Annotated in this window: 58 protein-coding genes and 4 tRNA genes (1 of these 62 cut by a window edge); 25 read left to right on the top strand and 37 right to left on the bottom strand. The window is 73.2% G+C overall.

Annotated features, from left to right (window positions below):
- A protein-coding gene (locus Q1V71_RS15590) for a thioesterase family protein (RefSeq protein ID WP_300644936.1) crosses the window boundary here: on the bottom strand, nt 1-272 show its start. It extends 607 nt beyond the left edge of the window; only the first 272 of its 879 coding nucleotides appear in the window; the start codon lies at nt 270-272; the stop codon falls past the left edge of the window.
- Nucleotides 273-410: 138 nt separating this feature from the next.
- Between Q1V71_RS15590 and Q1V71_RS15585 the strand changes: the two genes are divergently transcribed.
- Nucleotides 411-1628, top strand: a complete 1218-nt coding sequence (locus Q1V71_RS15585) for an acetyl-CoA C-acetyltransferase (protein ID WP_300644934.1) — start codon at nt 411-413, stop codon at nt 1626-1628.
- A 124-nt stretch (nt 1629-1752) separates the two neighbouring features.
- Nucleotides 1753-2247 (top strand): MarR family transcriptional regulator, encoded by a 495-nt coding sequence (locus Q1V71_RS15580; RefSeq protein WP_300644932.1) that lies wholly within the window; start codon nt 1753-1755, stop codon nt 2245-2247.
- A 111-nt stretch (nt 2248-2358) separates the two neighbouring features.
- Here Q1V71_RS15580 and ettA read toward each other — a convergent pair whose 3' ends face one another.
- The 5 genes from ettA to Q1V71_RS15555 all read right to left on the bottom strand — a co-directional run bounded on the left by ettA (nt 2359) and on the right by Q1V71_RS15555 (nt 9371).
- Nucleotides 2359-4041 carry an energy-dependent translational throttle protein EttA gene (ettA, locus tag Q1V71_RS15575; RefSeq protein WP_300644930.1) on the bottom strand — a complete coding sequence of 561 codons (1683 nt, stop codon included), beginning with the start codon at nt 4039-4041 and terminating at the stop codon, nt 2359-2361.
- Nucleotides 4042-4105: 64 nt separating this feature from the next.
- Nucleotides 4106-4582, bottom strand: coding sequence for a single-stranded DNA-binding protein (locus Q1V71_RS15570; RefSeq protein ID WP_300644928.1), 477 nt, complete (start codon nt 4580-4582; stop codon nt 4106-4108).
- Nucleotides 4583-4738: 156 nt separating this feature from the next.
- Nucleotides 4739-6379, bottom strand: a complete 1641-nt coding sequence (locus Q1V71_RS15565) for a YfjP family GTPase (RefSeq protein WP_300644926.1) — start codon at nt 6377-6379, stop codon at nt 4739-4741.
- Nucleotides 6380-6481: 102 nt separating this feature from the next.
- On the bottom strand, nt 6482-8230 hold the full coding sequence (locus Q1V71_RS15560; RefSeq protein WP_300644925.1) for a dynamin family protein: 1749 nt from the start codon (nt 8228-8230) through the stop codon (nt 6482-6484).
- 7 nt (nt 8231-8237) lie between these two features.
- Nucleotides 8238-9371 carry a PrsW family intramembrane metalloprotease gene (locus tag Q1V71_RS15555; protein WP_300644924.1) on the bottom strand — a complete coding sequence of 378 codons (1134 nt, stop codon included), beginning with the start codon at nt 9369-9371 and terminating at the stop codon, nt 8238-8240.
- 116 nt (nt 9372-9487) lie between these two features.
- On the opposite strand from Q1V71_RS15555, the gene Q1V71_RS15550 reads away from it, so the two are divergent.
- Nucleotides 9488-10921 (top strand): aminopeptidase P family protein, encoded by a 1434-nt coding sequence (locus Q1V71_RS15550; RefSeq protein WP_300644923.1) that lies wholly within the window; start codon nt 9488-9490, stop codon nt 10919-10921.
- A 23-nt stretch (nt 10922-10944) separates the two neighbouring features.
- Here the strand turns inward: Q1V71_RS15550 and Q1V71_RS15545 are convergent, their stop codons facing one another.
- Both Q1V71_RS15545 and Q1V71_RS15540 read right to left on the bottom strand, forming a co-directional pair.
- Nucleotides 10945-12255: a HAMP domain-containing sensor histidine kinase gene (locus tag Q1V71_RS15545; RefSeq protein WP_300644922.1), complete on the bottom strand. Its 1311-nt coding sequence runs from the start codon at nt 12253-12255 to the stop codon at nt 10945-10947.
- 1 nt (nt 12256) lies between these two features.
- Nucleotides 12257-13246: a cytochrome P450 gene (locus Q1V71_RS15540; protein ID WP_300644921.1), complete on the bottom strand. Its 990-nt coding sequence runs from the start codon at nt 13244-13246 to the stop codon at nt 12257-12259.
- Between the two features lie 12 nt (nt 13247-13258).
- On the opposite strand from Q1V71_RS15540, the gene Q1V71_RS15535 reads away from it, so the two are divergent.
- The gene (locus Q1V71_RS15535) at nt 13259-13393 is read left to right on the top strand and encodes a hypothetical protein (RefSeq protein ID WP_300644920.1); all 135 of its coding nucleotides are present in this window, start codon (nt 13259-13261) and stop codon (nt 13391-13393) included.
- A gap of 174 nt (nt 13394-13567) precedes the next feature.
- Here the strand turns inward: Q1V71_RS15535 and Q1V71_RS15530 are convergent, their stop codons facing one another.
- A complete protein-coding gene (locus Q1V71_RS15530; RefSeq protein WP_300644918.1) occupies nt 13568-13972 on the bottom strand; it encodes a response regulator in 405 nt (134 codons plus the stop codon).
- 94 nt (nt 13973-14066) lie between these two features.
- Here Q1V71_RS15530 and Q1V71_RS15525 point away from each other — a divergent pair.
- A tRNA-Arg gene (locus tag Q1V71_RS15525) sits at nt 14067-14140 on the top strand.
- Between the two features lie 16 nt (nt 14141-14156).
- Here the strand turns inward: Q1V71_RS15525 and Q1V71_RS15520 are convergent.
- The gene (locus tag Q1V71_RS15520; RefSeq protein ID WP_300644916.1) at nt 14157-14618 is read right to left on the bottom strand and encodes a nuclear transport factor 2 family protein; all 462 of its coding nucleotides are present in this window, start codon (nt 14616-14618) and stop codon (nt 14157-14159) included.
- A gap of 130 nt (nt 14619-14748) precedes the next feature.
- On the opposite strand from Q1V71_RS15520, the gene Q1V71_RS15515 reads away from it, so the two are divergent.
- Nucleotides 14749-15522, top strand: coding sequence for a PIG-L deacetylase family protein (locus Q1V71_RS15515; protein WP_300644915.1), 774 nt, complete (start codon nt 14749-14751; stop codon nt 15520-15522).
- Here Q1V71_RS15515 and Q1V71_RS15510 read toward each other — a convergent pair.
- Together Q1V71_RS15510 and Q1V71_RS15505 are read right to left on the bottom strand one after the other, a co-directional pair.
- The gene (locus Q1V71_RS15510; protein WP_300644914.1) at nt 15510-16535 is read right to left on the bottom strand and encodes an adenosine deaminase; all 1026 of its coding nucleotides are present in this window, start codon (nt 16533-16535) and stop codon (nt 15510-15512) included. The genes Q1V71_RS15515 and Q1V71_RS15510 overlap by 13 nt on opposite strands.
- Nucleotides 16536-16538: 3 nt before the next feature.
- Nucleotides 16539-17273 carry a thioredoxin domain-containing protein gene (locus Q1V71_RS15505; RefSeq protein ID WP_300644912.1) on the bottom strand — a complete coding sequence of 245 codons (735 nt, stop codon included), beginning with the start codon at nt 17271-17273 and terminating at the stop codon, nt 16539-16541.
- Nucleotides 17274-17337: 64 nt separating this feature from the next.
- On the opposite strand from Q1V71_RS15505, the gene orn reads away from it, so the two are divergent.
- On the top strand, nt 17338-17997 hold the full coding sequence (orn, locus tag Q1V71_RS15500) for an oligoribonuclease (protein ID WP_300644911.1): 660 nt from the start codon (nt 17338-17340) through the stop codon (nt 17995-17997).
- A gap of 40 nt (nt 17998-18037) precedes the next feature.
- Nucleotides 18038-18113 (top strand) — tRNA-His (locus Q1V71_RS15495).
- 54 nt (nt 18114-18167) lie between these two features.
- Here Q1V71_RS15495 and Q1V71_RS15490 read toward each other — a convergent pair.
- On the bottom strand, nt 18168-19115 hold the full coding sequence (locus Q1V71_RS15490) for a pirin family protein (protein ID WP_300644909.1): 948 nt from the start codon (nt 19113-19115) through the stop codon (nt 18168-18170).
- Nucleotides 19116-19205: 90 nt separating this feature from the next.
- Nucleotides 19206-21281: an ATP-binding protein gene (locus tag Q1V71_RS15485; RefSeq protein ID WP_300644906.1), complete on the bottom strand. Its 2076-nt coding sequence runs from the start codon at nt 21279-21281 to the stop codon at nt 19206-19208.
- 130 nt (nt 21282-21411) lie between these two features.
- Between Q1V71_RS15485 and Q1V71_RS15480 the strand changes: the two genes are divergently transcribed.
- The 4 genes from Q1V71_RS15480 (at nt 21412) to Q1V71_RS15465 (ending at nt 24219) form a co-directional block, all read left to right on the top strand.
- Nucleotides 21412-22995 carry an NAD(P)/FAD-dependent oxidoreductase gene (locus Q1V71_RS15480; RefSeq protein ID WP_300644904.1) on the top strand — a complete coding sequence of 528 codons (1584 nt, stop codon included), beginning with the start codon at nt 21412-21414 and terminating at the stop codon, nt 22993-22995.
- Between the two features lie 78 nt (nt 22996-23073).
- Nucleotides 23074-23149 (top strand) — tRNA-Lys (locus Q1V71_RS15475).
- Between the two features lie 227 nt (nt 23150-23376).
- A complete protein-coding gene (locus Q1V71_RS15470; protein WP_300644902.1) occupies nt 23377-23748 on the top strand; it encodes a group 1 truncated hemoglobin in 372 nt (123 codons plus the stop codon).
- Between the two features lie 120 nt (nt 23749-23868).
- Nucleotides 23869-24219, top strand: a complete 351-nt coding sequence (locus tag Q1V71_RS15465; protein ID WP_300644988.1) for a hypothetical protein — start codon at nt 23869-23871, stop codon at nt 24217-24219.
- A gap of 34 nt (nt 24220-24253) precedes the next feature.
- On the opposite strand, the gene Q1V71_RS15460 is transcribed toward Q1V71_RS15465, so the two are convergent.
- The gene (locus Q1V71_RS15460; protein ID WP_300644900.1) at nt 24254-24616 is read right to left on the bottom strand and encodes a hypothetical protein; all 363 of its coding nucleotides are present in this window, start codon (nt 24614-24616) and stop codon (nt 24254-24256) included.
- Nucleotides 24613-25062, bottom strand: coding sequence for a hypothetical protein (locus Q1V71_RS15455; protein WP_300644898.1), 450 nt, complete (start codon nt 25060-25062; stop codon nt 24613-24615). Before Q1V71_RS15455 ends, Q1V71_RS15460 begins: the two co-directional genes overlap by 4 nt.
- A gap of 380 nt (nt 25063-25442) precedes the next feature.
- On the opposite strand from Q1V71_RS15455, the gene Q1V71_RS15450 reads away from it, so the two are divergent.
- On the top strand, nt 25443-26618 hold the full coding sequence (locus tag Q1V71_RS15450) for a hypothetical protein (protein ID WP_300644897.1): 1176 nt from the start codon (nt 25443-25445) through the stop codon (nt 26616-26618).
- A gap of 171 nt (nt 26619-26789) precedes the next feature.
- Here the strand turns inward: Q1V71_RS15450 and Q1V71_RS15445 are convergent, their stop codons facing one another.
- A complete protein-coding gene (locus Q1V71_RS15445) occupies nt 26790-27089 on the bottom strand; it encodes a co-chaperone GroES (protein WP_300644986.1) in 300 nt (99 codons plus the stop codon).
- Between the two features lie 33 nt (nt 27090-27122).
- A complete protein-coding gene (locus Q1V71_RS15440; RefSeq protein WP_300644895.1) occupies nt 27123-27371 on the bottom strand; it encodes a DUF3618 domain-containing protein in 249 nt (82 codons plus the stop codon).
- A gap of 63 nt (nt 27372-27434) precedes the next feature.
- On the opposite strand from Q1V71_RS15440, the gene bcp reads away from it, so the two are divergent.
- Nucleotides 27435-27914 (top strand): thioredoxin-dependent thiol peroxidase, encoded by a 480-nt coding sequence (gene bcp / locus Q1V71_RS15435; RefSeq protein WP_300644893.1) that lies wholly within the window; start codon nt 27435-27437, stop codon nt 27912-27914.
- A 40-nt stretch (nt 27915-27954) separates the two neighbouring features.
- Entirely contained in the window at nt 27955-28869 is a 915-nt protein-coding gene (locus Q1V71_RS15430) for a hypothetical protein (RefSeq protein ID WP_300644891.1), read from the top strand.
- 26 nt (nt 28870-28895) lie between these two features.
- Here the strand turns inward: Q1V71_RS15430 and Q1V71_RS15425 are convergent, their stop codons facing one another.
- A complete protein-coding gene (locus Q1V71_RS15425; protein WP_300644890.1) occupies nt 28896-29444 on the bottom strand; it encodes a GNAT family protein in 549 nt (182 codons plus the stop codon).
- Between the two features lie 65 nt (nt 29445-29509).
- Here Q1V71_RS15425 and Q1V71_RS15420 point away from each other — a divergent pair, with 65 nt between their 5' ends.
- Together Q1V71_RS15420 and Q1V71_RS15415 are read left to right on the top strand one after the other, a co-directional pair.
- Entirely contained in the window at nt 29510-30484 is a 975-nt protein-coding gene (locus tag Q1V71_RS15420; RefSeq protein WP_300644888.1) for an alpha/beta fold hydrolase, read from the top strand.
- 93 nt (nt 30485-30577) lie between these two features.
- A tRNA-Leu gene (locus Q1V71_RS15415) sits at nt 30578-30660 on the top strand.
- A gap of 14 nt (nt 30661-30674) precedes the next feature.
- Here the strand turns inward: Q1V71_RS15415 and Q1V71_RS15410 are convergent.
- The 5 genes from Q1V71_RS15410 to Q1V71_RS15390 form a co-directional block, all read right to left on the bottom strand.
- Nucleotides 30675-31256 (bottom strand): 1-acyl-sn-glycerol-3-phosphate acyltransferase, encoded by a 582-nt coding sequence (locus Q1V71_RS15410; protein ID WP_300644887.1) that lies wholly within the window; start codon nt 31254-31256, stop codon nt 30675-30677.
- Nucleotides 31253-31924 (bottom strand): RdgB/HAM1 family non-canonical purine NTP pyrophosphatase, encoded by a 672-nt coding sequence (rdgB, locus tag Q1V71_RS15405; protein ID WP_300644885.1) that lies wholly within the window; start codon nt 31922-31924, stop codon nt 31253-31255. Before rdgB ends, Q1V71_RS15410 begins: the two co-directional genes overlap by 4 nt.
- Nucleotides 31917-32633, bottom strand: coding sequence for a ribonuclease PH (gene rph / locus Q1V71_RS15400; protein WP_300644884.1), 717 nt, complete (start codon nt 32631-32633; stop codon nt 31917-31919). The genes rdgB and rph overlap by 8 nt, the downstream gene beginning before the upstream one ends.
- An 86-nt stretch (nt 32634-32719) precedes the next feature.
- Complete coding sequence (locus Q1V71_RS15395; RefSeq protein WP_300644883.1) at nt 32720-33577, bottom strand: hypothetical protein; 858 nt, start codon at nt 33575-33577, stop codon at nt 32720-32722.
- Nucleotides 33574-34488 (bottom strand): ABC transporter ATP-binding protein, encoded by a 915-nt coding sequence (locus Q1V71_RS15390; protein ID WP_300644881.1) that lies wholly within the window; start codon nt 34486-34488, stop codon nt 33574-33576. The genes Q1V71_RS15395 and Q1V71_RS15390 overlap by 4 nt, the downstream gene beginning before the upstream one ends.
- A gap of 131 nt (nt 34489-34619) precedes the next feature.
- Between Q1V71_RS15390 and Q1V71_RS15385 the strand changes: the two genes are divergently transcribed.
- Nucleotides 34620-35792: a histidine kinase gene (locus Q1V71_RS15385; protein WP_300644880.1), complete on the top strand. Its 1173-nt coding sequence runs from the start codon at nt 34620-34622 to the stop codon at nt 35790-35792.
- Nucleotides 35780-36442, top strand: coding sequence for a response regulator transcription factor (locus Q1V71_RS15380; RefSeq protein ID WP_300644878.1), 663 nt, complete (start codon nt 35780-35782; stop codon nt 36440-36442). The genes Q1V71_RS15385 and Q1V71_RS15380 overlap by 13 nt, the downstream gene beginning before the upstream one ends.
- Nucleotides 36443-36487: 45 nt before the next feature.
- Here Q1V71_RS15380 and Q1V71_RS15375 read toward each other — a convergent pair whose 3' ends face one another.
- Nucleotides 36488-37258 carry an MBL fold metallo-hydrolase gene (locus tag Q1V71_RS15375; RefSeq protein WP_300644876.1) on the bottom strand — a complete coding sequence of 257 codons (771 nt, stop codon included), beginning with the start codon at nt 37256-37258 and terminating at the stop codon, nt 36488-36490.
- Nucleotides 37255-38085 (bottom strand): glutamate racemase, encoded by an 831-nt coding sequence (murI, locus tag Q1V71_RS15370; RefSeq protein ID WP_300644875.1) that lies wholly within the window; start codon nt 38083-38085, stop codon nt 37255-37257. Before murI ends, Q1V71_RS15375 begins: the two co-directional genes overlap by 4 nt.
- 43 nt (nt 38086-38128) lie before the next feature.
- Between murI and Q1V71_RS15365 the strand changes: the two genes are divergently transcribed.
- Nucleotides 38129-39250: an alkaline phosphatase family protein gene (locus tag Q1V71_RS15365; RefSeq protein WP_300644874.1), complete on the top strand. Its 1122-nt coding sequence runs from the start codon at nt 38129-38131 to the stop codon at nt 39248-39250.
- Nucleotides 39251-39342: 92 nt separating this feature from the next.
- Nucleotides 39343-40071: a PAS domain-containing protein gene (locus tag Q1V71_RS15360; protein ID WP_300644873.1), complete on the top strand. Its 729-nt coding sequence runs from the start codon at nt 39343-39345 to the stop codon at nt 40069-40071.
- Nucleotides 40072-40156: 85 nt separating this feature from the next.
- On the opposite strand, the gene Q1V71_RS15355 is transcribed toward Q1V71_RS15360, so the two are convergent.
- The 7 genes from Q1V71_RS15355 to clpS all read right to left on the bottom strand — a co-directional run bounded on the left by Q1V71_RS15355 (nt 40157) and on the right by clpS (nt 46663).
- Complete coding sequence (locus Q1V71_RS15355; protein ID WP_300644871.1) at nt 40157-42586, bottom strand: penicillin acylase family protein; 2430 nt, start codon at nt 42584-42586, stop codon at nt 40157-40159.
- Between the two features lie 111 nt (nt 42587-42697).
- Entirely contained in the window at nt 42698-43810 is a 1113-nt protein-coding gene (locus Q1V71_RS15350; protein ID WP_300644870.1) for a DUF3152 domain-containing protein, read from the bottom strand.
- Nucleotides 43811-43824: 14 nt separating this feature from the next.
- Nucleotides 43825-44772 (bottom strand): PLP-dependent cysteine synthase family protein, encoded by a 948-nt coding sequence (locus tag Q1V71_RS15345; protein ID WP_300644868.1) that lies wholly within the window; start codon nt 44770-44772, stop codon nt 43825-43827.
- Nucleotides 44773-44884: 112 nt separating this feature from the next.
- On the bottom strand, nt 44885-45169 hold the full coding sequence (locus Q1V71_RS15340; protein ID WP_300644867.1) for a MoaD/ThiS family protein: 285 nt from the start codon (nt 45167-45169) through the stop codon (nt 44885-44887).
- Between the two features lie 50 nt (nt 45170-45219).
- Complete coding sequence (locus Q1V71_RS15335) at nt 45220-45663, bottom strand: M67 family metallopeptidase (protein WP_300644866.1); 444 nt, start codon at nt 45661-45663, stop codon at nt 45220-45222.
- Nucleotides 45664-45744: 81 nt separating this feature from the next.
- Nucleotides 45745-46326 carry a DUF2017 domain-containing protein gene (locus tag Q1V71_RS15330; RefSeq protein WP_300644865.1) on the bottom strand — a complete coding sequence of 194 codons (582 nt, stop codon included), beginning with the start codon at nt 46324-46326 and terminating at the stop codon, nt 45745-45747.
- Nucleotides 46327-46348: 22 nt separating this feature from the next.
- Entirely contained in the window at nt 46349-46663 is a 315-nt protein-coding gene (gene clpS, locus Q1V71_RS15325) for an ATP-dependent Clp protease adapter ClpS (RefSeq protein WP_300644864.1), read from the bottom strand.
- 119 nt (nt 46664-46782) lie between these two features.
- Here clpS and Q1V71_RS15320 point away from each other — a divergent pair, with 119 nt between their 5' ends.
- The 3 genes from Q1V71_RS15320 to Q1V71_RS15310 all read left to right on the top strand — a co-directional run bounded on the left by Q1V71_RS15320 (nt 46783) and on the right by Q1V71_RS15310 (nt 49646).
- Nucleotides 46783-47598: an enoyl-CoA hydratase-related protein gene (locus Q1V71_RS15320; protein ID WP_300644863.1), complete on the top strand. Its 816-nt coding sequence runs from the start codon at nt 46783-46785 to the stop codon at nt 47596-47598.
- A gap of 198 nt (nt 47599-47796) precedes the next feature.
- A complete protein-coding gene (locus tag Q1V71_RS15315) occupies nt 47797-48399 on the top strand; it encodes a helix-turn-helix domain-containing protein (RefSeq protein WP_300644861.1) in 603 nt (200 codons plus the stop codon).
- Nucleotides 48396-49646: an MFS transporter gene (locus Q1V71_RS15310; protein ID WP_300644860.1), complete on the top strand. Its 1251-nt coding sequence runs from the start codon at nt 48396-48398 to the stop codon at nt 49644-49646. The genes Q1V71_RS15315 and Q1V71_RS15310 overlap by 4 nt, the downstream gene beginning before the upstream one ends.
- 28 nt (nt 49647-49674) lie before the next feature.
- Here the strand turns inward: Q1V71_RS15310 and Q1V71_RS15305 are convergent, their stop codons facing one another.
- The 4 genes from Q1V71_RS15305 to hppD all read right to left on the bottom strand — a co-directional run bounded on the left by Q1V71_RS15305 (nt 49675) and on the right by hppD (nt 53052).
- The gene (locus Q1V71_RS15305; RefSeq protein ID WP_300644858.1) at nt 49675-50205 is read right to left on the bottom strand and encodes a DUF1697 domain-containing protein; all 531 of its coding nucleotides are present in this window, start codon (nt 50203-50205) and stop codon (nt 49675-49677) included.
- A 69-nt stretch (nt 50206-50274) separates the two neighbouring features.
- A complete protein-coding gene (locus Q1V71_RS15300; protein ID WP_300644856.1) occupies nt 50275-50964 on the bottom strand; it encodes an RDD family protein in 690 nt (229 codons plus the stop codon).
- Nucleotides 50965-51090: 126 nt separating this feature from the next.
- Nucleotides 51091-51753, bottom strand: coding sequence for a hypothetical protein (locus Q1V71_RS15295; RefSeq protein ID WP_300644855.1), 663 nt, complete (start codon nt 51751-51753; stop codon nt 51091-51093).
- A 105-nt stretch (nt 51754-51858) separates the two neighbouring features.
- Nucleotides 51859-53052, bottom strand: a complete 1194-nt coding sequence (gene hppD / locus Q1V71_RS15290) for a 4-hydroxyphenylpyruvate dioxygenase (RefSeq protein WP_300644853.1) — start codon at nt 53050-53052, stop codon at nt 51859-51861.
- Nucleotides 53053-53134: 82 nt separating this feature from the next.
- On the opposite strand from hppD, the gene Q1V71_RS15285 reads away from it, so the two are divergent.
- The gene (locus Q1V71_RS15285) at nt 53135-53674 is read left to right on the top strand and encodes an Lrp/AsnC family transcriptional regulator (protein ID WP_300644851.1); all 540 of its coding nucleotides are present in this window, start codon (nt 53135-53137) and stop codon (nt 53672-53674) included.
- The last annotated feature ends 54 nt before the right edge of the window (nt 53675-53728 follow it).

Here is a 53728-nt window from a genome sequence, read left to right as displayed (position 1 = left end):
TAGGCCAGGGTGAAGCTCGCGGCCCGCACCTCGACGACCCACACCTCGACCCGCACCGGCTCGAAGCGCAGCAGCATCGACTCCCGGTAGCGGACCTGGGTGCTCACCACCACCAGGCCCTCCTCCAGCTCCGGCGCGCGGAGCCCGGAGCGGTGGCTGCGGAACAGGTCCGCCCGCGCCTCCTGGAGGAAGTCGACGTAGGCCACGTTGTTGACGTGGCCGAGCAGGTCGAGGTCGGCCCAGCGCACGGGGCACTCGTAGACGTGGCGCACCCGCAGATGCTCCCAGAGGCCACCGGTCCCGATCCCCACCACCCGGCCTCCCAGGACGTGACCACCGCCACTCCCCGCCCCCACGCCCGAGCACTAGGGTGAGGCGACCCGAGACCCGCACAGAGAAGAGCGCACTCCATGCCCGAAGCAGTCATCGTCTCCGCCGCGCGCACGCCGATCGGCCGCGCCAACAAGGGCTCGCTCAAGGACTTCCGTCCCGACGACCTGAGCGCCTTCGCCATCCAGGCCGCGCTCGACAAGATCCCCGCGCTGGACCCCACGACGATCGAGGACCTCTACCTCGGCTGCGGTCTCCCGGGCGGTGAGTCCGGCAACAACATGGCCCGGGTCGTCACCACGCTCCTCGGGATCGAGGTCCCCGGTGCCACCACGACCCGCTACTGCGCCTCCTCGGTGCAGACGACCCGGATGGCCTTCCACGCCATCAAGGCCGGCGAGGGCGACATCTTCGTCTCCGCCGGCGTGGAGACCGTGTCCCGCTTCGCCAAGGGCACCTCCGACCACTGGCCCGACACCAAGAACCCGAAGTTCGCCGACGCGCAGGTGCGCACCGACGAGGCGGCCAAGGGCGGCGGCGGGGCGTGGCACGACCCCCGCGAGGACGGCCTGCTCCCCGACATCTACATCGCGATGGGCCAGACCGCCGAGAACGTCGCCACCCTGCGGGGCCTGAGCCGCCAGGAGCTCGACGAGTTCGGCGTGCGCTCGCAGAACCTCGCCGAGAAGGCGATCAACGACGGCTTCTGGGCCCGCGAGATCACCCCGGTCACCCTGCCCGACGGCACCGTGGTCTCCACCGACGACGGCCCGCGCGCCGGCGTCACCTACGACGCGCTCTCGCAGCTCCAGCCGGTCTTCCGCCCCGACGGCGTCGTGACCGCCGGCAACTGCTGCGCCCTCAACGACGGCGCCGCCGCGGTCGTCATCATGAGCGACACCAAGGCCGCCGAGCTCGGCCTGAAGCCGCTGGCGCGGATCGTCTCCACCGGCGTCTCCGGCCTCTCCCCCGAGATCATGGGCCTCGGCCCGGTCGAGGCGACCAAGAACGCCCTGAAGCACGCCGGCATGAGCATCGGCGACATCGACCTGGTCGAGATCAACGAGGCGTTCGCCGCCCAGGTCGTGCCGTCCTACCAGGACCTCGGGATCGACATCGACCGGCTCAACGTCAACGGCGGCGCGATCGCGGTCGGCCACCCGTTCGGCATGACCGGCGCCCGGCTGCAGAACACCATGCTCAACAGCCTGGACTGGCACGACAAGACCACCGGCCTGATCACCATGTGCGTCGGTGGCGGCCAGGGCATGGCGCTCATCCTCGAGCGGCTCTCCTGATCCCAGCCCCGCGGCCCGACCGCACCTGCAGCACACGACGCGCCGACCGGCTCCCGGTCGGCGCGTCGCCGCGTCCGGCCCCAGGTGCCCCGGCACCGGGTACCCGTCGTCCTAGGATGCGCAGGTGCCCTACCGCGACCAGACCACCGAGACCCGTTGGCTGACGCCCGAGGAGCAGAAGGCGTGGCGTGCCCTGGTCATGGGGACCACGCTGCTCTTCGACCGGCTCGACGCCGACCTGCGTCGCTCCTTCGACCTCTCCCTGACCGAGTACGAGATCCTCGTGCGGCTCAGCGAGCGCGACGGCCGGCTCCGCATGGCCCAGCTCGCCGACGCCCTCGCCCACTCCCGCAGCCGGGTGACGCACACCGTGGCCCGGATGGAGAAGGCCGGTCTCGTCCAGCGCGGGGCCTCGCCGGAGGACGGCCGCGGCATCGTCTGCTCGATGACCGAGCAGGGCTGGGAGCTGCTGCGACGGGCCGCTGCCGAGCACGTCACCAGCGTGCGCACCAACCTGGTCGACCTCGCCGCCCCCGAGGACTTCGCGGCCGTCGCCCGCGTCATGGACGCGGTCTCGGACCGCCTGGTCGCCGGGCACCCGGAGGCGGAGATTCGCTGAAGGGCGAAGCCCTTCAGCGAATCTGATGGTGGTCGAGCGAGCGGCGCGACCGAGGGACGAGGTCGCGACCCGCGTGTCGAGACCCAGTCGCTCTACGGAACAGTCCGCCCATCAATCCCGCGTGAGCCGCCGGTGGGTGACCCGGTGCGGCCGGGCCGCCTCGGCGCCCAGGCGCTCGATCTTGTTCTCCTCGTAGGCGGCGAAGTTGCCCTCGAACCAGAACCACTTGGCGGGGTCCTCGTCGTCGCCCTCCCACGCCAGGATGTGGGTGGCGACCCGGTCGAGGAACCACCGGTCGTGGGAGGTGACCACGGCGCAGCCGGGGAAGTCGAGCAGCGCGTCCTCGAGCGAGGACAGGGTCTCGACGTCGAGGTCGTTGGTGGGCTCGTCAAGGAGCAGCAGGTTGCCGCCCATCTTCAGGGTCAGGGCGAGGTTGAGACGGTTGCGCTCACCACCGGAGAGGACGCCGGCCTTCTTCTGCTGGTCCGGGCCCTTGAAGCCGAAGGAGGCGACGTAGGCGCGGGAGTTCATCTCGAAGTTGGCGACCTTGATGAAGTCCAGGCCGTCGGACACGACCTCCCAGACGTTCTTGTTCGGGTCGATGCCGCCGCGGCTCTGGTCGACGTAGGAGATCTTGACCGTCTGGCCCACGGTGAGCTCCCCCTGGTCGGGCTGCTCCTGGTCGGTGATCATCCGGAAGAGCGTGGTCTTGCCGACGCCGTTGGGGCCGATGACGCCGACGATGCCGGCGCGCGGCAGCGAGAACGTCAGGTCGTGCATGAGCGTGCGGCCCTCGAACCCCTTGGTCAGGCCCTTGGCCTCGAGCACGACGTCACCGAGTCGCGGACCGGCCGGGATGTTGATCTCCGAGGTGTCGATCTTGCGCATCCGGTCGGCCTCGGCCGCCATCTCCTCGTAGCGGGCGAGGCGGGACTTGGACTTGGCCTGGCGCGCCTTGGGGTTGGAGCGGACCCACTCCAGCTCCTTCTCCAGCATCTTGGCGCGCTTGGCGTCCTTCTGCCCCTCGATCTTGAGGCGCTCCTTCTTGGTCTCCAGGTAGGTGGAGTAGTTGCCCTCGTAGGGGTGGGTCTTGCCGCGGTCCAGCTCGAGGATCCACTCGGCGACGTTGTCGAGGAAGTACCGGTCGTGGGTGATGGCCAGCACGGCACCGGGGTACGTCGCCAAGTGGCCCTCCAGCCACTGGACCGACTCCGCGTCGAGGTGGTTGGTGGGCTCGTCGAGCAGCAGCAGGTCTGGCTGCTGGAGCAGCAGCTTGCACAGCGCGACGCGGCGGCGCTCACCACCGGAGAGGTTGTCGACGATCGCGTCCGGCGGGGGGCAGCGCAGGGCGTCCATCGCCTGGTCCAGGCGGCTGTCGAGGTCCCAGGCGTTGGCGTTGTCGAGGTCGGTCTGCAGGTCGCCCATCTCGGCCATGAGAGCGTCGAAGTCGGCGTCCGGCTCGGCCATCAGCTCGCCGATCTCGTTGAACCGGTCCATCTTGGCCTTGATCTCGCCGACGGCCTCCTGCACGTTCTGCAGGACCGTGGTGCCCTCGGTCAGCGGCGGCTCCTGCTGCAGCATCCCGACGGTGGCCTCGGGGTCGAGGATGGCGTCACCGTTGTTGGCGTGCTCCAGGCCGGCCATGATCTTCAGCAGCGTGGACTTGCCGGTGCCGTTGGGGCCGACGACGCCGATCTTGGCGCCGTGCAGGAACGACAGCGTGACGTTGTCGAGGACGACCTTGTCACCGTGGGCCTTGCGGACGTTGCGCAGGGTGAAGACATATTCCGCCATGGTCCCCGAGCCTACCCACGGGGTCGGGGTGTCTCCGACCCCGGGGAGGGCTACGACCTCGCCGTCAGGCGGCCCGGCTGTCGCCGGAGTCGGCGCCGGTCCCGGGAGCGGCGTCGGCGCCGACCGCCCCGGCCGGTCCCTGCTCCTCGGCCCGCGCGGTCTCGCTGCCCTGCGCGGCGCGCTGGGCCCGGGTGAACAGCGAGGTACCCCGGTTGAGGTCGTGACCCACCGACTGGGCGTCGATCTCGAAGGAGGTCACCTCCACCCCTGCCGCGTTGACCCAGGTGGAGGCGCGCAGCCGCCCCACCACCACGACCGGGTCGCTGCGGCGCAGCGAGTGGGCGCAGTGCTCCCCCAGCGCCCGCCAGGCGTTCACCGTGAACCACTGCGTCGTGTCGTCACTCCACTCCCCCGTCGCCGGGTGGTAGCGCCGCGGCGTGGCCGCCAGCCGGAAGCTCGCCACGGGGGCGTTGCCCGCCCGCCGCAGCGACACCGGCCCGCCGATCCAGCCCTGCACGGTCACCGTCGTCTCGTTCAGCACCCTGGTCCTCCATCCCCGGGCTCGCCCGGACGTCTCGCGGGAGGCGGTCGCCCCACCGCGGACCACGGTGCCGGGGTCTGGGCGTCTGCGGGGGCGTCGCGACGGGCGCTGGGGAGCCAGGCGCAGGACCCGGGGCTGTGGAAGGTCGGAGGGCCGTCAGGCCAGGGCGCGGTCGAGACCCGTGCGGACGGCGGTGTACGCCGTCAGCTCGGCCTGGACTGGGGCCACGACCAGCTCGGCGGAGACCTCCGAGACCGCGGCACGCAAGCGGCCGTCGGCCTCGGCGGCCCGGCTGCGTGCGGTGGCCGAGACCAGCCCGCGGCACAGCAGCGCGAGCAGGACGCCCAGCACCACCCCACCGCCGAGCAGGAGCAGCGGCAGCGCGACCCCGCCGGCGCGGGGCAGGTCGGAGAGCCCGCCGGAGGCGAAGGCGGCCACGCTCCAGGCGGCACCGCCGAGGGCGGCGAGGACCAGCAGCCACTGGAGCACCCGCACGGCCCCGGCCCACACCGGCAGCCGGGTGGCGTCGAGGTCGACCCCGCGCACGGCGGTGTCGATCCGGTCGCCGACCTCGTCGAGGCGGGCGGTCGAGGCGGTGCGCACGGACTCCGCGAACGGGGTCGCGAGTCCCTGCGAGACGTCGTCGGCGAGGGCCCGGACCTCGGAGTCGATCCGGGCGCGCTGCACCGCGGTGGCCTGCGGGAGGGCGGTGCCCGACCCGCGCAGGGTGCGGGCGTCCGCCCCCAGGTCGAGCTCGAGCTTCTTGAGCGGGTCGGGGCGCAGGCGGCTGGTCCAGGAGACGAGCGGCCAGCCGGTGGCGCGGCCGGCCCGCCAGCGGGCGGATCGCTCCACGGCCTCGACGATCGCGGGCACGCCGGCGGCCTCGGCCAGCGCGGAGTCCAGGGCGGCGACCCGGTCGGCGGACAGGGTCCGCGTGGGCGCCTCGCCGGCGGCGGCGCGCAGCTCGGCGGCGGCGGCGCGCACGTCGGCCTCGATCCGGCCCGCGGTCATCCGCTTGTCGGCGACCCGCCGCCCGATCTCCTCGCGCAGCACGTCCAGGCCCACGCCATGCCGCGCAGAGATGGGGATGACGGGGACGTCCGGGATGCCGTCGGCGGCCAGCAGGCGGCGTACGTCCTCGACCATCGCGTCGCGGCGGTCCTCGGGCACGGTGTCGATGTGGTTGAGCACCACGACCATGACCTCGGAGTGGCTGCGCAGCGGCGCGAGGTAGCGGTCGTGGATGGCGGCGTCGGCGTACTTCTGCGGGTCCAGGACCCACACGAACATGTCGGCCAGGGCCACGAGCCGGTCGACCTCGAGGTGGTGGGCGACCTCGGTGGAGTCGTGGTCGGGCAGGTCGAGCAGCACGACGCCCTCGAGCGCGTTGGACTCCCGACGGGTGTCGAGCATCGAGTCGCGGGTGGTCTGGTGCCGGGGCGGGATGCCGAGCCACTCCAGCAGCTCGGCCGCGCCTTCGGTGCCCCAGACGCAGGCGGTCGCCCACGACGTGGTCGGACGGCGTACGCCGACGGCCGAGAGCTCCAGGCCGGTGAGGGCGTTGAACGTGGACGACTTGCCCGAGCCGGTCGCGCCGGCGATGCCGACGACCGTGTGGTGGGCAGAGAGCCGCAACCGGCTGGCGCCGCGGTCGACGACCGTCGCCGCGCGGTCGACCAGCTCGTCGTCGAGACGGCCGCGGGCGGCCTCCGTCGCGGTCGCGAGGCCCTCGATGCGGGCACCGACGTCGGTGCCCCGGGTGACCAGCTTTCTGGCCCCCTCCAGCAGCGACGTCATCGCTTCCTCACCGTCTCGGACATGGTGCCGCCCACCCTAGGGGGTCGGCACGAGGCGCGTGACATCACCTCGACCACTCTCGGACCCACCTCGTCGCCCGGCTCAGTGTTCGCGCTGGGCGCTGGAGAACCGGACGTCGTCGACGCGGCGGGCAGCGGCTCGCAGCTGCTCGGGGACCTCCGGGGAGAGGCCGAGCCCGTCGACCAGCGCGGTCCAGCGCGCCTGCTCGGTGGCCATCAGCCCGGTGACCCGCTCCTCGAGCATCAGTCGGGCACGCTCGGCCATCCCGCGCACGGCCTGGTCGCCGAAGACCGCCTCGAGCAGCTTCTGGCCCAGGGCGGCCGAGCCGCCGGCGATGCCGGCCTCGGCGCCGGTGAGACCGGCGGTGTGGGAGAAGACCACGACCATGAGCGCCACGGAGAGCCCGTTGACGCCGAGCGCCAGGAAGCGGGCGGTGGTGCGCTTGCCCTCTCCCTCGGCGCGGACCATGTCGAGCACGTCGGTCTGCCACTCGCGCACGGCCCGCTCGGCGCGGCGCCGCAGGTCGCGCGAGGCGCGGCCGAGCTCGGGACCGCCGGCGGCGAGCAGGGCCGCCCCGCCGGCCTGCTGCTTCCAGGCGCGCTCGGCGGCCTCGGCCGCCTGCTCGGCGTGCTCGAGGACCAGCAGCTCCAGGCCCGACTCGACCGCCACGGTCACCCGCTCGGCCTGCTGGGGCTTGCCCTTCACGGCGCCGACGACCCGGTCGCGCAGCCAGCCGACCTTGGTCTCCAGGGAGCGCAGCAGCTCGCCGGTGCCGACGAACTCCTGCCAGCGCGCCAGGATCTCGCCACGCATCAGGGTGCCGTCGGCGGTGGCGACCAGGGCGCGGTCGAGGGCGTCGGAGTAGGCCTGGTCGCTGAGCCGGCGCAGGTGCTCGGCGGCGTCCACCTGGGCGGCCGCCGCGTCGGCGACCGGGTGGACGTGGTGGGTCAGGGAACGGATCGCGCCGTCCAGGGTCTGGCGCACCACGGCGCCGCGGGCCCCGGAGTCCTCGGCCAGCGAGTCCAGCCAGCCCCGGACCTCGGCCACGTGGGCCGGTGGGAGCAGACCCTCCTCGTCGACGCTGCCCTCGTGCACCACGAACAGCGGGGAGTCCTTGAGCCCGCGGGCCGCCAGCATCCGCGCCAGGTGCGCGGCGACGGTCTGCACGGCCTCGGGGGCGGTGCGGTCGAGCACGATCGCCACGGCCGTGGAACGGTCGGCCGCCTGCTTGAGGAAGGTCCAGGGCACCTGGTCGGCGTACCTCGCGGCCGAGGTGACGAAGAGCCACATGTCGCCCGCGGCGAGCAGCTGCGCGGCCAGGGCCCGGTTGCGCTCGTCGACGGAGTCGACGTCCGGGGCGTCCAGCACGGCCAGGCCCTGCGGCACCGACTCCGTGGCCACCAGCTGGAGGCAGTCGGGGTCGTCGGTGCTGTGGTCGACGCGGCGCAGGTCGGGCAGCAACCGGTCCTGGCCGAACCAGTGGCCGTCGTCGGGGTGGTGCACCAGCACGGGCGAGCGCGTGGTCGGCCGCAGGACCCCGGAGGCGGTGACGCGGTGGCCGACGAGGGAGTTGACCAGGGTCGACTTGCCGGCGCCGGTCGAACCGCCGACGACGGCCAGCAGCGGCGCGTCCACGGTCATGACCCGCGGGATGACGTAGTCCTCGAGCTGGTCGACCATCTCGCGGTGGGAGGCGCGGACCGCCTCGACGCCGGGCAGGTCCAGCGGCAGCGTGGTCGCCTGCAGGGCGCCGCGCAGGCGCACCAGGGCGGTGATCATCTGTGCGTCACCGGCACCGACGTCGGTCGCGGCCTCGTGCCGGGCATTCACTGGGCACTCACTGGGCGCTCATGCGGGTCGGGACCACCTGTCCGGGGAAAGCGATGGAGGGGCGTACGGCGCGGATGAGGACCACGTGGTCGTAGCCGCGCACGGCGAAGTCTGGCGGTGGGGTGCCGCGCAGGTAGCGATGATGCAGGAAACCCAGCTCGACCGCTGCCTGTTGGTAGACCCGCATCGCCTGCTCGCCCTCCGGGCCGCCGTGCCTGCGGGCGAACGCGCGGGCCGTGCGCCGGGCCCGCAGGTCCACGACCCAGGCGATGTCGGTGGCCGGGAGCAGGCCGCGGTGGGCGGCGTCGGCCAGCGCGGTGACCAGCATCCGCTGCTCGTAGCGGCGCGCCCACAGGGCCAGCGCCAGCATGCCGGCCAGGGCCGGGACCATGAGCACCACGTAGACGACCACGAAGCCGCCGAAGCCGATGAAGGCCGAGCCGTTCCAGAGCGCGTGGGTGAGCACCGCCAGGAGGTAGCCGCCCAGGGGCGCCAACCAGCGCACCGCGCCGGACCGGCTCCCCACCGCGATGCCGACCCCGACGCCGATGAAGGTCGTGAAGAGGGGGTGGGCGAAGGGGCTGACCAGGCAGCGCAGGACGAACGTCGTGGTGAGCGCCTCGGTGCCGCCCGGACCCATGCCGGCAGTGCCGTTGTAGGCGGCGGCGAGGTAGAGGATGTTCTCGACGAAGGCGAAGCCGATCCCGACCATGCCGGCGTAGACGATGCCGTCGAGGATGCCGTCCAGCTCCGCGCGGCGCAGCCACAGGAGGAGCACGAGGAAGGCGCCCTTGCTCGCCTCCTCGGTGACGGGCGCGACCACCGCGAAGCTCGCGGCCTCGGTGACGCCGACGAACAGGCCGCCGATCCCCTGCACCAGCAGGGCTCCCGCGGTCGCCACGAAGCCGCCCCAGAGCAGGCCGAGCGCCAGCAGCGAGCGGGGCTCGGGCTCGTACCGGTCCAGCCAGAGGTAGCAGCCCACGAGCGGCCCGACCGGCAGCGCGGCCAGCACGGTCGCCAGCAGGAGCGAGGACGGCGCACCCGACAGGGCGAGCACGAGGAGCATCGGCAGCGCACCGAGGGCGACGAGCACGGTCACCACCACGGTGAACGCGACACCCTCGCGGCGGGACCTGACCATGCGCACGAGCCTATCGGCCGGTGGCGCGCCGACCCTCGTGCGGCTCGCGACAGGTGCCGCGCGGGCTCCCGACGACCCGTCCGCGGGCCGGTCGCCCGCGTCGTACAGTGGCCGGCATGAGCGAGGAGAGCACTGCGGGAACCACCGAGCAGGACGGCCGGCCGCGCACCGAGTTGCACGACCCCGCGGTCCCGGAGGCGTACGCCGCCTTCATGCGCACCGGCTGGGGCGACCGCGAGCTCGACCTGCCGCGCCACCCCGTGGCCGACCACGCCGCCCGCCGCCGCGCCGCCCTCTCCGAGGCCTTCCCCGGCGAGCGACTGGTGCTGCCCGCCGGCACCTACAAGGTGCGCAGCAACGACACCGACTACCGCTTCCGCGCCGACACCGCGCACGCCTACTTCTGCGGCAACCTCACCTCCGACGCGGTGCTGGTCGTCGAGGACGGCGAGGGCGTGCTCTACGCCCGGCCGCGCTCCTCGCGCGACACCGACGAGTTCTTCCGCGACCGGCAGTACGGCGAGCTGTGGGCCGGTCGCCGGCCCTCGCTGAAGGAGATCTCCGACTCCCTCGGCCTCGAGGTGCGCCACGTCGACGAGCTGGCCGGCCGCCTCGACGGTGGCGCCAAGACCCGCGTGCACCGCGGTGTGTCGCCGGCGGTCGACGCTCTCGTGGCCGGCGACTCCGCCCGCGACGACGAGCTCGCCCGGGTGGCCTCCGAGCTGCGGCTGGTCAAGGACGACTGGGAGGTCGCCGAGCTGCAGGCCGCCTGCGACGCCACCACCCTGGGCTTCGAGGACTCCGTCGCCGACTGGGAGAACGTCCTGCGCCACGGCGAGCGGTGGCTGGAGGGCACCTTCTTCCGCCGCGCCCGCACGATGGGCAACGACATCGGCTACGACTCCATCGTCGGCGGCGGCCGGCACGCCACGACGCTGCACTGGATCGAGAACTCGGGTCCGATCACCCCCGGCGAGCTGGTGCTGCTCGACATGGGCGTGGAGGGTCACAACCTCTACACCGCCGACGTCACCCGCACCCTGCCGGTCGACGGCACCTTCACCCCGCTGCAGCGCGAGCTCTACGAGCTGGTGCTGGCCGCGCAGGAGGCCGGTATCGAGGCGGTCCGTCCGGGTGCTGAGTTCCAGGCCCCGCACCTGGCCGCGATGACGGTGCTCGCGCACGGCCTCGCCGACATGGGGCTGCTCCCGGTCAGCGCCGAGGAGTCCCTGGCGCCCGACAACAAGACCTACGCGCGCTGGACCCTGCACGGCACCAGCCACATGCTCGGCATGGACGTGCACGACTGCGGTCGCGCGGCCCCCGAGGCCTACGCCAAGGGCACGCTGGCCGAGGGCATGGTGCTCACCGTCGAGCCGGGCCTCTACTTCCAGGAGGACGACCTGCTCGTCCCGGAGGAGCTGCGCGGCATCGGCATCCGGATCGAGGACGACATCCTCGTCACGGCCGACGGCTGGCGGAACCTCTCCGCCGCGCTCCCCCGCGCCGCCGACGACGTGGAGAAGTGGATGGCGGCGCGCACGCGCTGAGCGTCGTACGACGGGGGGGCGGGTCAGGCCGTCGGCAGGTCGATCCAGAAAGCCGACCCGCGCCCGGGCACCGACTCGGCGCCGATCGAGCCCCCGTCGCGCTCGGCGACGGTCCGCGCGAGCGGCAGGCCGAGCCCCGTGCCGGGCACCTCGAGGTGGAAGCGGACGAAGGGCTCGAAGGCCTCGTGCAGCTGCTCGGGCTCCAGGCCCAGCCCGGTGTCCCTCACGACCAGGCGCACCCGCGCCTCACCGCCCTCGCCGACCATGGGCTCGGCGCCCACCTCGACGCTGCCGCCGGGGCGGTTGTGCACGACGGCGTTGCCCACGAGGGTGGCCAGCACCTGCCGCAGCCCGGCGGGACGGGCGAGGGCCGCCAGCCCGTCCGGCACCGTGCTGGTCAGCGTCACACCGGCGCGGGCGGCGGGGACCCGGTGCCAGTGCAGGACGTCGGCGACGGCGCCGGCCACGTCGACCGGGACGCGGTTGTCCTCGCTGCCGAGCACCCGGGCGGTGCCGAGGAGGTCCTCGACGACGGCCAGGAGGTGCTCGGCCACGGCCAGGACCTGACCGGCGTCGCGGGCCACCCCGGCGGGGAAGTCGCCCGGCGGCTGCTGCTCGGCCTCGTCGGCCAGCAGCTCGGCGTACCCGATGATCGTGGAGACCGGCGTGCGCAGCTCGTGGCTGACGGTCGCGACCAGCTGCTGCTGCCGGGCGTGGGCCCGCTCGCCCACGTCCACCGCGTCGAGCAGCAGCCGCTGGTCGTGCTGGTGCCCGAGCAGGGCCGACAGCGCTGCGACCACGAGCCGGTAGTCGGCCAGCAGCCCCTGGGGCCAGGTCCCGGGGGTGCTGCGGGCGAGGGAGAACGAGCCGTACATGGCCTCGCCGCGCTGGAGCGCGCACGTGACCAGTGCGGCGGTGCCGCACGCCTCGAGCTCCTCGCGGTCGCGGGCACCGGCGACGGGTAGCCGGTCACGGTCGGGGACGGCGACGATCTCGTCACGCGCCCACTGGGAGACGTAGGGCATCGTCAGCGCGCCCTCGGGGCCCTCCCCGCCGGGAGCGGACCGGCACGGCGAGCCGGGCACCAGCCACTCGCGCAGCCAGACCCGGTCGCCCAACCGGGCCCACCCCGTCTGGTCGTCGGGCGGGGTGAGCGTGAGCGCGAGCACCACCATCTCGACCTCGTCGGAGGCGAGGAAGTGCTGGGCGACGAGCTCGCAAGCGGCCGCGACCGGGTCGCGGAAGGACAGGATCCGCCGGGACAGGGCGGCCGCCGATGCGGAGACGGGTCCCTCGTCGAGCTGCTGGAGGCCCTCAGGCGGTGCGGCGGTCACGTCATTCCTCGAGTGGCGATGGGCCCGGGAGGCAGCGCAGGCGCGCCGGCGACGGGAAGATGCCCCTAGTCTGGTCGATCCGTGCCGGTGTCACGAGAGTGACACGCCGCCCGAGGGCCCACCGTGCGAGCGCCGTGAGCTGGGCCAGGCCCAGGCTCCGTCCCGGGCAGGCGTGCGGTCCGGCGCCGAACGGCAGCCACGCCCCCGGCCGCACGTCGGTGCCGCACCACCGCGCCGGGTCGAACTCCTCCGGGTGGCTGGTGCCGGGCGGGACGTGTGCGTCGTCGAGGCCCAGCAGCAGCGGGCTCACCAGGACGACCGCGTGCGCCGGGACCCGGCCCGCGCCCACCGTGACGTCGCGGGTGGTCATCCGGGCGCTGACCCAGGTCGGCGGCCGCAGGCGCAGCACCTCCCAGACGACCTCGGCGGCGAGGCCGTGGTCGCGGGCGAGTGCAGCCGCCTCGGGGTGCTCGGCGAGCAGGACCAGCAGCCAGGCGCCGGCGGCGATCGGGACCTGGACCCCGGCCGCCAGCTCCACCGCGGCCACCGGCGGCCTCTCCACGTGGAGGTCGGCGAGCGCCCCCTCGAGCCCCTGGCGGGCCCGACGTTCCGCGCGCCGCACGCGGCTCCAGCGCACGGGCGGTCGGCCGGCGGCGATCACCGGGCCGAGGGAGTCGACCCAGGCCAGGACCAGCTCGGCGACCCGGTCCCGGTCGTCGGTGGCGAGCGGCCCGAGGACCGCGTCGGTCGTGGAGCGTGCGACCGGTGCGCGCAGCACCGTCATCGCCTCGGCGTCGGCCCCGCCCTCCCAGGCGGCGCACGCGAGGGCGAGCTCGGACCCGAAGGTGGCCAGGCCGCGGGCGACCTGGTCGGGACGCAGGCGCGGCAGCACCGGCTGGGGGCCCGTGGTGGCACGGCGCGAGACGTCGACGGGGAAGACGAAGGAGTCGGTGTCGGTGAGGACCCGCCGGGTGTCGGCGTTGGTCGTCACAAGGTGCGGCCCGTGGGGGCCGAGGAGGACGGGACCGGGTCGCCCGCGCGCGGCGAGGACGGCACCGAGGCGCCCGAGCGCCCGGGTGTCGCCTACGGCATCACCTGCGGTGTCGACCAGCCTCAGGGGCCGGGGCGCCACGCGTAGACAGCAGTGAGCTGACGGGCGGCGCGACGTGCGCGGAGCTTCGCGATCATGTGTGTACTTCCTCCCCTGTGAGTGCCGGGGCCGCAGACGTCGGACCCGGCCCGGAGACCCTCCTGTACCCCGGTGACGGGACAGTATCCCGGTGGTCCAGACCGCCGCAGGCGATACGCCCGATCAGGACCCGAGGACCCCGGTGATGAGCTCCTCCAGCTGCTGGCGGCGCAGCGGCTTGGGCAGTACGTCGTGGATCCCCAGCTCCTGCAGCAGCGGCCGCTTGTCGCCGGCCCACGCGCTGACGACCACGATCCGCACTCCGTGGGCGTGCTCGGGGTGCTCCTGCACCCAGCGCACGACCTCCTCGCCGGTCATCCGCGGCATCGACAGGTCGAGCAGCATCAGGTCGTAGCGGTCCCGCTGCAGCGCCTCGACGGCCTCGACCCCGTCCGCGGCCTCGTCGGCCTGGTGGCCCTGGCGATGCACCATCCGGGTCATGACCTCACGGATGTCCTCGGTGTCGTCGACGACGAGGAACCTCAGACGTCGGTCCGAGGCACCCGAGGTGGGGGCTTCCTGGGTCACGGGCGGATCGTACCCACCCGGGACCGCACCCACCCCCGGCATTCCTCCCCGTGGCAGCAACCGGTCGTGCGGGGGTTAACCTGACGCCCGCCCAGCCTCCGTAGCTCAGCTGGATAGAGCGAGTCACTTCTAATGACTTGGTCGCAGGTTCGAGTCCTGCCGGGGGTGCTCCGGACCCACGAGGTCAGATCAGCAGGTGGTGCGAGAGATCCCCCACCAGGTCGACGTGCATCGTGCGGCTCTCGAACCACCACGCGTCCTCGATGCGGTGGAAGGTGTCGTGGTAGCGCCCGGCGATGATCGGTTGCAGGGCGAGCGCCTCGGTCGCCTGGAGGACGGTGAAGCGGCTGCGGCAGGTCGCGGTGCCGGACTCGTCGTCGACCTCGAGGATCAGGTTGGTCGTGACGTGGTGGGTACGCGGCGTGCCGGTCTCCTCGTGGACGCGGGTGGTGGCGGCGTACAGGCGGCGCACCGCGTCGCGCCCCTCGAAGACCGTGTCCGGTCCGCCGCCCTCGACCCCGTGGATGCGGCCGTGCGTGAACAGCTCCGCCACCCCGTCGAGGTCGCCGGCGTCGATGCGCTCGGCATAGGTGTGGACCAGGTTCTCGATGACGCGGGCGCTGTCGGCGCCGGGAGCGGCGGGCACGTCCGCAGGATAGGGGTCGCCGTGCACTCGCGTGCACACTCGTTCACCCCGTCGGATGGACCTGGGCCGAGGACCGGGACGTAGGTTCGGGCCACCCGTCGTCGGCGGGACTCGGGCGAAGGGACGACTCGTGCCCCAGCACTGGCAGCAGCACCCCTCGTGGGGACGGGGTCCGGCCCTCGACCTGCGGACGGGCGGGCAGGCGTGGGAGCGCCTCGTGGTCGTCTCGGCCCACCCCGACGACGAGAGCCTGGGCGTCGGCGGGCTGATCGCGCACGCCCACCGGGCCGGGATCGGCGTCTACCTCGTGCTCCTCACCGCCGGGGAGTCCTCGCACCCGCCCGCCGAGCACTGCTCCCGGCACTCGCTGGCCACCCGGCGCCTCGCCGAGATGGACGCAGCCGTCGACCTGCTCGCACCTGGCTCCCCCGTCGTCTTCCTCGGCGCGCCCGACGGCGGGGTGGCCGACGTCGAGGAGGAGGTCGTCGCCGCGCTCGGCGAGATCGTCGGCGAGGGCCACGGCACGCTCCTGGTCGCACCCTGGCGCGGCGACGGGCACCCCGACCACGACGCCGCCGGGCGGGCCGCCGCGCGGGTGGCCGCAGCCAGCGGGGCCCGGCTCGTGGAGTACCCGCTGCTGATGTGGCACCACCTGCAGCCCGACGAGGCACCGTGGGAGCAGATGGCCGTGCTGCGCCTGGACCAGGCCTCGCTGGAGATCAAGCTCGCCGCGATCCGGGCGCACGCCTCCCAGATCCGCGGCGCGGGCGGCGCACCGGCCCCGCTGGACGGGCACTTCCTCGGCCACTTCACGGTGCCGCTCGAGCACCTCGTGCTCTCCACCGAGCCGGCTCCTCCGCCTGCCCGTGGCCAGGACCCGGTCGAGGCGGGTCAGCCGGCGTAGGCGTCGATCTCGGCGAGCAGCCGACGGCGTACGTCGTCGGGGGCGAAGGAGGCGCGCACCGAGGTCCGGGCCAGCTCCTTGACGCCCTCCTCGTCGAGGGCGAGCAGGTCCGCGGCGATCTCGTACTCGCGGTTGAGCGTCGTGCCGAACATCGGCGGGTCGTCCGAGGCGATCGCCACCGTCACGCCGGCCTCGACGAAGCGCGGCAGCGGGTGCTCCTCGATCCGCGCCACCGCCCGGGTCGCGAGGTTGGAGGACGGACACACCTCCAGCGGTACGCCGGTCTCCGCGAGGTGCGCCAGGAGCGCGGGGTCCTGCGCGGCGCTGGTCCCGTGGCCGATGCGCTCGGCACCGAGCTCGTGCAGGGCGTCCCACACCGTGCCCGGTCCGGTCGTCTCCCCCGCGTGCGGCACCGAGCGCAGCCCGGCGGCCCGGGCGGCCTCGAAGTGCGGGCGGAACTGCGGCCGCGGCACCCCGATCTCGGGCCCACCGAGACCGAAGCCGACGAGCCCGTCGCTGCCGTGCCGCAGGGCGTACTCCAGCGTCGCGTCGGCAGCGGGAAGACCGGCCTCCCCGGGGATGTCGTAGACCCAGCGCAGCACCAGGCCGAAGTCGCGCTCGGCCGCGACCCGGGCGTCCTCGAGCGCCTCGGTGTAGGCCTCGATCGGCATCCCGACGCCGTCCTCGTGGGGCCGCACCGAGGTGTAGGGCGTGCACGTGAGCTCGGCGTAGCGCAGCGATTGACCGGTCGCCATCTCGCGGGCGACCTCGTAGGTCAGCACCCGCACGTCCTCGGGGGTGCGGACCAGGTCCACGACCGCGAGGTAGACCTCGATGAAGTGCGCGAAGTCGCGGAACTCGAAGAAGCGGGCCAGCTCCTCGGGGTCGGCGGGGACGGTGCCCGGGTGGCGGCGCGCGAGCTCGGAGACGATCCGCGGTGAGGCCGAGCCGACGTGGTGGACGTGCAGCTCGGCCTTGGGCAGAGCGGCGATGAAGGCGGGGTCGACGGCCACGGGTCAGGCCACCGCGTCGCGGACGGCCTGGATGATCTCCTCGGGCGAGCCCTGGACGACCTGGCCGTCGACCAGCACGGTCGGGGTGCCCTGCACGCCGGCCTCCTGGGCGGCCTGGGTGGCGGCGTCGACCCAGTCGCGCATGGTCTCCTCGAGGATGCCCTCGGAGACCTCCGACTCCTCGGCGCCCGCCTCGACCGCGAGGTCCAGCAGCGCCTGGTTGTCCGGGAAGGGGCCGGACTCCGACGGCTGGTTCTCGAAGAGCAGGTCGTGGAAGGTCTTGGCGACCTCGGGGCCGGACTCGGTCAGGACGACCGCGAAGGCGTTGACCGCCCGCGGGCTGTAGTCGCTGATCCGCTCCAGCAGGTTGAAGGGGCGGTACTCCACGAGCACCTCGCCGTCGGCGGCCAGCTCCTCGAAGGGCTCGCGGCTGGCCTCCTCGAGGTCGCCGCAGAACGGGCAGAGGAAGTCCTCGTACACGATCACGTCGACGGGGGCGTCGGGGTCGCCCATCGTCACGCCGTACTCGCTGCTGCCCGCGGGGGTGGCGGTGACGTCCGAGGAGCCGTCGGTGGCGCGGACGAAGAGGAACGCGGCTCCCACGATGAGCACCATCGCGACGACGACGAGCGTGACCGAGCGGATGGTGCGGCGACGCTCGGCGGCCTTCTGCGCCTCGCGGGCGGCCTGGGCGCGGGCCGCACGCTCCTCGGCTCGGGCGCGGGAGTTCTTCGACATGGCTCCGAGGGTAGGAGGTCGGGCTGAACCAGCGCTGAGAGGACCCCGCGTAGGGTGTCACCCCATGACCGACCGACTCGTGTGGATCGACTGCGAGATGACCGGGCTCGACCTCGGCGCCGACGCCCTGATCGAGGTCGCCGCACTGGTCACCGACTTCGACCTCAACGTGCTGGGCGAGGGCGTCGACGTGATCGTGCGCCCCCCGGCGGAGGCGCTGGAGCAGATGATCCCCTTCGTGCGGGAGATGCACGAGAAGTCGGGCCTGCTCGAGGAGCTCGAGGGCGGCCTCGACCTCGCCGAGGCCGAGCGCCAGGTCCTGGACTACGTCCGCCAGCACTGCCCCGACGGCAGCCGCCCCCCGCTGGCCGGCAACACCGTCGCCACCGACCGGGCGTTCCTCGCCCGGGACATGCGCGAGCTGGAGGGCTTCCTCCACTACCGGATCGTCGACGTCTCCTCGATCAAGGAGCTCTCCCGCCGGTGGTTCCCGCGGGCCTACTACGCCGCGCCCGAGAAGCGCGGCAACCACCGTGCGCTGGCCGACATCCAGGAGTCGATCGAGGAGCTGCGCTACTACCGGGAGGCGGTCTTCGTGGCCACCCCCGGCCCCGACACCGACACCTCGCGCGCGATCGCTGCCCGGCACGGTGGCGCGCTGACGGGCCTGGGCCAGACGGCCGCCGACGCAGAGGTGGCGTCGGATTCGGTGACTGCCCCCTAGTCCCCTACACTCGTCCCCGGTCCGGCCCTGCCGGCCCGTGGTGGGTGTAGCTCAGCTGGTAGAGCATCGCGTTGTGGTCGCGAGGGTCGCGGGTTCAAGCCCCGTCACTCACCCCATGTGCACGAGCCCCTGACCCGTGAGGGTCAGGGGCTCGATGTGTCCTGGAGCAGTCAGGCGGGGACCTGGCCGAAGGACCCGCGCTGGAAGTCCTGGTAGGCCTGGAGCACCTCGGCCTTGGTGTTCATCACGAACGGACCGGCCCACGCCAGGGGCTCGCGGATCGGCTGGCCGCCGACGACGATGACCTCCATCTTGGGCGAGCGTCCCTCCTGGGTGCGGTCCGCGGAGACGGTGAGGTAGTCACCGGCCCCCATCGCCGCGGTCTGCCCGGTGCGGATCGGCCGCTGCTCGGTGCCGACGGTGCCGCGGCCGGACAGGACGTAGACCAGCGCGTTGTGCTCGACGGTCCACGGCAGCTCCAGCTGCGCGCCGGGCTCGATGGTGGCGTGCACCAGCGTCATCGGGGTGTACGTCGAGCCGGGGCCCTCGTGACCGTCGACCGACCCGGCGATGACCCGCACGAGCGCGCCGGCGTCGGCGCTGGTCACCAGGGCCACCTCGCGCGAGCGGATGTCCTGGTACTTCGGCGCGTTCATCTTGGCCGAGCGCGGCAGGTTCACCCACAGCTGGATGCCGTGGAACAGGCCGCCGCTCATCACCAGCGACTCCGGCGGGGCCTCGATGTGCAGCAGGCCACTGCCGGCGGTCATCCACTGGGTGTCACCGTTGGTGATCGTGCCGCCACCGCCGTGGGAGTCCTGGTGGTCGAAGGTGCCGTCGATGATGTAGGTGACGGTCTCGAAGCCGCGGTGCGGGTGCCACGAGGTGCCCTTGGGCTCGCCCGGCGCGTACTCCACCTCGCCCATCTGGTCCATCATGATGAACGGGTCGAGGTGCTGCAGGTCGATGCCGGCGAAGGCGCGGCGCACCGGGAAGCCCTCGCCCTCGTAGCCCTGGGGGGCGGTGCTGAGCTGCCACACGGGGCGCGGCTGGTCGCCCAGCCCCGGCGCCTCCAGGCGCGGCAGGACGGTGAGGTCGTCGACGGTGATCGCAGGCATGGTGGGCACCTCTCGGGCAGGGGATCGTGCTGGTCCCAACGGTAGTTGAATGTTGGATATTCCGGCAGCGCTGGTTGCCCGCCGGGCCCCTCAGACCAGCGCGGGCAGCTCCACCCAGAACGTCGTGCCCTCCCCCTCCGCGCTCGCCACCCGGATGCTGCCGCCGTGCTGGAGCACCACCGCGTGGGCGATCGACAGTCCGAGTCCGCTGCCCGGGATCGCTTGGCGCTGGGCGTTGGAGGATCGGAAGAAGCGCGAGAACAGCAGCTCCTGCTCCGCGACCGGGATCCCGATGCCGGTGTCGCTGACCTGCAGGGTCGTCCCGTCGTCGCCGGTCGCCAGCCCCACGTCGACCCGACCCCCTCGGGGGGTGAACTTGACCGCGTTGGCCACGAGGTTGACCACGGCCCGCTCCAGCAGGTCCCGGTCGCCGAGGAACGGCACCGGGTCCTCGGGCAGGTCGACGGCGAGGCCCAACCCGCCGGTCTCGGCGGCGGGCGCCACCACCTCGCACACTGCGGTCACCACCTGGCGCAGGTCCACGACCCGGGGCGCCAGCTTCAGGCCGTCCTCCTGCAGGCGCGAGAGCGTGAGCAGGTCGTCGATCAGCGCGAGCAGCCGCTCGGCGTTGCGCGAGACCTTCGCCAGGGCGCCGTGCTGCGGGGCCTCGAGGTCACCGAACTCGCCGTCCAGCAGGAGCTCGAGGTAGCCGTGGATGCTGGTGATCGGGGTGCGGAGCTCGTGGCTGACCGACGACACGAACGCGTCCTTGACCGAGTCGACCTCCTGCATCCGCTGCAGCGCCGAGCGCAGCGCCTCCTCGGCCTCGACCCGGTCGGTGACGTCCTCGGAGGTGGAGAGGTAGCCGATGACCTCGCCCGCCTCGTCGGTGAGCCGGCTCAGCGTCATCGAGTGCGTGCGCGCGACCCCGTCGGCGCGGAGGAAGACCATGTCCACCCCGGCCATCGCGTGCTCGAGCATGTGGTCGGCCAAGGCCTGCAGGGTCGGCTCGACACCCAGCTCGGCAGCCTTGACGGCGATCGTCTCGCGGCTGTGGAAGATCAGGGTGCTCCTCCCCATGACCTCCTCCGCGGCGTAGCCGAGCATCCGCTCAGCACCGGGGTTGAACAGGGTGATGCGACTGTCACGGTCGGCGCCGATGATGGCGACCCCGGTGGTGCTGCTCACGATCCGGTCGAGGGTGTCGCGCTCGGCGCGGGCCACGCGCGCCGCCTCGATGCTCTCGCCCACGCGCAGGATGAGCGGCACGACGATGAGCGCGCACACCGCGGCGAACGCCGCCAGCAGCACCCCGCGCATGTCCCGCGGGAGGTCGTGCAGCACCGGCGCCGCCGCGAACGGCCCGTGCCCGTCGGTCGTCAGCAGCACGGCGAAGGCCAGCAGCAGCACCATCTGCGCCAGCGCCTCGCGAGCGCCGATGCGCAGGGCGCTCCAGGCCAGCAGCGGGATGAGCACGAACACCACCGACGGCAGGTCGCCGGGCCAGAAGACCAGCGGCGCGGCGACGGCGATGCTCGCCCACTGCAGCAGGTGCTCCCCGCGCCCTGCGATGTCGGAGTGCTGGGGCAGCTGCGCCCAGAGCGGTGTCAGCACCAGGTGCGAGGCCAGGTGGGCGGTGCCCAGCCCCAGCGCGACGTACGCCGGGTCGCCGTAGTCGGCCAGCCACGACGTGACGGCCCCGCCCGTGGCGCCCACGGCACCGGCGAGGAAGCACGTGCTCACCCAGCGGCGCAGGTCGCTGTCGTCAAGCAACCGCCAGGTGAGGCCGCGGCCGCGGGAGAGCAGCCACCAGACCAGCGCCACCTCGACGGTGATGGTGACGGCGTACCCCACCGCCACCTCGGGTGGGCGCCCGCCGAGGCCGACGCTGAGCAGGGCCAGCCCGAGCACGGGCGGCAGCAACCACGGCGCCACTCGCCGCGGGCTCCACAGCAGCGCGCCGGCAGCCGCGCCGACCGGCCAGATGCCGATGACCTTGCCGTCGTCGGGTGCCGCGGAGACCGCGAGGAAGCCCGTGACGGCGGTGACGAGCAGCAGCAGACCCGCGCGAGCCCGCCAGGAGTCCCGCCACGCGCGCAGGAGGCGCGCCGGGACCGACGGGTCCCCTGCCGGCCCCCCTCCCGGGCCGCGCGACCTGCTGAGCATCCGTGCTCCCTCTCCCTGCAGCGCCCACCGCGCACACCTATGACAGCACCTCGGGGCAACCGGCACCATCACCGACGCTCCCGCAGGTGCGGCGTGGCCGGTGTCGCCGGTCAGTGGCTAGGTTGGCGCGATGAGCAGCGGGAACCCAGCACGGAACCACTACGACGTCGTGGTCGTCGGCGGCGGTCACAACGGCTTGGTCGCGGCGGCCTACCTCGCCCGGGCCGGGGTCTCGACCCTGCTGCTCGAGCGGCTCGACCACACCGGTGGCGCAGCGATCTCCGCCCAGGCCTTCCGGGGCCACCCGGTCCGGCTCTCGCGCTACTCCTACCTCGTCTCGGTCATGCCCGACGCCCTCATGGCCGACCTGGACCTCGACGTCACGCTGGTCTCGCGCCGCACCGCCTCCCACACCCCGACCCTGCGCGACGGCGTGCCCTCGGGGCTGCACGTCGAGCGACACGAGGGTGCCCGCACGCGCGAGTCCTTCGCCGCGCTGACGGGCGGTGAGGAGGAGTACGCCGCGTGGCAGCGCTTCTACGCCGAGGTCGGGACGCTCACCCAGGCGCTGGCGCCGACGTTCCTGCAGCCGCTGCCCTCCGAGGCCGACCTGCGCGGCCAGGTGGACCCGGTCATCTGGCGCGACCTCGTCGAGCGTCCGCTGGGCGAGGCCGTGGAGCGGCGCTTCCATGACGACACCGTCCGGGGCGTGGTCGCGACCGACGCGTTGATCGGCACCTTCGCCTCGCTGCACGATCCGTCGCTCGTGCAGAACCGGTGCTTCCTCTACCACCTGGTCGGCAACGGCACCGGGGAGTGGCGGGTGCCCGTGGGCGGCATGGGTGCGGTGACCGACGGCCTGCTGCGCGCGGCGACCGCCGCCGGGGCCGAGGTCCTGACCGAGGCCGGCGTCTCGGCGATCACGCCGGGCGTCGACGGCGTGGAGGTGACCTGGCACGGCCCCGCCGGGAGCCGCTCGGTGACCGCCGGCCGGGTGCTCTCCGGCGTGGCCCCCTGGGTGCTGCGGATCCTGCTCGGTGAGGGCGAGCACCCCGAGAAGCCGGTCGGCGCGCAGCTGAAGATCAACCTGCTGCTGGAGCGCCTGCCCCGGCTCCGCTCGGGCGTGGACCCCACCGAGGCCTTCGCCGGCACCCTCCACCTCGGCGAGGACTACTCCGAGGTCGAGCGGGCCTACGCCGAGGCCGCGGCCGGCCTGGTGCCGACCACGATGCCGGGCGAGGTCTACTGCCACTCCCTGACCGACCCGTCGATCCTGGGCGACGCCCCCGCCGGCACGCACACGCTGACCTACTTCGGGCTGCACACGCCCTCCACGCTCTTCGACGACCCCGCGACCCGCGAGGAGCGCAAGGCCCTGGCCGTCGAGCGGGCGCTGGCCGAGCTGGACCGGCACCTGGTCGACCCGATCGCCTCCGTCGTGGCCACGGATGCCGACGGGCGGCCCTGCATCGAGGCGAAGATCCCCCAGGAGATCGAGGCCGACCTCGCCATGCCCGGCGGGCACATCTTCCACGGCGACCTCGAGTGGCCGTGGGCCCCGGCCCGCGCGCTGCTCGACTCACCGGCGGCCCGGTGGGGCGTGCAGACCGACCACGACCGCGTCCTGCTGTGCGGCTCGGGTGCGCGTCGCGGCGGCGCCGTCTCCGGGCTGGGCGGCCACAACGCCGCGCAGGCGGTGCTCGAGTCGATGTGACCACCGCCGCGGCCCCCGCGACCTCTGTCGATTTCTCGCCGAGGCCGCCCGCTGGTAACGTTCACGTCGCTTCACCGGGCGCCATTAGCTCAATTGGCAGAGCAGCTGACTCTTAATCAGCGGGTTCGGGGTTCGAGTCCCTGATGGCGTACCACCGCAGAGCCCCAGGTCGTCGACCTGGGGCTCTCGCCGTTCCCGGACCTGGTTCCGCGACCTGGTGCGACCGGTCCGGACCGCTGCGGCACGCAGGGCTGTTCCGACCCCGGGAGCGCCGCGGCTGTGCTGCACTGGTGCGTGGGAGCAGGCGCGCGCCCCACCGGGGTCGGGTGCCGAGGAGGTCGTGCGGTGGGAGCCGCACGGCCCAGGAGGGAGAGGTCCGTCATGGATCCGACGTTGTACGACCACCTCGGTGGTCGCGACGCCATCGAGCTCGCCGTGCGCGGGCTCTACGCCCGGCTGCTGGAGGACCCCGGGATCGCGCCGGTCTTCGACGGGGTGGACCTCCTGCGCCTGCGCAGCCACATGACCTCGTTCCTGTCCGCGGCCCTGGGCTCCGGCCTGGTCCACGTCGGCCGTGACCTGCACGAGGCCCACGCGGGACTGCACATCACCGACGCCATGTTCGACGCGACGGTCACGCACCTCGTCGACGTCCTGGAGTCCCTCGCGGTCGCCGACGAGCTCGTCACCCGGGTGCTCGCCACGATCGCGCCGCTGCGCCTGCAGGTCGTGCACGGCAGCGCGCTCGTCTGAGCCCCGACCCACGCTGGGGCACCGCGGACCGTGGGGGGTGGCCCACCGTCGTACGTCGCCGGGCAGACTGGCCGCGTGACGCTCGCACGCACCCTGGCCCGGCTCGCCCTCGGCTCCGCAATGGTCTTCGCGGGCACCGCGCACCTCACCTTCGCGCGCGCGGAGTTCCAGGCCCAGGTGCCGGACTGGTTCCCGGTCGACGAGGACCTGACCGTCCTCGGCTCCGGGGTGGTGGAGATCGGCCTGGGTGCCGCCCTCATCGCGGCCCCGCGGGCCCGACGCCCGGTGGTCGGCGGGCTGCTGGCGGCCTTCTTCGTGGCCATCTTCCCGGGCAACATCGCGCAGTACGTCGAGGGCACCGACGCCTTCGGCCTCGACACCGACACCAAGCGGCTCGTGCGGCTGTTCTTCCAACCGGTGCTCGTGGTCCTCGCGCTGTGGACGGGCGAGACGCTGCGCCGCCGGAGCTGAGCGGGCAACGGCCGCCGGCGGGCCCGAGGGCCGCTCAGCCGCGCCGGGGACGGACGGCCTGCGTGACCAGCCCGGTGGCGGCGTACAACGTGCGGAGGGTCTCGCCGTCCGGCGACTGCGCGGGAGCCCGGAACGAGCGGGCCTCGACGACCAGGCCGCCATCGGCGGTGGCGCCGAGGTAGGACAGGAAGCCGGCGTCGTCCCGGACCGGGGCCCAGCCCAGCGAGGCCAGCGACTGGCACGCGTGGTCCCAGGCCGCGACGTGCAGCGAGCTGCCGTCGAGCACGACGTCGTCCTCGGGCCGGGGGCAGACGACCAGGCCGTAACCGCTCGCGGGGTCGAGGTGCGCGGTGTGGAAGGAGTCCAGCGACATCGTGGGGAGCACGGCGGGCCTCACGCGACCTGGAAGAAGCCGGCGTCGCCCAGCAGGTCGGCGCACCGCGCGCACAGCCGGACGTCCTCGGCCCAGGGGTCCTCGGCGGAGCGGCCACGACGACCCTCGACGACCGCACGGACCGGCTCGACGTGGTGGGTGGAGCTGCACCAGCCGCGGACCTCGCGGGCGGCAGAGGCCGCCTGCGCGGGCTGGGAGCGCCGGGGCCCGGGGACGTCGCACACGTCGGCGACCGACGCGCTGCCGCGCAGGGTGCGGCCGTCGACGCGCGAGGCCAGGCCGTGGGCGACGAGAGCGTCGGCGACCTCGGCGGAGCGGACGGTGAAGTCGAAGCCACCGCGGGCCGAGCGGTGCGCGTGGGCGAGCACGGCGGCGTCGATCCAGGTGCCGCCGGCCCAGGCGCCGGACACCTCGACGGTGCGGGTGGCCATCGTGACCGTGGTGCTCATCGCGGGCCTCCCTCCAGGCGCTGGTGCGGTGTGCTCGGGACAACGAGCACCGCTCCGGGAGGTCACGCCACCGCGGCGGAGGGGTCCGGAGGTGGTACGGACCAGCTCGACCACCCGTCGGGCCAGCCCGCGCCCGCGGTCCTCCTGCACGAAGGGGCTGCCCACGAGCCGCGCGTGCGGCAGGACCTGCGCTGCGGGGACATGCGCGATCAGTCGGGCCGGGAGCGAACGGCGCGGCGTACGCCGCGCGCTCGGCCGGCGAGGGCCGGACGACGGCTCGGGAGCCGGTTTGCTCAAGGAAGCCTCAAGATTGCCGCACGACGGCTCAAGGTCTCCCCAAGTCCCTTCCCACGGGCGCGGGCCGCTGTCACGGTCCTCTCATGGTCCTTCGCAGCCTGCTCGCCACCACCGCCGTCGCCGGCGTCCTCGTCGGCGGCCTCGTGGCCGGTGCCACCGCGGCCGACGCGGCGCCGAGCGGCAGCAGCCAGGGCAACTGCCCCGACGCCCTTCCGGTCCCGGGCAGCTCCGACTCCCTGCTCGTCGACGCACCCGCCGGCCAGGTGATCACGGGGTACTGCGTGAAGTCCGCCGGGCTGAAGGGCACCACGGGCGCTCCGGAGACCGTCGTCCTCGCGACCCCCGTGAGCTCCCTGGTGCTGCGGCACACCGAGGGAGGCAACCTCACGCACTACACCCTCTTCACCGCGCCGGTCGCGACGGAGCCCGAGGAGCCCACCGACCCGGAGCAGCCGCCCGTCGGGCCGACCGACCCCGAGACCCCGGAGCAGCCGCCCGTCGGCCCCACCGACCCCGAGGAGCCGGTCGACCCGGAGACCCCCGAGGAGCCGGTCGAGGAGCCCGAGAGCACCCCGAACCCGCCGGTCACCACGCCGGGCGGCGGCTTCGACTGGGACTGGACCTACGAGACCCCGGGCTGTGACGGCCTGGTCGTGGCCTACCCGAGCAACATCCCCGCGGGCCAGTCCAACGACGTCAACATCCGCCTCATGACGGACCAGGGCGAGATCACCCTGAACTACCACCTGGACCAGGGCACCTGGTCGGGCACGACCGCCTTCGTCTACAGCCAGCACCGCCTGTGGCCGGCCAACGTGACGTCGTACGCCGTGGTCTGGACGCAGGTGGGCGGCACCAACTACCACTGGCAGGGCGCGGTCGAGTGCGCGCTCGGCGAGCCCTCGCCCACGACCGGCGCCCGCAACGGGTACGCCGTGGTCAAGCCCGGCACCGGCGGCACCGGCACCGTGCCCGGGGAGCCCGCCGCGGACCTCGTGGCCGGCTACCGGTCCGGCACCACCACGCTGGCCCGCGGCCAGCGGCTCGGCGCCGACACGATCGTCGTGACGGGCCTCGAGGGCCGCACCCTGGAGCTGCAGCGCCTGAGGAGGGGCGCCTGGAGCACCGTCGGCACCGTCGCCACCGCGGACGGCACCGCCACCGTGACCTACCCGAAGCAGGCCAAGCGCGGCAGCGTCGGCTACCGCCTCGTCGCCGGCGACTGGACCAGCGAGGTCCTCACCGTCCGGGTCCGGTGACCGATCTTCCCGCGCCCCGTGGGGGCGGCGCGGGAGCATGACGCACCTCTGGGGAGGGAGTGCGCCAGACCGCGCCCCGGGCGACCACCGTGTCGTCCGGGGCGCGGTGGTGCCTGCGGGGGTCGAGCCTGCCGACGGCGTACGTCGGCGTACGTCGGCGGGCGTCGGCGGCTAAAGGTAGAGGCCGGTGGCCTGGTCGCCGACCCGCTCGGCGGCGACGGCGTGGACGTCCCGCTCGCGCATGACGACGTAGAGCTCGCCGTGGACCTCGACCTCGGACTTGTCGTCGGGCTCGAAGAGGACCCGGTCGCCCGCCTGCACGGCCCTGGCGTGCGGGCCGACCGCGACGACGCGGGCCCAGGCCAGACGGCGTGCGCCCATGGCGGCGGTCGCGGGGATGACGATGCCGCCGGAGGAGCGACGCTCCCCCGCCTCCTTGTCGACCTCGACGAGCACGCGGTCGTGCAGCATCTTGATCGGGGTGCCGTCACCCACGGCGCAGCCCTAGCTCGTGATCTTGCGGACCAGCACGAACGCCACGACCACCCCGGCGACCGCACCCACGGTCTTGAGGATGTTGTCGGTGCGCGGCTGACCGGTCTGCACGTCGACGTAGTGCGCCTTGATCGTCCAGATCTCCCGTCCGACGATCGTCTTGGGGCTGGTGCGGTGCAGGAGCTGGTCGATGGTGCCCGCGAGGCGCTCGCGGGTCTCCTCGATCTCGCGCTCGAGGGCGCTGGGGTCCGGACTCACGCGCAGCAACCTACCAACCCCGACGCCCCTGCCCGGGTGGTGTCCTTGGCTAAGGTCACGCGCATGAGCGAGACCCCCCGCCTGAGCCCTGGCGACACCGCCCCCGACTTCACCCTCACGGATGACACCGGCGCCGACGTGAGCCTGTCCTCGCTGCGCGGCCGCAAGGTGATCGTCTACTTCTACCCGGCGGCGATGACCCCCGGCTGCACCAAGCAGGCCTGCGACTTCACCGACTCGCTGGAGTCGCTGCAGGCCGCCGGCTACGAGGTGCTCGGCATCTCCCCCGACAAGCCGGAGAAGCTGGGCAAGTTCCGCGAGAAGGAGTCGCTGGGCATCCGGCTGCTCTCCGACCCCGACCGCGAGGTCATGACGGCCTACGGCGCGTTCGGCGAGAAGAAGATGTACGGCAAGGTCGTCCAGGGCGTCATCCGTTCCACCTTCGTCGTCGACGAGGAGGGGGCGATCGAGGTCGCGCAGTACAACGTCAAGGCCACCGGCCACGTCGCCAAGCTGCGCAAGGACCTCGGGCTCGACGCCTGAGCGGACCCCGCGAGGGTCGGGCCCGGGCTAGCGTGGTCGGGTGCGCCGCACGCTGACCCGGCACCCGCACCCTCCGGTACGCCGGTGGGCGGCTGCCGCGCTGTCCGTGGCCGCCCTGGCGCTGGTGGCGGCCGGGTGCGGCGGCGACGGGACCGAGGCGCCCGCCGCGACCGGCTCCAGCAGCGCGCCCGAGGTCGTGCCCCACCCCGACCGCCTGGTCCTGCACCTCGACCAGAACCGCATCCTCCGCCTCGGCCGGACCATCACCGTGCAGGTCCTCGACGACGCCGAGGGCCCCGTCACCGTGGCCCGGGCCGAGGTCTCCTCGGACCGCTTCGACCCGGTGACCTGGACCGGCGAGGAGACCTTCGAGCAGCAGCTGCAGCTCGAGCTCGCGCTGCCGCCGACCCGGTGCGGCTCGGGGTCGGACGCCGACGTGACCCTCACCTACCGGATCGGCGGGGGGCCCTGGGTCCGCTCCACCTCCACCGCCACCGACCTCTACGGCTCCGTGGGGCAGCTGATGGACCGCGACTGCGCGGAACCGACGTTCACCGAGGCCGCCGAGCTGGAGCTCGGCCGGCACGAGGTCGTCGGGACCGGTCGTGGCTCGCGCTTCCTGCTGCCCGTGAGCATCCAGGCGACCGGCGAGCGACCGGAGGTCGCCTTCGCGGGGTTCGAGAGCACGGTGCTGTTCACCGTGGCCGGCACCTCGGGCCTCTTCCCCGACGTCGAGCCGGTGCCCCTGACCGCCGGCACGACGTTCGAGGAGGTCCTGGAGATCACCCCCAGCCGCTGCGACGCGCACGCGCTGGCCGAGGACAAGGTCGGGACACTGTTCCCGGTGCACCTCACAGCGCCGGGGCTGCCGGAGGACGCGTCCTTCCACCTGCCGATCTCCGACGAGGTGCGCGGGGACCTGCGGGCCTTCTTCGCGCCCCACTGCGGGATCTGACCCGCACCTGCCCCGCTGGCGTGAGGTCAGTCGGTCGCCAGCCGGGCGTGCAGGTGCTCGTCGTGGAACCGCCCGTCGGCGTACCGGTAGGACTCGCGCAGCGTGCCCTCGTGCAGGAAGCCGGCCTTGCGCGCGACCCCGCACGACGCCGGGTTCTCGACTGCGTGGAACAGGTGCAGCCGGCGCAGCACCAGCGCCCCGAAGCCGTACGCCGCTGCCGACCGCACCGCGCTCGCCGCGACGCCCCGGCCGCGGCCCCACGGGGCGACCCAGTAGCCGACCTCGGCGTCGCCCTGGTCCAGGTCGATCTTGAACAGCGACACCGCCCCGAGCACGTCGTCGGTGTGCTGGTCGGCCACCAGCCACGAGGCGTGCGTGCCGTCCCAGGCGTTGCGCCCTCGCGCCCACTCCTCGACCCCGGCCAGGGTGGTCGGGCCGGGGTTCCACAGCGCCGTCCGCCCGTCGCCGAACGCTTCCAGCACCCGGACGTGGTCGTCCTCGCGCACCTCGCGCAGCAGCACCCCGTCGCCGGGCACCCGCACCGGCGGCGCCGGCACGACGCCGTCAGCACTCATCGCCCGGCCTCCTTCCGGGGGCGGACGACCGCCCGCCCGGTCGGTCGGGTCTGCGACCATGCGGTGTGACCAGCCTCCCCGTCGTTCCTCGTCGCGTCGGCCTCGCCCTGGTGGCCCTGCTGCTGACCGCCGGCCTGCTGCCGGCGACGGCCGCACCCGCCTCGGCCGAGGAGGAGCTGCCGGTGCCGTACACGTTCCTCACCTCCGCGATCCTGGCGGGGACCCAGCTCGACGCGTCCCCGCCCGGCGCCAACGACTGGGACTGCCGCCCGACCCGGCGCAACCCGCGCCCGGTCGTCCTGGTGCACGGCCTGCTCGGCAACCGCAACACCAACTGGCAGACCATGTCGCCACTGCTGAAGAACAACGGCTACTGCGTCTTCGCCCTCACCTACGGCGTCTCCCCGTCGCAGCCCGTCGGCCTCGACCAGTTCGGCGGGCTGACCCGCATCCAGCGCAGCGCCCGCGAGCTGAAGCGGTTCGTCGCGCGGGTCCGCTCGGCGACGGGCGCCGAGCAGGTCGACATCGTGGGCCACTCCGAGGGCACGGTGGTCCCCAACTACTACGCCAAGTTCCTCGGTGGCGGGCAGCTCATCCGGCGCTACGTCGCGATCGCGCCGCTGTGGAGCGGCACGAACGCCGCCGGACTCGGCACCCTCAGCACCACGGCCCGGGCCTTCGGGCTCGGCGCCGTCGTCGAGGCAGTCTTCGCGCCGTTCTTCGCCTCCGGTCCGCAGCTGCTGGCCGGCTCGGACTTCTGGCGGAAGATGCGCCGCGGCGGTGGGCCGGCCGTCCCGGGCGTGGACTACACCAACATCGTCACGGAGTACGACCAGCTGGTGACGCCGTACACGTCGGGCATCGAGAAGGGCATGCGCAACCACGTGCTGCAGGAGATCTGTCCGGTCGACCTCTCCGAGCACTTCCAGGTCGTGGCCTCGCCGACCACCGCCCAGCTCATGCTCAACGCACTCGCGCCCCGGCGCGCGCAGCCCGTGGAGTGCCAGCCCGTCCTGCCGTACGTCGGCACGCCCGGCTGAACCGCGCCACCCCCGCGCCCGTCGGTCGCCCATGCCGCGACTCTAGGGCGAGCGACGCCGGGACGGCGGGCGCTGCCTAGACTCCCTCCGCGAGCCGGAGTGGTGGAACAGGCAGACACGCAGCACTTAGGATGCTGTGCCCACTGGGCGTGCGGGTTCAAGTCCCGCCTTCGGCACCCTTACGCGGACGTCAGTCCTGGTCCTCCTCGCGCAGCCGCGGGACCGACTGGAGCTCGGGGCGGATGGCGGTCTTGTCGGCGTAGAAGGCGCGCACCCGGTCCATGTCGGCGCGCACGTCGCCGGACAGCGGGAAGGTCGGCCCCCAGCCGACGGTCCGCGAGGGGCCGTCGACGAAGGCGAGGGTGACGGGCAGGCCGGTCTGCTGGGAGATCCGGTAGAAACCGGACTTCCAGTACTCCACCTTGCTACGCGTGCCCTCGGCCGCGATGCCGAGCAGGAAGGTGTCGTCGGTGGCCGAGTCCTCGATGAGCCGGCGGATGGTGGCGCCGGGGTTGGCGCGGTCCAGCGGCACCGCGCCGGTGCGCAGCAGCAGCCAACCCACCGGGCCCTTGAAGAACTCCTGCTTGACCAGCAGCCGGATCGTGACGCCGGAGTCCCACGCCAGCAGCATCGTGAGGACCCAGTCCCAGTTGGAGGTGTGCGGGGAGCCGACCAGGATCCCCTTGCGCGGGACCTCGCCGGTGGTGCGCCAGCGCGAGAGCCGCAGCAGCACCTGGGCGAGCAGCCAGCGAAGTCGGGCAGCGGGCCTCACGCGCGCTCCCCCGCCGCGCCCGACCCCGTGCCCGACCCCGTGCCCGCCACAGCGCCGAGCCGGGCCGCCAGGAGCGGGCCCAGCTCACGCAGGGCACGGCCCCGGTGGGAGATCGCGTCCTTGTCCTCGCGGGAGAGCTCCGCGGTGGTGAGGCCCGGCCGCTCGTCGGCGACGAAGAGCACGTCGTAGCCGAACCCGCCGTCGCCGCGCACCTCGCGGATCACCGAGCCCGGCATCTCGCCGGTCACGACGAGCTCGTCGTCGTCCGTGTCGCCGTGCACCAGCGCCACGGCACAGGTGAAGTACGCCGTGCGGCGCTCGTCGGGCACGTCCTCGAGCTGCTCGAGCAGCAGCCGGTTGTTGCGATCGTCGTCCTTGGGCCTGCCCGACCAGCGGGCCGACAGCACGCCCGGCATCCCGTTGAGCGCGTCGACGCAGAGCCCCGAGTCGTCGGCCACGGACGGCAGGCCGGTGGCCTTCCAGCCGGCGCGCGCCTTGAGCAGCGCGTTGCCGACGAAGTCGGGGGCGTCCTCGACCGGCTCGTCGTACGCCGGCACGTCGTCGAGCCCGACGACCTCGAGCCCGGGAGCGTGCTCGGCGAGGATGCGCTGCATCTCGGCGAGCTTCTTGGCGTTGCGCGAGGCCAGGAACACGCGGGGCTCAGCCACGCGCCAGCGCCTCCTGCTGGAGCCGGGTCAGGTCGGCGCAGCCCTTCTCGGCCAGCCCGAGCAGCGCGTCGAGCTCGGCGCGCGAGAACGCCGCGCCCTCGGCGGTGCCCTGCACCTCCACGAAGGAGCCGGTGCCGGTCATGACGACGTTCATGTCGGTCTCGGCGCGGACGTCCTCGACGTAGGGCAGGTCCAGGCGCGGGACGCCGTCGATGATGCCGACCGAGACCGCTGCGACCGAGCCGGTGAGGGTCTCGGTGCGGCCCAGCGAGGCGCAGGCGTCGGCCAGCGCGACGTAGGCGCCGGTGATGGCGGCGGTGCGGGTGCCGCCGTCGGCCTGGAGCACGTCGCAGTCGAGCTGGATGGTGTTCTCGCCCATCGCCTCGTAGTCGATGACGGCGCGCAGGGAGCGGCCGATGAGGCGGCTGATCTCGTGGGTGCGGCCACCGATGCGGCCCTTGACCGACTCGCGGTCGGAGCGGGTGTGGGTGGAGCCGGGGAGCATGGCGTACTCCGCGGTCACCCAGCCCAGGCCCGAGCCCTTGCGCCAGCGCGGCACGCCCTCGGAGGCGGAGGCGACGCACAGGACCTTGGTCTTCCCGAACTCCACCAGCACCGACCCGGCTGCGTGGTCGAGCCAGCCTCGGCTGATGGTGATGGGGCGGAGCTCGTCGTCGGCGCGGCCGTCCTCGCGCGGTGCAGCAGTCATGCTCGCGAGGCTATCCACCGACGACGACGCCGGCGACCGCGGGTGCGCGGCCGCCGGCGTCGTACGACGTCAGGCGCTCTCGGGACTCACTTCAGCTCGGCGCGCATGACCCGCATCGTACCGAGCACCAGCGGGAGCCCGACCCAGATCAGGACTGCCACGAGGAGACGGGCGACGGCGAGGGTGTCGATCCCGAGGTCGACGTCGAGACCGGAGAAGTCACCGTCGTCGCCGCCGAGCTGGAACGGCAGCAGCGCGATCCGCATGCTGAACCAGGGGATGACCGCCTGCCCCCAGTCGAAGGCGATCCACAGGACGTAGAGGATGCCCGGGGCGATCACCCCGCCCTCGAGGATCCAGACGTAGACGTAGTAGACGGCGACCGCAGCAGGACTGTTGAGCAGGAGCAGGCCGAACCCGAAGCCCATCAGCAGGTAGAGCACCTGCGTCAGCAGGGTCCAGCCGATGTCACCCGCCGTGGCGTTCCACTCTGCGCTCTCCCCGGCGAGCGAGGCACCGAGTGGGGTGCCGACGAGCCCGAGGAGCAGGGCGAAGAGGACCGTGAGCACGCCGAGCGCGATCACCGCGATCAGCTTCGCCAGCACGATGCGCAGCCGACTGGGCTCCAGCGCGAAGGTGACGACAGCCGTGCGCTGCCCCCACTCCTGGGTCACGATCGTGATGGCCAGGACGGGCACCAGCATCGAGACGGGGATCGAGAGGATGTTGATCCAGTCGCTGGCACTCGGCCGTCCGCTGTCGGTCAGCGCGACGACGAGCAGGACGAGGCCGAACAGCAGGGCCAACAACCCTGCCGTGACCGACAACAGCACGCGGCCGGCACGCGTGTCGGTCATCTTCCGCAGCTCGACGGTGACCAAGCGACCGAACGGCACCCGTGCGGTGCCACTGACATCGAGGGTCGGGGTGGTGGCGGCGCTCATGCGGAGGCTCCCTGGAACGGCGCGGCGTCGCGCTGGGTGTCGGCGGTGAGGGTGAGGAAGAGGTCCTCCAGCCCGGCGGAGCCGGAGCGGAGGTCGGTGAGGACGATGCCGGCCGACAGCGCGGCACGGCCCACGGTCGTGGTGTCGGTGTCGACCCGCAGGCCCTCGCCGGCCGGGGTGGCGGTGTGCCCGGCTGCGGAGAGGGCGGCGGCGAGCGCGGTGTTGTCGAGGGAGGTCACCAGCGTGCTGGCTGCGTCGCCCGAGAGCAGGGTCTTCTTGTCGCCCTGCGCCACGATCCGGCCGCGGCCGATGAGGATCATCTCGTCGGCGATCATCTCCACCTCGTGCAGCAGGTGGCTGGAGAGCAGCACGGTGCCGCCGCGGTCGGCGTACCCCTTCAGCAGGGTCCGCATCCAGCGGATGCCCGCCGGGTCGAGACCGTTGGCCGGCTCGTCGAGGATGAGCACCGACGGGTCTCCCAGCAGCGCGTGGGCGATGCCGAGGCGCTGCTTCATGCCGAGGGAGTAGTTCTTGAGCCGGCGCTTGGCCTCGTCGTCGGTGAGGGAGACCAGTGCGAGCATCTCGTCCACCCGCGAGGAGGGCAGACCCATCGTGCGGGCACCGAGGGCGAGGATCTCGCGTCCGGTCCGACCCGAGTGCTGGGCGGAGGCGTCGAGCAGGACGCCGACGTGGCGCCCGGGGTTGGGGATGTCGCGATAGAGGTGGCCGCCGATCCGGACCTGGCCGCGGCTGGCGGGGGTGAGCCCGACCATGATCCGCATGGTGGTGGTCTTCCCTGCGCCGTTGGGCCCGAGGAAGCCGGTCACCCGGCCCGGCTGGGCGACGAAGCTGACGTCGTCGACCGCGGTGTACCCACCGTAGGTCTTGGTGAGTCCTTCGACTGTGATCATGGCTCTCACCCTGCCGCGGCCCGCGGCGCGGCGCATCCGACGCGCGGAGCCGACCGCCCCCGACCTTGGTAGGGGGTGGGCGGCGACCCGGGGACCTCCCGACACCGTCGCGGGGCGCCTAGGGTCGTCTCGTGGACCCCTCCGAGCTCCGCGCCGACCCCGACGGCCTCCAGCCACCGCTGTCGCGCTGGGGACACGGCTGGCGGCTCGCGGTCATGCTCGGCCTCTCGGCCACGGTCTGGGTCCCGGTCGCGTCGTGGCAGTGGTCGGTCTCGCCGTGGTGGACCGGGGCGGACCTGGCGCTGGGCCTGGTCGCCTACGTGCTGGTCCACCTGCGCCGGCGCTCCCCCGTGGCCGTCGCCGTCACGGTGGCCGTGCTCGCGGCGTTCTCCGGCGCCTCGGCCGGTCCCGCCGTGCTCGCGCTGGTCTCGGTCGCCACGCGCCGGCGGTGGCGGGAGGTGGTGCCGCTGGGGCTGCTCAACCTCGCCACGGCCCAGCTCTGGACCTGGCTCACCCTCCCCACCACCGAGGACTCGCTGTGGGTCCTGCTGGTCGCGAACATCGTGGCGGTCGGGGCGATGATCGGGTGGGGTCTCTACCTCGGCTCCCGGCGCGAGCTGGTGTGGACGCTGCGCCAGCGCGCCGAGCGCGCCGAGGCCGAGCAGGAGCTGCGGGTCGCGCAGTCGCGCACCAACGAGCGGGCCCGCATCGCCCGCGAGATGCACGACGTCCTGGGCCACCGGATCTCCCAGATCTCGATGCAGGCAGGCGCCCTGGGGTACCGCTCCGACCTCGACCTGGAGCAGATGCGCGCCGGCACGGCCGTGATCCAGCAGCAGGCGCACGAGGCGCTGCGTGAGCTCCGCGTGGTCCTCGGAGTGCTGCGCGACGCCGACGGGGCCGTGCTCGACGCGCCGCAGCCGACGTACGCCGACGTGGCGGACCTGGTCGAGGGGGCGCGCAGCGCCGGGCAGCGGGTCGAGCTCGTCGACGCCCTCGGTCCCGACCGGACCCCGCCGGACCTGGTCGGGCGCACGGTGTACCGGATCGTGCAGGAGGGGCTCACCAACGCAGGTCGTCACGCCCCGGGCGCGCTGCTGACGGTCAGCCTGAGCGGGTCCCCGGAGGAGGGGCTGAGCGTGGAGCTGCGCAACCCCGTGGGCTTCGGCTCCGCACTCATGCCCGGCGCGGGCCTGGGCCTGGTCGGGCTCACCGAGCGCGCCGAGCTCGGCGGCGGGCGTCTGGAGCACGAGCGGAGCGACGGGTGCTTCGTGGTGCGTGGCTGGCTGCCGTGGGCGTCGTGACCACCCGCGTGCTGGTCGTCGACGACGACCCCCTGGTCCGCTCGGCCCTGACCCTCATGCTCGGTGGCGCCAGTGACCTGGACGTGGTCGGCGAGGCCGGTGACGGGCGCCAGGGCGTGGAGCTGGCGCTCTCGCTGCGGCCCGACGTCGTGCTGATGGACGTGCGGATGCCGGTGCTCAACGGCCTCGAGGCCACCCGTGAGCTGCACGCGCGGCCCGATCCGCCGCGCGTCGTGGTGCTGACCACCTTCGACGCCGACGAGCACGTACTGGGCGCGCTCGCCGCCGGCGCCGACGGGTTCCTGCTCAAGGACACCCCGCCGGAGGAGATCGTCGCCGCGGTCCGCGCCGTGGCCGCCGGCGACCCGATGCTCTCGGCCACGGCCACCCGCACCCTCATCGACCGGCTCCGCCGCCAGGACCCGGACGACCGGCAGGCCGCGGCGCGCGCCAGGCTGGCCGAGCTCACCGACCGCGAGCAGGAGGTGGCGCTGGCGGTCGGGCGCGGACTGTCCAACGCTGAGGTCGCCCGCTCACTGCACCTGTCGATCCCGACCGTGAAGGCGCACGTGTCGCGGGTCTTCGAGAAGCTCGGCGCGACCAACCGCGTGCAGGTCGCCATCTGCGTCCACGACGCCGGGCTCGTCTAGGGTCCGGGCGCCTGGTGGCCGGCCGACCGCGCGGTCCGATCGAGGTCAGACCTCGTGGACCGAGCCGGCGACCGCGAGCTCCATCGGCCCGTCGTACGTCGTGCGCGCCTCGGCCAGGACGACCTCGGGGTCGTGCCAGGGCGGGACGTGGGTGAGCAGCACCCTGGCCGCCCCACCGCGGGCGGCGGCCTCGGCGGCCTCCGCACCGGTGAGGTGGAGCGAGGGCGGGTTGTCGGCGGAGCCCAGGAAGGAGGCCTCGACCAGGAAGAGGTCGGCCCCGTCGGCGATCCGGTCCAGGCCCTCGCAGGGGCCGGTGTCGCCGCTGTAGGCCAGCACCCGGTCACCGGCGGCGACCCGGAAGCCGTACGCCTCCACGGGGTGGTCGACCGCAACCGGCTGCACGCTGAAGGGTCCGAGCTGCACCGGCGGCGCGTCGGGGCGGTGGCGGTGGAAGACGAACTCCTCGCGCATCCCCGGCTTCTTCGGCAGGTCGTAGGCGCGGGCCAGGCGGCGCGACGTGCGGCGCGGGCCCCAGACCGGCAGCGGCACCTGCTCGCCGTCGGGGTGGTACTTGCGCAGGACGTAGTAGCTGGTCATGTCGATGCAGTGGTCGGCGTGCAGGTGGGAGAGGAAGACCGCGTCGACGGCCAGCGGGTCGACGTAGCGGTGCAGCTGACCCAGCGCTCCGTTGCCGAGGTCGAGCAGGATGCTCCACGTGCGGCCCTCGTGCTCGGCCTGCACGAGGTAGCAGGACGCGGGCGACTCCGGCCCCGGGTAGGAGCCGCTGCACCCGACGACGGTCAGCCGCATGCTCATGGCCGACCTCCGGCCACCAGCCCGCCGGCGAACTGCCCGGCCGCGACCATCTCCGGCCCCAGGAAGCGGCGCCCGATGGCCTCGAACTCCCCCGGCGCCCCGGTCGTCAGGAAGTGGTACGACGGCTCGCCGGACTCCCGCATGAGGTCGGTCGCGGTGAGCATCTTGTAGACGTCCTTGGCGCACTCCTCGGCCGAGGAGACCAGCGTGACCCCGTCGCCCATCACGTAGGAGATGACGCCGGTCAGCAGCGGGTAGTGCGTGCAGCCGAGCACGAGGGTGTCCACCCCGGCCTCGACCAACGGGTCGAGGTACTCGTGGGCGACCTCGAGCAGCTCGGAACCACCGGTCACCCCGGCCTCGACGAACTCCACGAAGCGCGGGCACACCTGGGTGTGCAGCTCCAGGTGCGGGGCCGCGGCGAAGGCGTCGTCGTAGGCCATCGACTCCGCGGTCGCGCGGGTGCAGATCACCCCGATCCGGCCGTTGCGGGTGGCCTGCACGGCGCGACGGGTCGCCGGGAAGATCACCTCGACCACCGGCACGTCGTAGCGCTCGCGTGCGTCGCGCAGCATGGCCGCCGAGGCGGAGTTGCAGGCGATGACCAGCGCCTTGACGCCCTCCTCGACCAGGTGGTCCAGGCACTCCAGGGCGTACTCGCGCACCTCCCCGATCGGCTTGGGGCCGTAGGGCTGACGGGCGGTGTCGCCGACGTAGACGACCGACTCGTGGGGCAGCTGGTCGATCACCGAGCGGGCGACGGTCAGGCCTCCGAAGCCGGAGTCGAAGATGCCGAGCGGGGCGTCCTTCGTCTGCGGGAGCGTCACGGAACACCACCCTAGACCCGCCGGGCGGAGGTACGGTCCGGACGTGCTGCGTGCCACGCGCCGCACTCGCCCCCGGGCGCGTGCGGCCCTCCTCACGGTCCCCGCCCTGGTGCTGGTCGTCCCCGCGGCGTGCAGCGCGGGCGCTCCCCCCGGCGCTCCCCCCGGACCGGCCGCCGTGATCGCGACCGCCTCGAGCCCGACCCCCTCGAGCACCACCGGAGCCATGCCACGCGAGGTCGAGCAGCTCGACACCGAGCGCCGGGTGCTGGTCGTGACCGTCGACGGCCTGCGCTCCTCGGTGCTGCGCGAGCTCGGTCCCGAGGAGCTGCCGGTCCTGACCCGCCTCCGCGAGGAGGGGGCCAGCACGCTGGAGGCCCGCACCGTCGTCGAGCAGACCGAGACCCTGCCCAACCACACCAGCATGCTCACCGGCCGGCGGATCGACGCCGGGCTCGGCGGGCACGGCGTCACCTGGAACACCGACGAGCCCGGCACCACGGTCCAGGAGGCGGCCGGCGAGCCCGTGGGGTCACTCTTCAGCCGCGTGCACGCCGCCGGCGGCGGCACCGCCCTGTTCACGGGCAAGTCGAAGTTCTCGCTCTTCCAGCGCTCCTGGCCCGAGGGGCTGGACCGCTACACCCTCCGTGAGGACGGCGCTCGACTGGTCGCGCTGGCCCGGCGGGACCTGCGCCGCGAGGCGCGGACCGTGACCTTCCTCCACCTCGCCGCCCCCGACGTCGCGGGGCACGCGCACGGCTGGGGCTCGCAGGAGTACGCCGACGCCGTACGTGCCGTGGACGGGTGGCTGGGCGAGGTGCTCGACACCGTCGCGAGCCGCCCGGTCCTCAGGGAGCACCTGACCCTCGTGCTCACCGCCGACCACGGCGGCTCGGGGCTCGGCCACGCCGACCCCACGCGGCGCGAGGACTACCGGATCCCCTTCCTGGCCTGGGGCGACGGTGTCGCTGCCGACACCGACCTCTACGTGCTGAACGAGGACTACCGCGACCCGGGCGAGCGGCGGCCGGGGTACGCCGCGCAGCGACAGCCCGTGCGCAACGCCGACGTCGCCAACCTCGCCCTGGACCTGCTCGGTCTCGGACCGATCCCCGGCTCCACGGTCGGCACGGCACAGGAGCTGGACCTGGAGCCGCCCCCCGCGTGACTGCGTCCCGGTCGCCAGCCGTGACCCAGTCTTTACCGTTCCCGGCCACCGATCGGCTGCGGCCCGGCAGGGCGAGGAGCACAGTGGGACGCATGGGAACCGGCGAGGGAACCACCCAGCAGGCACCGCAGGCGGACGCAGGCGAGCTGGAGCGCCGGCTCGCGGAGGTCACCTCGGAGCTCGCGGACCTGCGCGCCCGGGTGGACAACGCCCAGCGGCTCGCCGTCATGGGCGACTACGACTGGCACATCGAGACAGACACCAACACCTGGTCCGACCAGCTCTTCCGCATCTACGGCTACGAGCCAGGGGCCATCCAGGCGTCGTACGAGATCTTCATGCAGCACGTGCACCCCGAGGACCGGGACAAGGTCCGGGCGGTCCACCAGCACGCCTACGCCACCGGCGAGCCGTACGAGATGGTCGAGCGGATCGTGCGACCCGACGGCGAGGTCCGCTACCTCGCCTCCAACGGGCAGGTGGTCACCGACGACCACGGCAACCCGCTCCGGTTCCGCGGCACCTGCATCGACATCACCGAGCGGGTCCGCGCCGAGCAGCGCCACGAGCAGGTCGCGGTGCGCCTCGCCGGCGCCCAGCAGGCCCGCCGCCAGGCCGGCGAGCTCAACGACAACGTCGTCCAGGGCCTCACGGCCGCGTTGTACGCCGCCGAGCTCGGCGACCTGCGCCGGGCCAAGGCCTACGTGGAGGAGACCCTGGCGCACGCCTCGCGGATCCTCGACGACCTGGTGCTCGCCGGCGGCGACTCCGACCTCCAGCGCGAGGCGGCAGCTCGCATCGGCGGCTCCCCGGACGCCTGACCCCGACCCTCACCACCGAGGCCGACTGTGCCTCGCCGAACCGGCGCGTCCTTCCGGAACGTCACGCCGGCTCGGCGGGAGGGGGTCAGCGCAGGCGGGTGACCGCGATCCGGTCGCGACGGATCTGGCTGTCGGTCCAGGCGAACCGCACCCACTTCTCCGCACCGAACAGCCGCGTCTGGTCGGCGGAGAACCGCGACGTCGGGTCCTCGGACTGGCTGTAGGTCAGGATCGTGCGCGCGATCGGCGGGCCGTTGCGACGGAACGCGATCGCCTGGATGTGCGAGGAGCCGTAGGTGATCGGCTTGTAGCGGTCGTCGTTCTCCTCGGGCAGGTAGGAGGCCAGCGCGTTGGCGTTGCCGACGCTGTCGGCCGCACCGCCGCCCAGCCCGATCGGCGGGGCACCCCGGTCGCCGGCCACCTGCAGGTCGCCCCAGCGGGCGTCGAAGGCGACGCCCGCGTCGCGGACCTGGTCGATCGCGGCCTGCATGGCCTGGACGACCTGCGGGTTGTCGACGTTCAGCCCACGCGGGGTGCCGAACGGGTCGGCCGGGTCGAACGGGACCGTCCACACGGGGTCGAGCCCGACGACCGGCAGCGGCGCAGGGAGGTTGCCCACGAACGCCTCGAACAGGTGGACGCCCCGCGACGTGCGGTCCGATCGGCCGTCCCAGGCGGCCAGCGCCGCGCAGGCCTCGGTCTCACCGGTCGCCTCGCACACCTCGTCCAGCGCGCCGTCGGCACGCATGACCTCCGCGGCCATGACGCGGTTCTCGTGCTGGTGGCCCGCCAGGCTGCGCGGGGTCTCCTTCTTCCCCGCGGCGAGCCGGTCGCCGACGTACGCCGCGACCATCCGGGTGCGCATCGTGCGGGTGCACTGCTCGCAGCCGATGATCCCGTCGAAGCCCTCGAGCCGGTCGTCGTAGGACGGGGTCCAGTAGGAGTCGTTGGCGTTGTGGACCCAGCTGCGGTTGACCACGTCGGGGAGGTTGGCCGGGCCGAAGATGCCGGGTCGGGCGGCGTCCTCGTCGGCGCCCCAGGCGCACGAGCTGCCGGCGCGGGTGCCGTCGAGACCGGGGAGCCCGGCGACCTGCTCGAGGACCCGGCCCACGACCGTCATGCAGGTCGCGGCCATCTCGTCGGTGACGTGCGGGACCACCGAGTGGTCGGCGTAGAGGACGTTGCCGTCGCGGTCGGCGGCCGTGGTGTTGACCCACGGCATGCCGCCGGCGCGGTCCTGGCGGCGCAGCAGGTCCTCGACGTCGCGGGCCTTGCCCATCTCCAGGAAGGTGTCGATGGTGCGCAGGTGCTCGCCGTTGGCGTCGCGGATCGCCCAGAAGCTCGCGACGCCCCAGGGCATCAGCAGGTCGGGGGCGTCGATGACGTAGCCCTCGGGCGTGCGGTAGACGTCCTCGGTCACGGTCTCGAGGGTGCCGTCCTCACGACGCACGACGACCTCGACCTCGCGGCGCTCCAGCTCGGCCGGCCCGGCGTCGGTGAGGTACGTCGTGGGGCTGAGCGCCACCGGCGTGAGGTACTCGTAGGGGGTGAACCTGTAGGCGGTCGACACGGTGTGCGACCAGGCGACGCGGTCGTTGAAGCCGATGTTGACCACGGGCGAGCCGACCAGCGAGGCGCCGGCGACGTCGTACTCCCCCGGGATGGTCAGGTGCTGCTGGGTGAAGTGGTAGCGACCGCGCCACGGGAAGTGCGGGTTGCCGAGGATCATGCCGCTGCGGGTGCTGGTGGCCTCCGCGCCGACGGCGGTGGCGTTGGAGCCGAAGGGCCGCTCGGGGTCGCGGCCCAGGCCGGCGAGCAGGGCGTCGCGGTCGACGTCGGCGGCGCGGACCGGCAGCTCGGGCAGGCCCGGGTCGGTGGGGCTCGGAGGCGCGGCGTCGGCGATGCTGCCCATGAACACGCCGGTCGAGGCCAGCAGGTTGGCGAGGTAGACGCCGTACCAGACGTCGAGGGGGGTCGCGTCGTCGTCGATGTAGCGGGCGTCGCGGCAGGCAGGGTCGGTGATCTCGTTCTCGCGGACCCAGCGGTTGATGCCGGCGACGTAGCCCTGCACCATCTGCCGTGCCTCGCGGCCCGGTCCGCGCACGGGGTCGGCCAGCAGCTGCTCGACGACCTTGCGGTCGCGCAGGTCGGTGACCACCGTGTCGACCTGCAGGTTGGTGGCGCGCAGCGTCACCTGGTCGTCGTAGACCGCGTCCGGGCCGAGCCAGCGCGATCGCTCGCCGCGGCCGGTCAGCAGCGTGTCGAGCAGGGTGCAGGCCGACATCTCGGCGGCGGCGTACCCGCTGCCGTAGCCGAGGCCGCCGAAGTCGTCGGCGGTGATGTGCGGGATGCCGTGCTCGGTCCAGGTGATGTCGGCGGCGTAGCGGTCGCGCGAGCGGCCGCCCTGCGGCAGCTCGTCGGCTCCGGCGCGCGGGGCGGCGGCCGCAGCGGCCGCCGGGACCGCCGGCGGCGCGGCCGTGGAGGAGCCGGCTCCCGGGAGGAGGAGGGAGCCCACGACGGCGGAGGCGAGGAGGGACGCAGCGAGGGGACGCGAGGGACGCACGCAGGCACAACGCGCAGGTGTGACGGCGGTTACTGCCTGGTGTGGAGCCGTGTCACCTGGTGATCAGACGCGGCCCTGCTCCGACAGCAGCGGGAACGGGTTGAACCGGCAGCCCGAGGTGCCCTTGGACTGCTGCATCATCACCGGCGCCGGCTTCCCGGGCCCCGGGCAGGAGGGGTGCCCGAGCCCGAGCCAGTGGCCGGTCTCGTGGTTGACGACCATGTGGCGGTAGTCGCGCAGGGACCGCTTCCCGGCGTTCCAGGCCGGTGAGGCGGTGCGCCACCGGGTCTGGTTGATGATCACGTAGCGCCCCACGCGGCACGACCACGTCGAGGAGCAGACCGAGGAGAAGCTGGGCACCTGCTCGGCCGTGGCCAGCACGAGGGTGAAGGAGCCGCCGCTGGCCACCCGGCGGAAGGAGACGCCGCCGCCGCGCCAGCCACGCGGGTCGTCGTAGGTCTCCTGGGCGAGCCGCGCGAACTCCTTGACGCTGGCCGTCACCGGCCCGCGCGTGGCGATGCTGTAGGTGACCGAGCGCTGCACGTCGACGCGGTGCCGCACCGGGTCGGTGCGCACCGACCGCGCGGTCGCGCGCTCGTGGCCGGGCGCGGTGGCCGTGACCTCGACCCGGACGCGGTGGCCGACGTCGCCGGGCTGGATGCGGTAGGTCGCCTCGCGGGCGCCCACGATCGGGTCGCCGTCGCGCAGCCAGCGGTAGCTGACCTTCGTCGGGTCGGTCCGCCAGCGGCCGGAGGTGGCGGTCAGGGTGTGGGTGAAGCGCTGGGTGCCACGGACCTTCGGCTCGCCGCGCAGCACCATCTCCGCACGAGCGACGCGCTCGGTCGGCTCCGAGAGCGCCACGGCGCTGTCGCCGTCGCCGTCGGTGGCTGTCACCTCGACCTGGAGCCGGCTGCGCAGGTCGTCGAGGTCGAGCTCGTAGGTCGCCTCGCGCTCGCCGCGCACCGGTTCGCCGTCGCGCAGCCAGCGGTAGGTGAAGGTGAGGGGCTCCTCCGGCTCGGCGGTGGACCACTCCCCGTCGGTGGCGCTCAGCACCTCGGCGTACGTCGGCTCGCCGGTGACCACGGGGGGCACGACGCTCGTGACGGCGCCCGGTTCCTCCTGCGCGGGGGCGGCGACGGGCAGCAGGACGAGCCCCGCGAGGGCGGTCGCGGCCACGCTGACGCAGAGCGTCAGGCCCAGAGCTGCCCCTCGAGCCGGTCCTCGGCCTCGTCGATGGTGCCTTCGTACGCCCCGGTGCTGAGGTACTTCCATCCGCCGTCGCACACGATGAAGGCTATGTCAGCTGATGCACCCGCCTTGACCGCCTTGGCCGCCTGGCCCAGCGCGGCGTGCAGGATCGCGCCGGTGGAGACCCCCGCGAAGATCCCCTCGAGCTCGAGCAGCTCGCGCACCCGACGCACGGCGTCGCGCGGACCGACCGAGAACCGGGTGTCGATGAGGGAGGCGTCGTACAGCTCGGGGACGAAGCCCTCGTCGAGGTTGCGCAGGCCGTAGACCAGCTCGCCGTAGCGCGGCTCGGCGGCGACGATGCGCACGTCGGGCTTGGCGCGGCGGAAGAAGCGGCTGACGCCCATGAGGGTGCCGGTGGTGCCCAGGCCGGCGACGAAGTGCGTGATCGAGGGCAGGTCGGCCAGCAGCTCGGGACCGGTGCCCTCCTCGTGCGCCAGGGCGTTGGCGGGGTTGCCGTACTGGTAGAGCATCACCCAGTCGGGGTGCTCCTCGGAGATCCGCTTGGCCACCCGCACGGCCTCGTTGGAGCCGCCGGCGGCCGGGCTGGAGACGATCTCGGCGCCCCACATGCGCAGCAGCTGGCGACGCTCCTCGGAGGTGTTCTCCGGCATCACGCACACGATCCGGTAGCCCTTGAGCTTGGCCGCCATCGCCAGCGAGATGCCGGTGTTGCCCGAGGTCGGCTCGAGGATGGTGCACCCGGGTCGCAGGGTGCCGTCCTTCTCGGCCTCCTCGATCATCCGCAGCGCCGGGCGGTCCTTGACCGAGCCGGTGGGGTTGCGGTCCTCGAGCTTGGCCCACAGGCGCACGTCCGGGCTCGGCGAGAGCCGCGGCAGCCCGACGAGGGGCGTGCCGCCGACCGAGGCGAGCAGGTTGTCGTAGCGCATGTGTGGGTGTTCCTGTCAGCTCACTGGGTCTCGACACGCGGGTCACGGCTTCGCAGGCTCAGCCGTGCCGCTCGCTCGACCACCATCAGCGGATCCGCTGGCGCGTCTCCGCTCAGCCTCCGGCGACGGCCGGCAGGACGACGACCTGGTCGCCGTCGGAGAGCGGGGCCTCGAGGCCGCCCAGGAACCGGACGTCCTCGTCGTTGATGTAGATGTTGACGAAGCGGCGCAGGTCGTCGGCGCCGTTCTTCTCCTCCACCAGGCGGTCCTTGAGGCCGGGGTGCTTGGCCTCGAGGTCCTCGATCAGGGCGGCCAGGCTGCCACCGTCGCCGGTCACGGCCTTCTCGCCACCGGTGTAGGTGCGGAGGATGGTCGGGATACGGACCTCGATGGACATGGTGCTCCTCTTCTGGGGGACGTGCGGATCGTGCGTCGGGGCCGGGGTGGTCAGCCGAGCGAGGGGACGACGGTGACCTCTTCCTCGGTCACCTCGCCGTCGACGATCCTGTAGGACCTGAACTCCACGGGCGCGTCGTTATTCCCGCCGCCCGCCTCGGCCCACTCCTTGGTCGAGACCAGGACGTAGTGGGCGCCGGGCTCGCTGGCCAGGCCGATGTCGGTGCGGCTGGGGTAGGCCTCGGTGGCGGTGTGGGAGTGGTAGATCACGACCGGCTCCTCGTCGCGGTCCCACATCTGCTTGTAGAGCGCGAGCAGCTCGGTGGAGTCGAACTCGTAGAACGTCGGGCTCCCGGCGGCGTTGACCATCTCGACGTGCCGCTCGGGGCGGTCGCTGCCCTCGGGGCCCGCGACGATGCCGCAGGCCTCGTCGGGGTGGTCTCGCTTGGCGTGCGCGACGATCGCGTCGTACGTCGCCTGGTCGATGGTCAGCACGCCGACCAGCCTAGGCCGACCCCCCGGTCGGACCCTCATCCGCCCGGGACCCGGGACGGTCCGGGCCCGCACCGGGACGCGTCAGCGGCTGAGCGCGCCGACCAGGGTCTCCTGGAGGTAGCCGACCCAGTCGTAGATGTCGTGCGCCTGGGCGCGGGGGTCGTCCTCGGGCAGGCCGTACCAGTAGTCCTCGTCGCCGTCCTCCACACCGAGGCGGGTGGCCAGGGCCAGGCGGATGTCGGTGAAGGAGCGCATCCAGGTGTGCGCGGTGCCGGCGTCCATCTCCACGTCGATGGTCAGCCCGTCCTCGGTCAGCTCGTCGGGGAGCCCGGCTTCCTCGAGGGTGTCGATGATGGTCGCGGCCGCCCGCGCCTTGCCGTCGCGCAGGGCTCCCTCGGTGAAGCGGCGGAACTCCCCGGCCGCCTCCTCGTCGTCGGGGTAGGCGGTGGGGAAGAGCCGGGCCAGCACCGGGTCCTCGGGCTCGGTCGTGGGACCCGTGAAGTCCATCAGCGCCTCGAACGGGTCGCGGTCCTCCGGCACCGCGGCCTCGCTGTGCAGCAGCTCGACGAGCTGGGAGGCCAGCGAACGCAGGAGGTCGGCCTCGAACCCGGTGAACGTGGCGATGACGTGCCCGCTGCGGCGGTGGCGCTGGAAGGCGCTCACCCGGCCGCTCCCTCGTGCGGGGTCACGGCTGGTCCTCGCGCTGCATGGTGGCCCACAGGCCGTACTCGTGCATCGCCTGGACGTCGCGCTCCATCTCCTCGCGCGAGCCCGTCGAGACGACGGAGCGCCCGTCCTCGTGGACCTCCATCATCAGCTTCTCGGCCTTCTTCTTGGAGTAGCCGAAGTGGTGCTGGAAGACGTAGGTGACGTAGGACATCAGGTTGACCGGGTCGTTCCACACGATCGTCACCCAGGGCGTCGCGGGCCGGACCACGACCTGGTCGAGGACGTCGGGGTCGAGGGTGGGCTCCACCTCGACCGGGCTGGGCGCGGGCACGTTTCCCATGCTTCCACATCCCGGACCACCCGGCGGCTTCGCGGAGGGGCACCAGAGGGGTGGCCTCGCGCCCGGCGTCGTACGTCGTCGGGCGGCACGCGCCGCACTAGGGTCCGGTCATGACAGAGACCCCCTCCCCCGCGCCCGCCGCCGCGCCCGCTGCCGTGCCCGGGCTGCTCGTCGACCTGGCCGACGGCGTCCTGCGGCTGACCTTCGACCGGCCCGAGGTCTTCAACGCCCTCTCCGGCGAGGTCGCGCTCGCCCTGGCCGACATCCTCGAGCAGGTCCCGGCGCGCGACGACGTACGCGTGGTGGTGCTGACCGGCACGGGCATGGCCTTCAACGCCGGGGCCGACATCTCCGGGGAGGACGCGCACGAGAAGTTCGACGTGCGGGCGATGGACGTCACCAACCGGATCATCCGCGCGATCGTCGCCTGCGACCGGCCGGTGCTGGCCGCGGTCAACGGCATCGCCGCGGGTGTGGGCTGCGGCATCGCCCTGGCCGCCGACATCGTCGTGACCGCCTCGTCGGCGTCGTTCCTGCTGGCCTTCGCCCGCATCGGCTTCATGCCCGACGGCGGAACCTCCGCCACCGTCGCGGCGGCGGTCGGCCGGGCCCGCGCCATGCGGATGGCCCTGCTCGCGGAGCCGCTGTCGGCGCAGGAGGCGTACGACGCCGGGCTGGTGACCCACGTGGCCAGCGACGAGGAGTTCCCCGCGCTGGTCGAGACGCTCGTGCGCCGCCTCGCCAGCGGTCCGCCGCTGGCGCTCGCCGCCACCAAGAAGGCAGTCAACGCCGCCACCCTCCTCCCGCTCGAGGACGCCCTCGAGCGGGAGCGGACCGGCCAGGTCGTGCTCATGCGCACCGCCGACGTCGCCGAGGGGATGCGGGCCTTCTCCGAGCGGCGCAAGCCGGTGTTCCGCGGAGAGTAGGCGGCCGGCTCGGTGCGGCAGGCGCGAAGGTCCGGCTGGTACCGGCTGGAACTTTCGGCGTACGGCTGAACCTTCGCCCGTACGCCGAAAGGTTCAGCGGGTACCGGCCGAACCTTTCCCGCCCACACCCCAACAACCGTTTGACAGTACGCCGCTAGACAGTGTCCACTACTCCCCAACAACTCTTGGAGGGTGATCGTGGACGACACGACGGCGCAGGCGCGCGAGCAGCAGATCAGCGCGATGCGCGCGGTGGCGCACCCGGTGCGGCTGCGGATGCTCTCGCTGCTGACCGGGACGGCGATGAGCGCGGCCGAGGTGGCCCGCGAGTTCGACCTGACCCACGCCAACGCCAGCTACCACCTACGACTGCTCGCCGACGCGGGCGAGATCGTCGTCGACGGCGAGGAGAAGGTTCGCGGCGGCACCGCCAAGCGCTACCGCTACCCGCACGAGCGAGACCTGGCCCCACTCGCGCCCGGCGCTCCGCACCCGACGGTCGACCCCGAGCACCGCGCGCTCTACGTGCGGGCGATCGGCACCGAGCTCGAGCGCCGCACCCTGGCCCGCGAGCCCGGCACCCGCGGCAGCAGCAGCGACCTCGAGGGCTGGGTCGACCCGGCGGCGTGGGAGGAGGCTGCGGCGCTGGTCGAGCGCGCCAGCGCGCTGCTGCACCAGGCCAACCGGCCGCCGCGCACCGAGGGCACGGTGCACGTCTCGTTCACCGCTATCGCCTTCCAGATGTCCGCGCCGGACACCCCCGACCTGACGCCCACCGCCGACCACGAGGACCCCGCATGACGACCTCCGAGGCCCTCGCCCCGCTGCGCGAGCGCAACTTCCGCCTCTACTTCTCCAGCCGGGTCGTCAACCTGCTCGGCAGCCTCATGGCCCCGGTGGCGCTGGCTTTCGCGGTGCTCGAGATCAGCGACTCCCCCACGGCGCTGGGCGTGGTCCTGGCTGCGCACAGCATCCCGATGGTGGCCTTCCTGCTGGCCGGCGGCGTGCTGGCCGACCGGTTCGGCCGGACCTTGGTGATCCAGTCCTCCAACGTCGTGGCGGGGCTGACCCAGCTGGCGATCGCGGCGCTGGTCGTCTCCGGCACCGCCGAGATCTGGCACCTGGTCGTGCTGACCGCGGTCAACGGCGTCGCCGCGGCCGCCGCGCTCCCGGCGCTGGCGAGCGTGCTGCCCCAGCTGGTGCCACGCGAGCAGCTCCAGCAGGCCAATGTGCTGGTCTCGATGGTCCGCTCGGGGCTCTCGGTGCTCGGCCCGACGATCTCCAGCCTCATCGTCGTGGGCGTCGGCCCCGGCTGGGCGCTGGCGGTCGACGGCGTGGCCTACCTCGGCGCCGCCGCGCTGCTCGCGCCGATCCGGCTGCCCCGCCCGGTGCGGGCGGCGGGAGGCTCGGTGGTCCGCGACCTGCGCGAAGGCTGGGGGTACTTCCGCTCCACCACCTGGCTGTGGGTGGTCGTGCTGGCCTTCTCGGTCATCTGCGCGGTCCACCAGGGCGGCTTCTTCACCCTCGGTCCGGTGCTGGCCAAGGACACCGCGATCGGTGAGCGCGGCTGGGGCCTGATCCTCTCCGCCGAGGCACTGGGCCTGCTGGTGACCGGGCTCGTCCTGCTGCGCCTGCGCCTGGAGCGGCCGCTCTTCTGGGGCATGCTCGGCACGGTGCTGTACGCCGCCCCGCTGGTCGCCCTCGGTGTCACCGACTCGGTGCTGCTGGTGGTGCTCGCGGCCTTCGTCGCCGGCGCCGGCATCGAGGTCTTCGGACTGGGCTGGCAGCTGGCCATGCAGGAGAACGTCCCCGACGACATGCTCAGCCGGGCCTTCTCGTTCGACGCCCTCGGCTCCTTCGCCGCGATCCCGCTCGGACAGCTGCTGGCCGGCCCGCTGGCGCTGGCTTTCGGGCTGCAGCCGGTCATGCTCGTGGCGGGCCTGTCGCTCGCTGCAGTGGCGCTGCTGACGCTGCTCTCGCCCTCGGTCCGGGACCTGCAGCGCGCGGACGCGGCCGTCGGCGTACCGGCTCCGGCGCCTGCCACCTGAGCCCCGACCCGTCAGGCCCGGCCGCCGCTCAGCACCACTTCTCGACCAGCGCGGCCACGACGGTCGGGGCGCGCCAGGTGGACGTGGTGCCCAGGCAGCGCTCGAGCAGGGGGTTGGTGATCTTGGTCCCGTGGATGCCGTCGGAGCTCACCAGCAGGTGGACAGCACGCCCGCCGACCTCGAAGCGTTCCCCCGGCTGACCCCGCTCCCTCAGCAGCGCGAGGCCCTCCTCGCTGGGCTCGTCGCGCAGCAGCGCCACGTAGTGCTGGCCGTCGTGGCGGTGGGTCTGCGCGTGCTGGTGCACCTCGCGCAGCTCGGCCTGGGAGTAGACGATCGTCGGCACCTCGAAGCCCCGGTCGGCGAGGTAGGCCTGCTCCAGCGCTGACTCGATCCGGGTGCGAGAGCGCATCGTGGTGCCCAGCCGGACGTTGCCGGTGTTGATGTGCGTCGCGACGTCGTCGAAACCGGCAGCCTCGGTGGCCGCGACGATCGCGTCCTTCGGGAACTTCCGCTTCGCGCCGAGGTTGATGGCCCGGAGGAACGCCACGTACGTCGCCATGCGGGTCATCCTGCCCACCCGGAGGCGCGCACGTCCCGGAGACTGCACGTCCCGTCCGCAGGAGACGTCTCAGACGCGACTGCGCACGACCACCGTTCCGGCTGCCTTGTCGTGCAGGCCCTGGCGCCGCTCGTCCCACAGCGGCCACAGCCCCGCGAGGATCACGTAGAGGCTGACCAGCCACCCGAGGAACGGCACGACCGAGAGGATGCCGACGCCGTAGAACGTGGCCCACCGCACCAGCACCACCCGCCACGACAGCGGCCCGCTCGCGGGCTCCCAGGTGCTGACCTCGACGCCGACCGCGCGCATGCCCAGGGTCGAGCTCCGCCGGCGGAGCTGGGCGGCGTGGTAGACCAGCCCGACCAGCAGCGTGATCAGCGTGAGGACGACCAGCGGTCCGGCGATGTCGGCGTAGAGGTCGAGGCTGTCGACGGAGCTCGTGCGGCCGGCCTCGGCCGCGGACGTCAGCTCGTCGAGGAAGGCGGCGTACTCGCGGACCACCTGGATCCACCACGGGATGCCGAGCACGGTCGCCACGGCCCCCACGACCAGGGAGTCGATGACGTAGGCGCCGAGTCGGGAGCCCCAACCGGCCAGCGGCCGACCGTCGGGGGTCGTCGGGACGGCGGGCGCGCCCCCGAGCGCGGGTGCGCCCGAGGCGGGCGGTGCGGCGTACCCCGTCCACTGCTCACCGTCGTACCAGCGGAGGCCGGCGCCGCCGGCGGGGTCGGGGTACCAGCCCTGGGGAGAGGTCATGGGCGCACCCTTCCCCGTCGTGGGGCCGACCGCACCTCGACCGTCGGCCACCTGTGGACAAGCACACGCCCGCCGGACCATCGGGTCCGGGCGGGCGTGGCTACCGGCAGCGGCGGCCGGGAGGGGTCAGCTGGCGACCGCGGTGGCGGTGTCGACCGAGATCTTCGCGACCCCGACGAGCAGCTGGTCGGTCACGGCCTTGGTGCCGAAGGTCTTGTTGAGCAGGGCGGCCGCGGGGCCGGAGACGAAGACCTTGGTGCCCTCGAGGATGGCCAGGTCGCCCTCCATCTGCACTGGCATGAGGGTGCGCCCGTCGAGGCGGAAGAGATAGGCGTTGGGGACGGCCACCTTGCCGTTGACCGCCACGTCGCCGTAGACCCGCGAGATGCCCGGGTCGACGATGAAGTTCGACAGGCGCACCGTCGTGCCGCCCGCCGCCAGGGTCAGGCCCGAGCCCTCGTGCTGCAGCTGCCCGATGACGTACGGCGAGACCTCGCCCGGGGTGTAGAGGCCGACGTTGCCACCGGTGATGGGGAAGACGAGCGAGCCCTTGACCAGCTTGCCGCCGCCCACGGTCCCGGGCGTCAGGCCGAGGTCGCCGAGGGCACCGACGAAGCCCTCGTCGAGCGCGATCGCGGTGGTGTCGCCCTTGATGGCGGCCAGCTCGACGTTGGGACGGATGGGCCCGTCACCGGCGCCGTCGCTGTCGTCGCCGCAGGCGGCGAGGGGCACGGTGAGCGCAGCGAGGACCGCTGCCTGGGCGAGGAGACGACGAGCGGAGGGGCGCATGGCAAGGGTCCAATCAGGTGGGGGGTCACCTGGGCTTCGTCAGCCTCACCCGATCGGATGGGAACGCCCGCACCGGGCTGGACCGCAGCGGCCGAGAGCCGGGCCTCAGAGGTTGCCGCGGCGCTCCTGCTCGCGCTCGATCGCCTCGAACAGCGCCTTGAAGTTGCCCTTGCCGAAGCCGAGCGAGCCGTGCCGCTCGATGAACTCGAAGAAGACCGTGGGGCGGTCGCCCATCGGCTTGGTGAAGATCTGGAGCAGGTAGCCGTCCTCGTCGCGGTCCACGAGGATGCCGCGCTGCTTCAGCTCCTCGATCGGCACCCGCACCTCGCCGATCCGCGCGCGCAGGGCCGGGTCGTCGTAGTAGGAGTCGGGGGTGTCGAGGAACTCGATGCCGTGGTCGCGCAGCACGTCGACGGTGCGCAGGATGTCGCCGGTGGCCAGGGCGATGTGCTGGCAGCCGGCGCCCGCGTAGAACTCGAGGTACTCGTCGATCTGCGACTTCTTCTTGGCGATCGCCGGCTCGTTGAGCGGGAACTTCACCCGGTGGTTGCCGCTGGCGACCACCTTGCTCATGAGCGCGGAGTAGTCGGTGGCGATGTCGTCGCCGATGAACTCGGCCATGTTCGTGAAGCCCATGACCTTGTTGTAGAAGCCGACCCACTCGTCCATCCGGCCGAGCTCGACGTTGCCGACGCAGTGGTCCACGGCCTGGAAGAGCCGCTTCGGCTGCCCCTCGCGGCGGGTGGCGGTGGAGCTGCGGGCGACGAAGCCGGGCAGGTAGGGGCCGGAGTAGCGGCTGCGGTCGACGAGGGTGTGGCGGGTCTCGCCGTACGTCGCGATGGCGGCCGTGCGCACGGTGCCGTGCTCGTCGGAGACGTCGTGCGGCTCGACCAGGATCGTGGCCCCCATGGCGCGGGCGTGGTCGATGCAGCGGTCGACGTCGGGCACCTCCAGGGCCAGGTCGACGACGCCGTCGCCGTGTCGGCGGTGGTGGTCGAGCACGGGGCTGTCGGGGGTGACGCCGCCGGTGAAGACGAAGCGGGCGCTGCCCGAGCGCAGGACGTAGGTCTTGTCCTCGCGGTGGCCGGTCTCCGGGCCGCGGTAGGCCTCGAGCTCCATCCCGAGCGCCAGCTGGTACCACCCGGCGGTCTGGGTGGCGTTGCCGACCACGAAGACGACCGCGTCCATCGCGGTCACCGGGAAGGGGTCGCGACTGGCGTCGTACTCCACGAGTCCGACCAGCTCCTTGAGCTGCTCGAGGGAGAGGTCGGCCTTGAGCTCGTCGCGGGTCAGCGTCATGGCGCGATCGTGGCGTGGGCCACGCAGACTGTGCAACAGTCAGGGCTGTCACTGGTCAGGTTGTCCAGTAGGAGGGGTCGGGATGGACGAGCTGGACGTCAGGTTGATCGAGCTGTTCACGGACGAGCCGCGCGTGGGGGTCCTGGAGGCGTCGCGGCGGCTCGGCGTCGCCCGCGGGACGGTGCAGGCGCGGCTGGACCGCCTCACCGCGCGGGGCGTCGTCACCTCGTGGGGGCCACAGCTCTCTCCCGAGGCGCTGGGCCACCCGGTGACGGCGTTCCTGACCCTCGAGATCCGCCAGGCGTCGGCCGAGTCGGCCGGGGACGGTCGCGCTGCTGGGGCGGTCGCTGACGTCGTACCCCCCGAGCGGGGGCACGACGTCGTCGGCGCCCACCTCGCCGCGATCCCCGAGGTGATCGAGGTGCACACCACCACCGGCGCCGGGGACCTGCTGGCCCGGGTCGTGGCGCGCTCCAACGCCGACCTGCAGCGCGTCATCGACCGGGTCCTCGCCCACCCCCGGATCACCCGGTCCTCGACCGTCATCGCGCTCGAGACGCAGGTGGCGCACCGGGTGCTGCCGCTGGCCCGGGCTGCGCTGGGGGCGGCTGACGCGGGGTAGTCCGAACGCTTTTTCACCCTCAGCTCGAGCTGAGGGTGAAAAAGCGTTCGGACT

Origin of the sequence: Nocardioides sp. (genome assembly GCF_030149505.1) — a bacterium.
GTDB lineage: Bacteria > Actinomycetota > Actinomycetes > Propionibacteriales > Nocardioidaceae > Nocardioides.
This window is presented reverse-complemented; position numbering and strand designations above follow the sequence as displayed.

Bases quoted from the DNA above. Each gene is read 5' to 3' on its own strand.
- Q1V71_RS15375 (WP_300644876.1), bottom strand. From the start codon at position 37,258: ATGAGCATGCGGCTGACCGTCGTCGGGTGCAGCGGCTCCTACCCGGGG.
- Q1V71_RS15505 (WP_300644912.1), bottom strand. From the start codon at position 17,273: ATGTCGAAGAACTCCCGCGCCCGAGCCGAGGAGCGTGCGGCCCGCGCC.
- Q1V71_RS15455 (WP_300644898.1), bottom strand. From the start codon at position 25,062: ATGAGCACCACGGTCACGATGGCCACCCGCACCGTCGAGGTGTCCGGC.
- Q1V71_RS15480 (WP_300644904.1), top strand. From the start codon at position 21,412: ATGAGCAGCGGGAACCCAGCACGGAACCACTACGACGTCGTGGTCGTC.
- Q1V71_RS15390 (WP_300644881.1), bottom strand. From the start codon at position 34,488: ATGATCACAGTCGAAGGACTCACCAAGACCTACGGTGGGTACACCGCG.
- Q1V71_RS15485 (WP_300644906.1), bottom strand. From the start codon at position 21,281: ATGCTCAGCAGGTCGCGCGGCCCGGGAGGGGGGCCGGCAGGGGACCCG.
- Q1V71_RS15445 (WP_300644986.1), bottom strand. From the start codon at position 27,089: ATGCTGCACGACCGCGTGCTCGTCGAGGTCGACAAGGAGGCGGGGGAG.
- Q1V71_RS15285 (WP_300644851.1), top strand. From the start codon at position 53,135: ATGGACGAGCTGGACGTCAGGTTGATCGAGCTGTTCACGGACGAGCCG.
- Q1V71_RS15465 (WP_300644988.1), top strand. From the start codon at position 23,869: ATGGTCTTCGCGGGCACCGCGCACCTCACCTTCGCGCGCGCGGAGTTC.
- hppD (WP_300644853.1), bottom strand. From the start codon at position 53,052: ATGACGCTGACCCGCGACGAGCTCAAGGCCGACCTCTCCCTCGAGCAG.
- Q1V71_RS15565 (WP_300644926.1), bottom strand. From the start codon at position 6,379: ATGACGTCGCTGCTGGAGGGGGCCAGAAAGCTGGTCACCCGGGGCACC.
- Q1V71_RS15470 (WP_300644902.1), top strand. From the start codon at position 23,377: ATGGATCCGACGTTGTACGACCACCTCGGTGGTCGCGACGCCATCGAG.
- rph (WP_300644884.1), bottom strand. From the start codon at position 32,633: ATGACTGCTGCACCGCGCGAGGACGGCCGCGCCGACGACGAGCTCCGC.
- orn (WP_300644911.1), top strand. From the start codon at position 17,338: ATGACCGACCGACTCGTGTGGATCGACTGCGAGATGACCGGGCTCGAC.
- Q1V71_RS15340 (WP_300644867.1), bottom strand. From the start codon at position 45,169: ATGTCCATCGAGGTCCGTATCCCGACCATCCTCCGCACCTACACCGGT.
- Q1V71_RS15305 (WP_300644858.1), bottom strand. From the start codon at position 50,205: ATGGCGACGTACGTGGCGTTCCTCCGGGCCATCAACCTCGGCGCGAAG.
- Q1V71_RS15360 (WP_300644873.1), top strand. From the start codon at position 39,343: ATGGGAACCGGCGAGGGAACCACCCAGCAGGCACCGCAGGCGGACGCA.
- Q1V71_RS15345 (WP_300644868.1), bottom strand. From the start codon at position 44,772: ATGCGCTACGACAACCTGCTCGCCTCGGTCGGCGGCACGCCCCTCGTC.
- Q1V71_RS15550 (WP_300644923.1), top strand. From the start codon at position 9,488: ATGAGCGAGGAGAGCACTGCGGGAACCACCGAGCAGGACGGCCGGCCG.
- Q1V71_RS15320 (WP_300644863.1), top strand. From the start codon at position 46,783: ATGACAGAGACCCCCTCCCCCGCGCCCGCCGCCGCGCCCGCTGCCGTG.
- Q1V71_RS15425 (WP_300644890.1), bottom strand. From the start codon at position 29,444: ATGAGTGCTGACGGCGTCGTGCCGGCGCCGCCGGTGCGGGTGCCCGGC.
- Q1V71_RS15300 (WP_300644856.1), bottom strand. From the start codon at position 50,964: ATGACCTCTCCCCAGGGCTGGTACCCCGACCCCGCCGGCGGCGCCGGC.
- ettA (WP_300644930.1), bottom strand. From the start codon at position 4,041: ATGGCGGAATATGTCTTCACCCTGCGCAACGTCCGCAAGGCCCACGGT.
- Q1V71_RS15555 (WP_300644924.1), bottom strand. From the start codon at position 9,371: ATGGTCAGGTCCCGCCGCGAGGGTGTCGCGTTCACCGTGGTGGTGACC.
- Q1V71_RS15395 (WP_300644883.1), bottom strand. From the start codon at position 33,577: ATGAGCGCCGCCACCACCCCGACCCTCGATGTCAGTGGCACCGCACGG.
- Q1V71_RS15295 (WP_300644855.1), bottom strand. From the start codon at position 51,753: ATGCGCCCCTCCGCTCGTCGTCTCCTCGCCCAGGCAGCGGTCCTCGCT.
- Q1V71_RS15585 (WP_300644934.1), top strand. From the start codon at position 411: ATGCCCGAAGCAGTCATCGTCTCCGCCGCGCGCACGCCGATCGGCCGC.
- Q1V71_RS15490 (WP_300644909.1), bottom strand. From the start codon at position 19,115: ATGCCTGCGATCACCGTCGACGACCTCACCGTCCTGCCGCGCCTGGAG.
- Q1V71_RS15450 (WP_300644897.1), top strand. From the start codon at position 25,443: ATGGTCCTTCGCAGCCTGCTCGCCACCACCGCCGTCGCCGGCGTCCTC.
- Q1V71_RS15310 (WP_300644860.1), top strand. From the start codon at position 48,396: ATGACGACCTCCGAGGCCCTCGCCCCGCTGCGCGAGCGCAACTTCCGC.
- bcp (WP_300644893.1), top strand. From the start codon at position 27,435: ATGAGCGAGACCCCCCGCCTGAGCCCTGGCGACACCGCCCCCGACTTC.